The 57393-nt window shown below is 62.5% G+C and carries 50 protein-coding genes (2 of these 50 cut by a window edge); 30 read left to right on the top strand and 20 right to left on the bottom strand.

Going from position 1 to position 57393, the window contains the following annotated elements; translation table 11 throughout:
* From mshL to tldD, 22 genes are all read left to right on the top strand, one after another.
* Positions 1–438 carry the 3' end of a pilus (MSHA type) biogenesis protein MshL gene (gene mshL / locus I6L33_RS06045; RefSeq protein WP_216973705.1) on the top strand. 1293 nt of this gene lie to the left of the window's left edge, so the window shows 438 of its 1731 coding nt (coding positions 1294–1731); the start codon falls outside the window, past its left edge; the stop codon is at positions 436–438.
* 92 nt (positions 439–530) lie between these two features.
* A complete protein-coding gene (mshM, locus tag I6L33_RS06050; protein ID WP_216973706.1) occupies positions 531–1421 on the top strand; it encodes an MSHA fimbrial biogenesis protein MshM in 891 nt (296 codons plus the stop codon).
* Positions 1418–2527, top strand: a complete 1110-nt coding sequence (locus I6L33_RS06055) for a lipopolysaccharide assembly protein LapB (protein WP_216973707.1) — start codon at positions 1418–1420, stop codon at positions 2525–2527. Before mshM ends, I6L33_RS06055 begins: the two co-directional genes overlap by 4 nt.
* Before the next feature lie 32 nt (positions 2528–2559).
* Entirely contained in the window at positions 2560–4269 is a 1710-nt protein-coding gene (mshE, locus tag I6L33_RS06060; RefSeq protein ID WP_017764683.1) for an MSHA fimbrial ATPase MshE, read from the top strand.
* A gap of 53 nt (positions 4270–4322) precedes the next feature.
* Positions 4323–5543, top strand: coding sequence for an MSHA fimbrial biogenesis protein MshG (mshG, locus tag I6L33_RS06065; RefSeq protein ID WP_010635376.1), 1221 nt, complete (start codon positions 4323–4325; stop codon positions 5541–5543).
* A 168-nt stretch (positions 5544–5711) separates the two neighbouring features.
* Positions 5712–6173 carry a hypothetical protein gene (locus tag I6L33_RS06070; RefSeq protein WP_017778495.1) on the top strand — a complete coding sequence of 154 codons (462 nt, stop codon included), beginning with the start codon at positions 5712–5714 and terminating at the stop codon, positions 6171–6173.
* Positions 6174–6250: 77 nt separating this feature from the next.
* Entirely contained in the window at positions 6251–6922 is a 672-nt protein-coding gene (gene mshB / locus I6L33_RS06075; RefSeq protein ID WP_005308090.1) for an MSHA fimbrial major subunit MshB, read from the top strand.
* 14 nt (positions 6923–6936) lie between these two features.
* Positions 6937–7368 (top strand): prepilin-type N-terminal cleavage/methylation domain-containing protein, encoded by a 432-nt coding sequence (locus tag I6L33_RS06080; RefSeq protein WP_139398747.1) that lies wholly within the window; start codon positions 6937–6939, stop codon positions 7366–7368.
* Positions 7369–7434: 66 nt separating this feature from the next.
* On the top strand, positions 7435–7926 hold the full coding sequence (locus I6L33_RS06085; protein ID WP_216973708.1) for a type II secretion system protein: 492 nt from the start codon (positions 7435–7437) through the stop codon (positions 7924–7926).
* The gene (locus I6L33_RS06090; RefSeq protein WP_216973709.1) at positions 7913–8473 is read left to right on the top strand and encodes a prepilin-type N-terminal cleavage/methylation domain-containing protein; all 561 of its coding nucleotides are present in this window, start codon (positions 7913–7915) and stop codon (positions 8471–8473) included. Before I6L33_RS06085 ends, I6L33_RS06090 begins: the two co-directional genes overlap by 14 nt.
* Entirely contained in the window at positions 8473–9303 is an 831-nt protein-coding gene (locus I6L33_RS06095; RefSeq protein WP_216973710.1) for a PilW family protein, read from the top strand. Before I6L33_RS06090 ends, I6L33_RS06095 begins: the two co-directional genes overlap by 1 nt.
* The gene (locus I6L33_RS06100) at positions 9293–9763 is read left to right on the top strand and encodes a hypothetical protein (RefSeq protein WP_010635369.1); all 471 of its coding nucleotides are present in this window, start codon (positions 9293–9295) and stop codon (positions 9761–9763) included. The genes I6L33_RS06095 and I6L33_RS06100 overlap by 11 nt, the downstream gene beginning before the upstream one ends.
* On the top strand, positions 9763–13404 hold the full coding sequence (locus tag I6L33_RS06105; RefSeq protein WP_302054593.1) for a DUF6701 domain-containing protein: 3642 nt from the start codon (positions 9763–9765) through the stop codon (positions 13402–13404). The genes I6L33_RS06100 and I6L33_RS06105 overlap by 1 nt, the downstream gene beginning before the upstream one ends.
* A gap of 204 nt (positions 13405–13608) precedes the next feature.
* Positions 13609–14649, top strand: coding sequence for a rod shape-determining protein (locus I6L33_RS06110; RefSeq protein ID WP_005308111.1), 1041 nt, complete (start codon positions 13609–13611; stop codon positions 14647–14649).
* Positions 14650–14691: 42 nt separating this feature from the next.
* Positions 14692–15585 carry a rod shape-determining protein MreC gene (mreC, locus tag I6L33_RS06115; protein ID WP_005308113.1) on the top strand — a complete coding sequence of 298 codons (894 nt, stop codon included), beginning with the start codon at positions 14692–14694 and terminating at the stop codon, positions 15583–15585.
* The gene (gene mreD, locus I6L33_RS06120; protein ID WP_005308115.1) at positions 15585–16070 is read left to right on the top strand and encodes a rod shape-determining protein MreD; all 486 of its coding nucleotides are present in this window, start codon (positions 15585–15587) and stop codon (positions 16068–16070) included. Before mreC ends, mreD begins: the two co-directional genes overlap by 1 nt.
* A 51-nt stretch (positions 16071–16121) precedes the next feature.
* Complete coding sequence (locus I6L33_RS06125) at positions 16122–16709, top strand: nucleoside triphosphate pyrophosphatase (protein WP_010635366.1); 588 nt, start codon at positions 16122–16124, stop codon at positions 16707–16709.
* Between the two features lie 193 nt (positions 16710–16902).
* A complete protein-coding gene (gene rng, locus I6L33_RS06130; protein ID WP_005308119.1) occupies positions 16903–18372 on the top strand; it encodes a ribonuclease G in 1470 nt (489 codons plus the stop codon).
* Positions 18373–22275 (top strand): YhdP family protein, encoded by a 3903-nt coding sequence (locus tag I6L33_RS06135; RefSeq protein WP_216973711.1) that lies wholly within the window; start codon positions 18373–18375, stop codon positions 22273–22275. It abuts the gene before it with no gap.
* Positions 22276–22309: 34 nt separating this feature from the next.
* Positions 22310–22630 carry a Dabb family protein gene (locus I6L33_RS06140; protein ID WP_019839987.1) on the top strand — a complete coding sequence of 107 codons (321 nt, stop codon included), beginning with the start codon at positions 22310–22312 and terminating at the stop codon, positions 22628–22630.
* A 28-nt stretch (positions 22631–22658) separates the two neighbouring features.
* The gene (locus I6L33_RS06145; RefSeq protein ID WP_216973712.1) at positions 22659–23480 is read left to right on the top strand and encodes a carbon-nitrogen hydrolase family protein; all 822 of its coding nucleotides are present in this window, start codon (positions 22659–22661) and stop codon (positions 23478–23480) included.
* Between the two features lie 149 nt (positions 23481–23629).
* The gene (gene tldD, locus I6L33_RS06150) at positions 23630–25078 is read left to right on the top strand and encodes a metalloprotease TldD (protein ID WP_024942708.1); all 1449 of its coding nucleotides are present in this window, start codon (positions 23630–23632) and stop codon (positions 25076–25078) included.
* A 121-nt stretch (positions 25079–25199) separates the two neighbouring features.
* On the opposite strand, the gene I6L33_RS06155 is transcribed toward tldD, so the two are convergent.
* The 3 genes from I6L33_RS06155 to I6L33_RS06165 all read right to left on the bottom strand — a co-directional run bounded on the left by I6L33_RS06155 (position 25200) and on the right by I6L33_RS06165 (position 27732).
* Positions 25200–25403 (bottom strand): hypothetical protein, encoded by a 204-nt coding sequence (locus tag I6L33_RS06155; RefSeq protein ID WP_005308127.1) that lies wholly within the window; start codon positions 25401–25403, stop codon positions 25200–25202.
* 160 nt (positions 25404–25563) lie between these two features.
* Positions 25564–26280, bottom strand: coding sequence for a MarC family NAAT transporter (locus I6L33_RS06160; RefSeq protein WP_025202347.1), 717 nt, complete (start codon positions 26278–26280; stop codon positions 25564–25566).
* A 135-nt stretch (positions 26281–26415) separates the two neighbouring features.
* Entirely contained in the window at positions 26416–27732 is a 1317-nt protein-coding gene (locus I6L33_RS06165; RefSeq protein WP_010635359.1) for an MFS transporter, read from the bottom strand.
* 232 nt (positions 27733–27964) lie between these two features.
* On the opposite strand from I6L33_RS06165, the gene I6L33_RS06170 reads away from it, so the two are divergent.
* Positions 27965–28639, top strand: a complete 675-nt coding sequence (locus I6L33_RS06170; RefSeq protein ID WP_019840511.1) for an ATPase — start codon at positions 27965–27967, stop codon at positions 28637–28639.
* Here the strand turns inward: I6L33_RS06170 and I6L33_RS06175 are convergent.
* The 5 genes from I6L33_RS06175 to I6L33_RS06195 are packed head-to-tail and all read right to left on the bottom strand — an operon-like array spanning position 28636 to position 35117.
* Positions 28636–29838, bottom strand: coding sequence for an HD-GYP domain-containing protein (locus I6L33_RS06175; RefSeq protein ID WP_010635357.1), 1203 nt, complete (start codon positions 29836–29838; stop codon positions 28636–28638). The two genes, I6L33_RS06170 and I6L33_RS06175, sit on opposite strands and share 4 nt — an antisense overlap.
* A complete protein-coding gene (locus I6L33_RS06180) occupies positions 29777–32437 on the bottom strand; it encodes a response regulator (RefSeq protein WP_216973713.1) in 2661 nt (886 codons plus the stop codon). The genes I6L33_RS06175 and I6L33_RS06180 overlap by 62 nt, the downstream gene beginning before the upstream one ends.
* Positions 32438–33508, bottom strand: a complete 1071-nt coding sequence (locus tag I6L33_RS06185; protein ID WP_216973714.1) for an ATP-binding SpoIIE family protein phosphatase — start codon at positions 33506–33508, stop codon at positions 32438–32440. It lies immediately after the preceding gene.
* Between the two features lie 5 nt (positions 33509–33513).
* Complete coding sequence (locus tag I6L33_RS06190; RefSeq protein ID WP_216973715.1) at positions 33514–33885, bottom strand: anti-anti-sigma factor; 372 nt, start codon at positions 33883–33885, stop codon at positions 33514–33516.
* Between the two features lie 11 nt (positions 33886–33896).
* Positions 33897–35117, bottom strand: a complete 1221-nt coding sequence (locus tag I6L33_RS06195) for a PAS domain-containing protein (RefSeq protein ID WP_010635353.1) — start codon at positions 35115–35117, stop codon at positions 33897–33899.
* 139 nt (positions 35118–35256) lie between these two features.
* Here I6L33_RS06195 and I6L33_RS06200 point away from each other — a divergent pair, with 139 nt between their 5' ends.
* Positions 35257–35949: a helix-turn-helix transcriptional regulator gene (locus I6L33_RS06200; RefSeq protein ID WP_216973716.1), complete on the top strand. Its 693-nt coding sequence runs from the start codon at positions 35257–35259 to the stop codon at positions 35947–35949.
* On the opposite strand, the gene I6L33_RS06205 is transcribed toward I6L33_RS06200, so the two are convergent.
* Entirely contained in the window at positions 35915–36334 is a 420-nt protein-coding gene (locus I6L33_RS06205; protein WP_216973717.1) for a nuclear transport factor 2 family protein, read from the bottom strand. The two genes, I6L33_RS06200 and I6L33_RS06205, sit on opposite strands and share 35 nt — an antisense overlap.
* A 215-nt stretch (positions 36335–36549) precedes the next feature.
* On the opposite strand from I6L33_RS06205, the gene aphA reads away from it, so the two are divergent.
* Positions 36550–37260, top strand: a complete 711-nt coding sequence (gene aphA / locus I6L33_RS06210; protein ID WP_024942699.1) for an acid phosphatase AphA — start codon at positions 36550–36552, stop codon at positions 37258–37260.
* A gap of 63 nt (positions 37261–37323) precedes the next feature.
* Here the strand turns inward: aphA and I6L33_RS06215 are convergent, their stop codons facing one another.
* Together I6L33_RS06215 and I6L33_RS06220 are read right to left on the bottom strand one after the other, a co-directional pair.
* The gene (locus I6L33_RS06215; RefSeq protein ID WP_054543934.1) at positions 37324–38169 is read right to left on the bottom strand and encodes a neutral zinc metallopeptidase; all 846 of its coding nucleotides are present in this window, start codon (positions 38167–38169) and stop codon (positions 37324–37326) included.
* A gap of 107 nt (positions 38170–38276) precedes the next feature.
* A complete protein-coding gene (locus I6L33_RS06220) occupies positions 38277–38540 on the bottom strand; it encodes a hypothetical protein (RefSeq protein ID WP_005308154.1) in 264 nt (87 codons plus the stop codon).
* Between the two features lie 173 nt (positions 38541–38713).
* On the opposite strand from I6L33_RS06220, the gene I6L33_RS06225 reads away from it, so the two are divergent.
* A complete protein-coding gene (locus tag I6L33_RS06225; RefSeq protein WP_005308156.1) occupies positions 38714–39535 on the top strand; it encodes an HDOD domain-containing protein in 822 nt (273 codons plus the stop codon).
* Positions 39536–39652: 117 nt separating this feature from the next.
* A complete protein-coding gene (locus I6L33_RS06230; RefSeq protein WP_216973718.1) occupies positions 39653–40159 on the top strand; it encodes a GNAT family N-acetyltransferase in 507 nt (168 codons plus the stop codon).
* A gap of 166 nt (positions 40160–40325) precedes the next feature.
* On the opposite strand, the gene I6L33_RS06235 is transcribed toward I6L33_RS06230, so the two are convergent.
* From I6L33_RS06235 to I6L33_RS06245, 3 genes are all read right to left on the bottom strand, one after another.
* Entirely contained in the window at positions 40326–41516 is a 1191-nt protein-coding gene (locus I6L33_RS06235) for a MalY/PatB family protein (RefSeq protein WP_216973719.1), read from the bottom strand.
* 1 nt (position 41517) lies between these two features.
* Positions 41518–42981, bottom strand: a complete 1464-nt coding sequence (nhaC, locus tag I6L33_RS06240; RefSeq protein ID WP_213344092.1) for a Na+/H+ antiporter NhaC — start codon at positions 42979–42981, stop codon at positions 41518–41520.
* Positions 42982–43082: 101 nt separating this feature from the next.
* On the bottom strand, positions 43083–44117 hold the full coding sequence (locus tag I6L33_RS06245) for a LacI family DNA-binding transcriptional regulator (RefSeq protein ID WP_216973720.1): 1035 nt from the start codon (positions 44115–44117) through the stop codon (positions 43083–43085).
* An 867-nt stretch (positions 44118–44984) separates the two neighbouring features.
* Between I6L33_RS06245 and I6L33_RS06250 the strand changes: the two genes are divergently transcribed.
* Positions 44985–46088, top strand: a complete 1104-nt coding sequence (locus tag I6L33_RS06250; protein ID WP_216973721.1) for a leucine-rich repeat domain-containing protein — start codon at positions 44985–44987, stop codon at positions 46086–46088.
* Positions 46089–46813: 725 nt separating this feature from the next.
* Positions 46814–48088 (top strand): helix-turn-helix domain-containing protein, encoded by a 1275-nt coding sequence (locus I6L33_RS06255; RefSeq protein WP_216973722.1) that lies wholly within the window; start codon positions 46814–46816, stop codon positions 48086–48088.
* Positions 48089–48854: 766 nt separating this feature from the next.
* Here the strand turns inward: I6L33_RS06255 and I6L33_RS06260 are convergent.
* The 5 genes from I6L33_RS06260 to I6L33_RS06280 form a co-directional block, all read right to left on the bottom strand.
* Positions 48855–49427 (bottom strand): fimbrial protein, encoded by a 573-nt coding sequence (locus I6L33_RS06260; protein ID WP_216973723.1) that lies wholly within the window; start codon positions 49425–49427, stop codon positions 48855–48857.
* A 2398-nt stretch (positions 49428–51825) separates the two neighbouring features.
* Positions 51826–52851, bottom strand: coding sequence for a reverse transcriptase domain-containing protein (locus I6L33_RS06265; RefSeq protein ID WP_216973724.1), 1026 nt, complete (start codon positions 52849–52851; stop codon positions 51826–51828).
* Entirely contained in the window at positions 52844–53404 is a 561-nt protein-coding gene (locus I6L33_RS06270) for a fimbrial protein (RefSeq protein WP_016349198.1), read from the bottom strand. Before I6L33_RS06270 ends, I6L33_RS06265 begins: the two co-directional genes overlap by 8 nt.
* An 11-nt stretch (positions 53405–53415) precedes the next feature.
* Entirely contained in the window at positions 53416–54159 is a 744-nt protein-coding gene (locus I6L33_RS06275) for a fimbria/pilus periplasmic chaperone (protein ID WP_016349199.1), read from the bottom strand.
* A 33-nt stretch (positions 54160–54192) separates the two neighbouring features.
* Positions 54193–56718: a fimbria/pilus outer membrane usher protein gene (locus tag I6L33_RS06280; protein ID WP_254204975.1), complete on the bottom strand. Its 2526-nt coding sequence runs from the start codon at positions 56716–56718 to the stop codon at positions 54193–54195.
* On the opposite strand from I6L33_RS06280, the gene I6L33_RS22000 reads away from it, so the two are divergent.
* Positions 56608–56883, top strand: a complete 276-nt coding sequence (locus I6L33_RS22000) for a hypothetical protein (protein ID WP_254204985.1) — start codon at positions 56608–56610, stop codon at positions 56881–56883. The two genes, I6L33_RS06280 and I6L33_RS22000, sit on opposite strands and share 111 nt — an antisense overlap.
* 431 nt (positions 56884–57314) lie before the next feature.
* Here I6L33_RS22000 and I6L33_RS06285 read toward each other — a convergent pair whose 3' ends face one another.
* On the bottom strand, positions 57315–57393 hold the final stretch of the coding sequence (locus I6L33_RS06285; protein WP_302054594.1) for an OmpA family protein. It continues 920 nt past the right edge of the window; the window shows 79 of its 999 coding nt (coding positions 921–999); its start codon lies off the right edge, out of view; the stop codon is at positions 57315–57317.

The raw sequence follows: 57393 nt of genomic DNA on the forward strand, positions 1-57393 counted from the left end.
TTCTTCTCCGGCATCGCGCTGGATGTGACGCCGCAGATCGACGAAGAGGGCAAGGTGCTGCTGCATATTCACCCCTCCGTCATCGACACCGAGGAGCAGAACAAGGTGATCGACATGGGGACCACAGGTGGCAAGCTGCAACTGCCGCTGGCCAAGAGCTCGATCCGCGAGTCCGATACCGTGGTGCAGGCCAACAACGGCGACATCATCGTCATCGGTGGCCTGATGAAGACCGACAAGCAGGAGATCGTCAGCAAGGTGCCGCTGCTGGGGGACATTCCCTGGGTCGGCGAGGCCTTCACCAACCGACGCGAAAGCACCAAGAAGGTGGAGCTGGTGATCCTGCTCAAACCGACCGTGGTGGAGAAAGACACCTGGCAGAACGAACTGCAGCGATCCTCCGAACTGCTCGACAAATGGTATCCCCCCAAGGGGTGATGGCATGAACGCGTATCAGGCTCTGTCCCCTGGTCTGGTGCTGGCGGGTGGTTTGTTGCAGACCGCCCGGCATTGGCATGGGAGCTGACGACATGTACCTGAACCACTTCGGGTTGCAGGAGGCTCCCTTTGGCCTCACCCCCAACACCGGTTTCTATTACGGGCTGCCTCCGCATGAGGAGGCGCTGCAGGTGCTCAACTGGGCGCTGGCACAGGGGGAGGGTTTCATCAAGGTGACCGGCGAAGTCGGCACCGGCAAGACCCTGCTCTGTCGCAAGCTGCTGAGCGAACTGGGCTCCGAGGAGCGGCCGGTGCGTCTGGCCTGGCTGCCCAATCCCCATCTCACGCCGGCCGAGCTGCGCATCGCCCTGGCGCTGGAGCTGGGGTTGCCGGTGCGAGATCAGAGCGAGCTGGATTTGACCGACCGCATCCATCGCCACCTCATCAGCCTGCATCGGCAGGGGAGCCGGGTGGTGGTGCTGATCGACGAGGCGCAGGCGCTGCCGGACGAGACGCTGGAGGCGATCCGGCTGTTCGGCAACCTGGAGACCGAGTCGAGCAAGCTGCTGCAGATAGTGCTGTTTGGCCAGCCCGAGCTGGATAGCCGGCTGGCCAAGCCCCATCTGCGCCAGCTGCGCCAGCGGATCGGCTTCTCCTATTGCCTGCGGCCGCTGCGGTTCGACGAAACCCGGGCCTATCTGGAGCACAGATTGCACATCTCCGGTTATCGCGGGGCCCCGCTGTTTGGTGGGTCGGCCCTGCGCCAGCTATGGCGCGCCTCGCGCGGCATCCCGCGGCTCATCAATATCCTGGCGCAGAAATGCCTGATGCTGGCCTATGGTCAGGGGGCGCGCCAGATCGACGGCCGGCTGGTGCGACTGGCCGTGCGCGACACCGATGACGCTCGCCGCTTCGTGTCGCGGTGCTGGTGGCCACTGCTGTTGCTGCTGGGCTGCGCCCTCGCCTATGGAGTCTGGCAATGAGCGTGATCAATCAGATGCTCAAGGATCTGGAACAGCGCCAGCAGGGGGGCGAGGGGGCCGTCTATGTGCCGCCCGTCCGCCAGCAGGGCTGGTGGATGTTGCTGCTGACCCTGATCTGCGGGCTGGCCCTCGGCATTCTGGGCTGGCGTACCTGGATCTACTGGCAGCAGAGCCAGCGGGTCGCCGAAACCCACCAGTTGCAGACGACCGGCGAGCCCAAACCGGACGCCGTTGCCCGCGCCGTTCTCGCACCTGTGCCGGCCAGTGCAGAACAGGAGCCGGTGGATCAGGTGGTGACGCTGCCGACCCCGCGCCAGCTTGCCCCATCGCCGGCCGCCGAGCCGCAACAGGCGCCGGCTGCGCAGGAAGAAGCTGTCGCCGACGAGGCAGACGCAGCGGCCATCGACGAGGAGGGGCCAAGCGATGAGGAGCTGCAACCCGACCTTTATGCCGAACTGGCGGCGGAGCAAGAGGCCCCCGCGGCCGCGCCGCGCAAGCCCGGCGTGCTCAAGATAGAGACGGTCAACCTCTCCGAGGCCGAACTGGCCACCCTGGCCGAGCGCAAGGCCACCACCGCCATGGCCAAGGGCCAGCTGCGCGATGCCCAGGACAACTACTATCAGGTGCTGGCCCACGACCCGCACAATCAGGGGGCGCGCGAACAGCTGGCGGGTCTGCTCTACGGCGAGGGGCGGCTGAGCGAGGCGAGCCAGCTGCTGGAGGAGGGGCTCAGGCTCGATCCGGGGCAGGCGGATTTTCGGCTGTTGCTGGCGCGGCTCGCCATCAGTGGCGGTGATCAGCGCAAGGCGCTGGATTGGCTGACCGGCTACCGACCGGATCTCGCCAGCAATCTGGACTATTACGCCACCTGGGCCGGGCTCAGCCAGGAGCTGGGCCAGCACACCGAGGCGGCGGATCTCTATGTGAAATTGTTGCGCCAGCAGCCGGATCAAGGCCGCTGGTGGCTCGGGCTCGGCGTGGCCGAGGATGGGCAGGGCCACAGCCAGCGGGCGCTGGACGCTTATCGCAATGCCCAGTTGCACGGCAACCTGGGCGAGGCCTCGACCAGCTGGCTTGAACAGCGTATTGCCCAGCTCGCCCCCTGACGGGCGGCCGGGATCACTTTTTTGGAGTTTGCATGGCACAACCCAGACTGAAAATGCGCCTCGGCGACCTGCTGGTACAAGAGCAGATCATCTCGGATGATCAGCTGCAGCTCGCCCTGCAGCAGCAGCGTCAGACCGGCCGCAAGCTGGGCACCACCCTGATCGATCTCGGCTTCATCAGCGAGGTGCAGCTGCTGCAGTTCCTCGCCCGCCAGCTGGACGTGCCCTTCTTCGATCTCAACAACCTCACCATAGATGCGTCGGCGGTGCCGCTGCTGCCGGAAGTGCAGGCGCGCCGCTACCGGGCGCTGGCGGTCAACCTCACCGACAACAGGGTGACGGTGGCCATGTCGGATCCGGCGGACCTGAGCGCCCTCGACGCCATCGCCGCCCTGCTCAGTCCCCGCGAGATGGTGCTGGCGGTGGCCCGGGAAGGGCAGCTGCTGGAGTATTTCGACCGCCTCTATCGCCGCACCCGCGAAATAGAGAGCTTCGCCGAGCAGCTGCACGAGGAGTATCAGGACGCCGGCTTCGAGCTCGGCTCCAGCAACCTGGGGGCCGGTGACGAGGGGGAGGCGACGGTGGCCAAGCTGCTGCGCTCCCTGTTCGAGGATGCGGTGCAGGTGGGGGCCTCCGACATTCACATCGAGCCGGACGAGAAGGTGCTGCGCATTCGCCAGCGTATCGACGGCATCCTGCACGAGAACATATTGAGCGAGGTGCGCATCGCCCAGGCGCTGGTGCTGCGGCTCAAGCTGGTGGCCGGCCTCGACATCTCCGAGAAGCGGTTGCCGCAGGATGGCCGCTTCAACATGAAGGTGCGCGGTCGCGACGTGGATGTGCGGATGTCGACCATGCCGGTGCAGTACGGCGAATCCGTGGTGATGCGGCTGCTGGATCAATCCTCCGGCATCCTGTCGTTGACCGAGACCGGTATGCCGCCGGAGATCCTGACCCGCTTCAGGCGCCAGCTCAAGCGACCCCACGGCATGATCCTGGTGACGGGCCCCACCGGCAGTGGCAAGACTACCACCCTCTATGGCGCCCTCTCCGAGCTCAACCAGGCCAGCCAGAAGATCATCACGGTGGAAGATCCGGTGGAATACCGGCTGCCCAGGGTCAATCAGGTGCAGGTCAATCCCAAGATCGGACTTACCTTCTCCCACGTGCTGCGCTCCACTTTGCGTCAGGACCCCGACATCCTGCTGGTGGGCGAGATGCGGGACAACGAGACGGTGGAGATCGGCCTGCGCGGCGCCATCACCGGCCACCTGGTGCTGACCACGCTGCACACCAACGACGCAGTTACCAGCGCCCTGCGCCTCATCGACATGGGGGCCCCCGGCTATCTGGTGGCGAGCGCGCTGCGGGCCGTGGTGGCCCAGCGACTGGTGCGGCGGGTGTGCGAGCACTGCGTCGAGGAGAAGGCGCCGGACGAGGGCCAGGCCACCTGGCTGACCGTGCTCTCCGGCGAAGCGCCGGGCCAGCACGTCTACCACAAGGGACGCGGCTGCCAGAGCTGCAACTTCACCGGCTACGCCGGCCGGATCGGGGTGTACGAGCTGCTGGAGCTGGATCAGCCCATGATGGATGCCCTGCGCCGCAACGACGCCGAGGGCTTCGCCAGGGCGGCGCGGGAGCACGAGCACTACCGCCCCCTGGCCCTGACGGCGCTCGATTATGCCCGCCAGGGGATCACCTCGGTGGACGAGGTGCTGAGACTGGCCGAGGATCTGGGGTAAGTGATGACCAACTTCATCGGCAGTGAACGGGGCCGGCTGGCGCGAGGCACACCATGAGCAGCTTTGCCTACAAGGGGCGCGACAGCCAGGGCAATGCCGTCAGCGGCGTGGTGGACGCGGCCAACGAGATGGCCGCGGCCGAGCAGCTGATGCGTCGCGGCGTGATGCCGACCGAGTTGAAACCCGGCAAGGCGAAGGCGGCCGCCCTCGACTGGTCCCTGTTGCTGGAGCGGGGCGTGCGGCTGGACGAGCTGGTGGTGTTCAGCCGCCAGATGTATGCCCTGACCCGGGCCGGCATCCCCATCCTGCGCGCCATCGCCGGGCTGGAGGAGAGCGCCCACAGCAAGCCGCTCAAGCGGGCGCTGCACGCGCTGGGGGAGGATCTGGGCAACGGCCGGCCGCTGTCGAGTTCGATGCAGGCTCACCCCAGGGTGTTCAGCAGCCTGTTCGTGGCCATCATCCACGTGGGGGAGAACACGGGTCAGCTGGAAGAGGCGTTCTTGCAGCTTGCCAACTATTTCGAGCTGGAGCTGGAAACCCGCAAGCGGATCAAGACCGCCATGCGCTACCCCAGCTTCGTGCTGATTGCCATCGGCATCGCCATGGTGATCCTCAACATCATGGTGATCCCGGTCTTCGCCGGCATGTTCGCCAAATTTGGCGTCGAGCTGCCGCTGGCGACCCGGATCCTGCTCGCCACCTCCCACTTCTTCGTGCACTACTGGTGGGTGATGCTCGGCGTACTGCTGGCCATGGTGTTTGGCTGGCGGCACTGGGTCAGCACGGTCAAGGGCAAGCTGACCTGGCACAGATGGCAGCTCAAGTTGCCGATCGTCGGCACCATCATAGAGCGCTCCCTGCTGGCCCGCTTCGCCCGCAGCTTCTCCATGATGCTCAAGGCCGGGGTGCCGCTCAACACGGCACTGAGCCTGGTGGCCGACGCGGTGGACAACGCGCACATGGCGGGGCGGATCCGCGACATGCGGGCCGGCATCGAGCGGGGCGAGAGCCTGCTGCGCACCGCCGGGGCCAGCGGCCTGTTCACCCCGCTGGTGATGCAGATGATCGCGGTGGGGGAAGAGACCGGTCAGGTCGATGATCTGCTGCACGAGGCGGCCGAGTATTACGAACGGGAGGTGGATTATGACCTCAAGAGCCTCACCGCCCGGATCGAGCCGATCCTGATCGGGATCGTGGCGGTCATGGTGTTGATCCTGGCGCTGGGTATCTTTACGCCCATGTGGGACATGATGCGGGCCGTACGCGGCAAGTAACCGGTATCTCTACGGTCAATGGGGCATGCCGTGCGTGGCAGGTAAGCCGGTATCTTTACCGTCACTGAGGCGGGGCATGATGCAGGCGGTGCGTGGCAAATAACCGGTCAACGAGGCGGGATATGATGCGGGCGGTGTGGATAAGCGGCAGAGCGTGGAGCGAGACGGGTGAGTCGACAGTCACAACAGGATGAGCACTGGCTGGGAGGCTATCGGCGACTGGCCGCGGTGATCCTGTTGCTGATCATAGTGGCGACCCTGGCCCGGAGCTATCTTGTCCATCGGGAGGAGGCGCTGGCAGTCAGCCTGACCCTGCTGGGGGAGCAATTTGCCGAGCGAGCCCAGCGCCTGCACGGACTCTGGCTCGAGCAGCGACGACCGGCCCTGTTGCACGTCGACGGGGTGGCCTGGCAGTTTGATGCGCGGGGCTGGCCGCTGGGTAGCGGTGACCCGCTGACTCCCTCCGAGCATTGCCGCTGGCTGTGGGATCGGCTCATCGGCGCAACGGCCTCGACCCAGCCGCCGGTGCAGGCCCTGGCGAGCCTGGATGGCACCGGATGTGAGTTCGGCTTGGAACCTAATTGGCTGATTTATCACTTTTCTGACGGCAGAGTGCTGGAAAAGCCCTGAATGAGGCTTTTTTTGCGAGCCAGCTAAATGATTTTTTTGTATCTACATGAAATAATGTGGGTTATTACGGAGGGTTCATGACAACAACGCGACTGGTTCCAAAATATGCCGGTGTGGCGAGCCCCCATCGGGCAGCGGGTTTCTCGTTGATCGAACTGGTGATCGTCATCGTCATCCTGGGGATCCTGGCGGTGACGGCCTTGCCCCGTTTTCTCGATGTGACCGACGAGGCCAAGAAGGCCAGCGTGGAGGGGGTCTCCGGCGGGTTTGCTACTGGCGTATCGCTGGTGCGGGCCCAGTGGGAGGCCGAAGGGCGTGCCAAGCAGGACAGCCTCAATACCGTGCTCTATGACGGCTCCCGCTTCTACCTGACCACGCCGACCGATACCCAGGTCAGCAATGGCGAGCTGTCGCCCGGCTATCCCATGGATACTTCGGCGGGCGGTGGCATCGACGTGGATCCGGCCAACCTGACGGCCCCGCGCTGTCTCAAGATTTGGGAGGGTCTGCTGCAGAACCCGCCCAAGGCTACCACCAGCTTCAGCGAGGTGCGTGGTAGTGGCAATGACCTGAAATACTATGTCAGTGTGACCAATAACGGCCTGGACTCGGTCTGCCGCTACTATCTGGTCAATAGTTTGAGTAAGGGTAGTGATGGCAAGTATCAGGATCCGCAAGGCAGTACTGATGCATTCATGAGTTTCAGTTACCGTCCGGCTTCCGGTCAGGTGACCACCAACATTAATTGACAGAGGAAAACAAGATGAAAAAACAGGCGGGTTTTACCCTGATCGAACTGGTCATCGTGATCATCATTCTGGGTATCCTGGCAGTGACCGCAGCACCCAAGTTCCTGAATCTGCAGGATGATGCCAAGAAGTCCGCCGCTCAGGGCGTGCAGGCCGCTGTCAGCAGCGCTGCCCAGCTGGTCTACAGCAAAGCGGCCCTGGTAGGTGTTGAGCGTGATGTCAGCGGCGCTGTAAGCAGCAGCGACGGTACCAGCATTGATGTGGTTTATGGTTATCCGGCTGCGACTACCAATGGCATCCAGCGTGCCGTCACCATCGACGGTTCCTGGGCTGGTGCTGCGTCTGGTGCAAACTTCGTATTTGCTACCAGCGGTTCCAAATGCACAGTGACCTATGCTCCTGCAAGCAGCACTGCTGGTGCTACCACTACTCTGGGTGGATGCTGATTCAGCATTAGTGTCAAGGAGGCGAGGCTTATGCCTCGCCTCCTTGTTTATGAACAGGGAGTGAGAATGCAACGAGGCTTTACCCTGATTGAACTGGTTATCGTGATCCTGTTGCTCGGGATTCTGGCCGCCTTTGCCGTGCCCAAATGGCTGGGCAAAGGCGGCGTTGAAACCCAAACCCTGCGTGATGAGCTGCTGACCCGGCTGCGGTTGGTGCAGACCATCAACATGCATGAACCCGCCGACCGCTGTACCCAGCTGGTGGTGGAGGCTTCCCGTTTTGCCCATATCACGCTGGCGGCGACCGGGGCTGGCTGTCCGGCCCCCGGCCTCATGGCCGGCTGGAGCGACAATCAACGCACCCGTGGCCGTCTTGTCACTCCTTCCGCCGGTATGGCGGTCTCCCTCAATAACGCCAGCAGTTTCGTGCTGCGCTTCGATCAGATGGGCAGGCCGCTCGGGGGTTGTGCCACGGGCTGCACCCTGCGGGTCAGCGATGGCCAGGAGACGGGCGGCATCAAGATAGAGTCGGAGGGCTTCATTCATGAGAGCCCCTGATCGCGGTTTTACCCTGATTGAGCTCATCGTCGGCATAGTGCTGCTGGCGGTGGCCTTGACCGGCATCCTGGGTCTGCTCGTCAACCAGGCCCCCAGCGCGGTGGATCCGGTGCAGCAGGTGCGGGCGGCTCAGCTGGCCCAGCGGCTGGCCGGCGAGATTCAGCAAAAGTCGTTCGACGAGCAGTCGGATCACAATGGCGGTCGTTATCGCTGTGGTGAAGTGGTGGCCGGTATCACCATTGCGGCCTGCTCGACCCGCTACGGTCCGGACGGTGAACCCACCCCCTATGCGTTCAACGACGTGGACGATTTCGATACCGCCGGCAGCTGGCAGGATGCCAGCTTCTACACCCAGAGCGGCGGCATCATCGCCAGCGACGAGTATCGCAACTATCAGGTCAGGATTGCGGTGAGCCCGGTCGACTCCAGCGATGGCACCTTCAAGAGTTGTGCGTCCCCCTGTTCGGTGGGCAAGCGCATCGATCTGCAGATCAAACTGCCGGATGAGAGCGTGCTCGACTTCTCTTTCTATCGGGGCAACTACTGATGCGGACGGCGGGCGGTTTTACCCTGATCGAGCTGGTGATGGTGATCCTGCTGCTGGGGATCATGGCCACCTTCGCCAGCCAGTTCATCGGCATCGGCAGCCAGATCTACGGGGATGCCAGCAGCCGCGAGCAGCTGATGAGTGATGCCCGCTTCGCCATGGAGCGGCTCAACCGCGAAGTACGCAATGCGCTGCCGGGTTCCGAGCGCATCGAGACCCTGGACGGCAGCTGGAGCGACAGCGGTCCCTGCCTGCGCTTCTGGCCCATCAGCACCTCCAGCCGTTACATCGCCCTCAACCGGAGTGTGTCCGGCAGCACAACCACCCTTGAATTGGTGATGGCCACCCCCGCCTCGGCCGTCGATCCCTTAAGCCCGGATGCCAGTGCAGTCGCGGTGGGGGATCTGCTGGCCGTCTTCCCGCTGCCCGATGCCAACCAGCCTTCGCTCAGCAATGGTTGCGAGTACGGGCGCTGCGTCGCCAGGGTCACCGAAGTGCTGGCGCCGGTCTCGGGGGCACAGACCCTGCGCTACGCCGCGGCCGAGAGTCTGGCCGGCCTCTCCCCTGGTAGCCGGGTCTACTTTGCCCGCGAACAGGTACGCTATTGTGTGCAGGCGGGGTCCATGTACCGTGCCAGCATGGCGCTGAATGGTACAAGCGCGGCCATGCCGCTGGGGATCCTGATGGCCGACTCCCTGCGGGCCGGCTCTTTCTATCGGGAGGCCACGGCCTTCAACAGCGAAGGGGAGTTCGGCGTGCGGCTGGTGTTCGAGCGCAAGGGGGAAGCGGTCACCTTCAACCACAAGCTGGGGGTGTTCAATGTTCCCTGAGCGGCGCCAGAGCAAGAAGATGGGGGGCAGTGCCCTGCTGATCGCCCTGTTCGTGATCGTGGTGATGGCCATGCTGGCGGCGGTCATGGGGCGTTTTCTGCTCGACAGCAGCGAGAAGAACACGGTGGAGGTGCGCAGCGTGCGCGCCCTGCTGGCGGCCCAGAGCGGGCTGGAGCTGGCGCTCTATCGACTGTTCCCCAACCGGACGGCGGCCCAGCCCCAGCCACCGGCACAGTGCGAGCCCAGCAGGACGATCAGTTTCGCCGGCAACCCCGGGCTGGTCGACTGTCAGGCGGTGGTGCAGTGCCGCACCCTGGCGACCAGCTACAACAACGTGACGAGCACCGGCTATCGGCTCGAGAGTGTCGGCACCTGCGGTTTGCGCAATGACCTGACCAGTGCCAGTCCAGACTTCAGGGTGAGCCGCACCCTGATGGTCGAAGCGTATGACGGAGGCTGATGATGAAATGGTTGTGGGCGCTGGCCCTCTTCACTAGCCAGGTCTGGGCCTTCGATCCCATCGATACCGGCACCTTCTTTCCGGCCGTGGTGCAGGGTCATCATGATGACAACAACGATGTTTGCCACCAGATCAGCGGCTATCAGCTGAGCCAGCTCAACAACGCCAAGATCAACGGTACCGGCGGGTTGCCGCTCAACTTCTGCTCCATCCAGCCGGATCAGAACAATACTCCCCGTTGCGATAACGGAGCGGGTGGCTACAAGGTCTGCACCGTCACCGGCAGCGATATCCGCGGCCTTGCGCTGACAGGCAACAACAAGTTCCCGACCATAGCTGCCAGCAATGACCTGACTTGCTCATCAGGCGCTCAAACTGCCTCCAACGCTGTCTATCGCACCATGAAAGTGGACGGCTGCACCATGACCTTCCCCAGTCGCAGCTCGTATCAGATCAAGACCCTGACTCTGCTTAACAAGGCGACTCTGATACTGGGGGATGGTGACTATTTCATCGACAAGTTGAATATCGACAACGTGACCATTCGCCTCTCCGGTAGCGGCACAACCCGGATCTTTGTCAATCAGGACGTCACTCTGCTCAATACGGTCAGCGTCAACAGCAATGGTCAGGGGAGCCTTGTCTGGGTCAATTACGGCAACATGGTGCTCGATAACGCCACCACATTTTATGGCTATCTCTACACCGACGGCCGCTTGACCATGAACAACAATGCCACCGTCTATGGCAGGGTGACGGCCGGTTACCTGAGCATGGACGCCCAGTCCAGCATCAACGACTACTCGGTACCGCCGCCGTTGACCTGCTTTACCGACGGTTTCGACAGCGGCCAGATAAACCCGGACAGCTGGGTGGTGGCCCAGCGCAACAACAGTACCCTGCCATCGGTACAGAATGGCCGTCTGCGGCTCACCCAGAACGTCACCGATCAGGCCACCTCGGCGACCTTCCAGCGCCTCTTTCCGGGGGCCGGCAACCTGGTGACGATCGAATTCGATCAATACGCCTACAAGACCTTCGGCACGAGCGGGGCCGACGGCATGGCGGTGGTGCTCTCCGATTCGACCCTGACGCCGCAGCCGGGGGCCTTCGGCGGCCCGCTGGGCTATGGCTACAAGACCGGGATCAGCGGCTTTGCCGGCGGCTGGCTCGGGGTCGGGCTCGATGAATACGGCAACTATGCCAACGAGGGGGGAAGTGCCAACCTAGGGTCGCGGCCGCAGGCGGTCTCCATCCGCGGCTCTGGGTCGGGCACCTCAGGCTACAACTATCTCGCCGGTACCGGCAGCTACCTGAGCCCGACCGTTGACAGCGGCACCAACGGCAACCGGCCCCACCGCTATCGCATCACGGTCGACTCCCGGGTGGCTGGCAGCTCGCTGGCCACGGTGGAGCGGGATACCGGGGCTGGCTACAGCTCCCTGATCGGCCCCCTCAACATGGCGAGCCAGGCCGGTCAGGCGGCGGTGCCGGCCAATTTCCTGCTGTCGCTGACCGGCTCAACCGGCTCGGTCACCAACTACCACGAGATAGACAACGTGCGGATCTGCGCCCTGCGATCCAGCCCGGTGGGCACCCAGATCGATCACTTCGAGTTCGATCACAGCGGCAATGCGCTGACCTGCAACCCGGAGACCCTCACCATCCGGGCCTGTGCCAACCCGGATTGCAGCGTGCTGATCACCGATCCGGTCAGCGCGACCCTGCTCCCCACCACGACGACCAGCGGCGGCTGGGTCGGGGGCAACGTAGTCAACTTCAGCGGCGGCAGCACAACATTGCAGCTCAGAAACACGACGGCAGGCGCGGTCACCGTGGGGGTCAGCGGTTCGACGCCCTCGACCAAGCCGCTCAGCACCACCCTCTGCCGCTCGGGTGGCGGGGCGCTGAGCAGCGCCGCCTGCACCCTCACCTTTGCCGACAGCGGCTTCATCTTCGATGTGCCCGACACCTACTCGAACCAGCCGCAGACGGTGGCCATCAAGGCGGTCAAGAAGAGCGACGTGACCAAGCAGTGTGTGCCGGGGTTTGCCAACCAGAGCAAGAGCATCAAGTTCTGGAGCAGCTATGTCTCGCCCGCCAGCAACATCTACAACAGCAGAATGAGCGTCAACAACAGCGTGATCGGCACCAGCCAGGGCAATGCCACTGCGCTCTCCCTCAGCTTCGATGCCCAGGGGCAGTCGAGCATGACGGTCACCTATCCGGATGCCGGCAAGGTTCAGCTGGATGCTCGCTACGACGGCACCGGCAGTGAAGCTGGCCTGGTGATGCTGGGCTCGGATGCGTTTGTGGCGCGGCCGGTGGGGCTCTGCATCACGACCGCAGCGGCAGCATGTACGGGCAACTATGCCAGCTGTCCGATCTTCAAGAAGGCGGGGGAATCATTTCAGGTCGACATCAAGGCGGTGGCCTGGGAGTCAGCCAACGACGGCGACATCTGCACCGGCAATCTCGCGACTCCCAATTTCTCGCTCAGCGGCATCGCCCTGAGCAATACCCTGGTGGCGCCGACGCCGGGCAGTACCGCCAGTCTGGGTAAAACCAGTTATGACCATGGCGCCGCGGCCAACGGGACGACCAGCATGGAACAGAGCGTCAGCGAGGTGGGGGTGTTCAGGCTGACGGCGACCCCACCGACCAATGGCTACTTCAATACCACAGTCCCGCCGAGCCAGAGCCAGCCGGTGGGCCGCTTCATCCCGGCCGACTTCGAGCTGGTGAGCGGCGACATAGTACCAGCCTGCGATCCCTTCACATATATGGGGCAGCCCTTCGGGGTTGCGCTGGATGTGCGCGCCCGCAACCTGGCCGGTGCCCAGACGGCAAATTACACGGGGGATTTCGCCAAGGGCAGTGCGTTTATCACCGTGGCCAACGACAAGGATGGCAAGACCCTGTCGAGCCGCCTGCGCAGCCTGCAGCCGCTGCCATGGCTCGATGGACGAGCCACCTTTACCGGCAGCAGCGAGTTTGTTCGCGTGTCTGACGTCCAGCCGGATGGCCCCTACAAGTCGTTGCTGTTTGGCCTCTACATGCGAGATAACGATGGCGACAGAAGCCTGATCGCCATGCCCAATTTCAACGATGGGGTGGTGGGTGACTGCAGTGGTGGCAGTTGCAACGCCCGCCTGATCGACATAGTGCCGATGCAGGTCTATTTCGGCCGGCTGCTGGCGAAGACCGAGACCGGGGTGGCATCGGCCGCCTTGGCCGTGGCGCAGCAGATGCAGTATTACGAGGCCGGTGGCTGGCAGCAAAACAGGCTGGATCAATGCACCTTGCTGTCGCTTGCCAATCAGGGCTTCAGTTTCTCGGGCGCAGGCCAGAGCCTCGATACTGCCAGCAGCGAGCTCAACATAGGGGGCAATCGCAAGATAAAGCTGGGGCTGGGCAGCTCGCCACCGGGCGGCATGGCGGCGGTGGCCAAAGATGGCGAAATCCTGCTGCAGTTTGGCAAACCCGAGATAGCGGTGCGCATTCCCTACCGGGTGGAGCTAGCGAAACAGCCGACACAACCACTCTGGCTGTCGGATCCCCAGACCCTGCAGGGAGAGGCCATTTTCGGCTCAAGTCGCGGTAATGACAGAATTATTTATCGGCGCGAAGTGATGCATTGAGCGGGGCTGCGGGGGCGCTGGCTGGCCGCCGACCCCCTATCCCCTTGTTTATTAGCGTTTGCCAGCTTGTGCGGGTGAGTGATGACTCGCATTTTTGTCGCGCCCGATGGGCTGGCGACAGTTTGAGCGCTTGCCGATTGGGGTGGGCATTGGTAAAGTTAGCCGGTTTTCTGCACCTCCAAATTCTTAGGATTTCCCGTAGCCATGTTCAAAAAGCTCAGAGGCGTCTTTTCCAACGATCTGTCGATCGACTTGGGAACTGCCAACACCCTGATCTATGTAAAAGATCAAGGGATCGTCCTTAACGAACCCTCAGTTGTCGCCATTCGCCAAGAGCGCGGGAACGCCAAATCGGTCGCTGCTGTCGGTCATGCCGCCAAGCAGATGCTGGGTCGTACCCCGGGTAACATCTCCGCCATTCGCCCGATGAAAGACGGCGTGATCGCCGACTTCTACGTGACCGAGAAGATGCTGCAGCACTTCATCAAGCAGGTTCACGACAATAACTATTTCCGCCCCAGCCCGCGTGTGCTGGTGTGCGTACCGTGCGGCTCCACCCAGGTGGAACGTCGCGCCATCAAGGAATCCGCTCTGGGCGCCGGCGCCCGCGAGGTTTACCTGATCGATGAACCCATGGCTGCCGCCATCGGTGCCGGCCTGCCGGTCTCCGAAGCGACCGGCTCCATGGTGGTGGACATCGGTGGTGGTACCACCGAAGTGGCCATCATCTCCCTGAACGGTGTGGTTTACTCCCAGTCCGTCCGCATCGGCGGCGACAAGTTCGACGAAGCCATCATCAGCTACGTGCGCCGCAACTACGGTAGCCTGATCGGGGAAGCCACCGCCGAGCGCATCAAGCACGAGATCGGCTCCGCCTATCCTGGCGAAGAGGTGCGCGAGATCGAAGTGCGTGGTCGCAACCTGGCCGAAGGTGTGCCGCGCAGCTTCACCCTGAATTCCAACGAGATCCTGGAAGCGCTGCAAGAGCCGTTGTCCGGCATCGTCTCCGCCGTGATGGTGGCGCTGGAGCAGTCTCCGCCCGAGCTGGCCTCCGACATCTCCGAGCGCGGCATGGTGCTGACCGGTGGTGGTGCCCTGCTCAAAGATATCGACCGTCTGCTGATGGAAGAGACCGGCATCCCTGTGGTGGTGGCCGAAGATCCGCTGACTTGCGTGGCCCGTGGCGGCGGCAAGGCGTTGGAGCTGATCGATATGCACGGTGGCGATCTGTTCCACTACGAATAAGACCCAAAGCCGGCCAGCGTGCCGGCTCTTTTTTGACGACCCATGAAACCCATTTTTGGTAGAGGCCCTTCGCTTCAGTTACGGTTGTTTCTCGCCGTCATCATCTCTATTGCTGCCATCGTAGCGGACTCTCGCTTCGGTGTGTTCAGCCACGTCCGCGTCTACCTCAGCTCACTCGTCAGCCCGCTGCAATACATGGCCAATGCGCCAGGCACCCTGCTTGACACCATGTCGACCCAGGTGCAGACCCGGGCCGGCCTCATCGAGCAGACCAAGCAGCAGGAACAACAGCTGTTCACCCTGCGCTCGCGCCTGCTCAAGATGGATCATCTGGAGCACGAGAACCAGCGCCTGCGCGAGCTGCTCGGTTCGCCGGTGCACAAGGAGTCCCGCAAGATGGTGGCCGAGCTGCTGTCGGTGGATTCCGACCCCTTCAGCCATCAGGTGCTGATCAACAAGGGGGCGCTGGACGGTGTCTACAACGGCCAGCCGGTGATCAACGATCAGGGGGTGATCGGTCAGGTGCTGCACGTGGGCTCCACCACCAGCCGCGTCCTGCTCATCACCGACTCCAGCCACGGCATCCCGGTGCGGGTGCTGCGCAACGACTTGCGTGCCATTGCCTCCGGCAGCGGCGAGCTCGACAAGCTGGAGCTGCGCAACCTGCCGCGCAACACCGACGTGCAAGTCGGCGATCTGCTGGTCACCTCGGGCCTCGGCGGCCGCTTTCCGGAGGGGTATCCGGTGGCGACCGTGACCCGCTCCGACTACGTGGAGGGCAAGCCCTTCGCCCAGGTCGAGGCCAAACCGCTGGTGGCGCTGGACCGCCTGCGCTATCTGCTGCTGCTGTGGACCGACAAGAAACCGGAAGTGCATGACGATGAAGAGGCCCCGGCTACCGCGCCGGCGCCTTCTGCTGCGGGAGCGACGCGCTGATGTTACAACCCGCCAGCGGCAGGATCTGGATCTGGATCTCGATCCTGCTGGCCTTGAGCCTGTCGATCCTGCCGCTTCCTTTCCAACTCGAACCCTTCCGGCCTGACTGGCTCGCCATGGTGCTCATCTACTGGGCACTGGCGTTGCCGCACCGGACCAACGTCGGTACCGCCTGGGTGGCGGGCCTGCTGTTGGACGTGCTGCTTGGCAGTACCCTCGGCGTGCGGGCCATGGCGATGGCCATCACCACCTACCTGGCGGCGTTCCAGTTCCAGAAGATCCGCAACTTCTCCCTCTGGCAACAGGCGCTGATCATCGGCTGCCTCTCGCTGGTGGGCAAGGTGACCATCTTCTGGGCCGAGCACCTGTTCAGCCGGGCCAGCCTCAATTTCGCCTACTTCTGGTCGACCCTGAGCACCATGCTAATATGGCCCTGGGTCTTCCTGGTCTTGCGCAAGGTGCGCCGGCGCTTCAATATCAAGTGAATGTGAGTAAAAACAACTAATTGTAACCGTACCTCATCTCATCAAGCGATTATGAACAAGCACAACGAACTGCAACTCTATCTCGCCTCGGGCTCACCCCGCCGCCACGAACTGCTGACCCAGCTGGGTTACCGTTTCGAAGTCCTCAAGCTGGATGTGCCGGAACAGCGGGAAGAGGGTGAAAAGCCCCAGGATTACGTGTGCCGGCTGGCCCGCGACAAGGCGATGGCCGGCGTGGCCGCCGCGCCCACGGCGCTGCCGGTACTGGGGGCCGACACCATAGTGGTGCTGGGTGACCGGGTGCTGGAGAAGCCCTCCGATCTGCTCGATGCCAAGGACATGCTGGAGGCGCTCTCCGGCAAGGTGCATCAGGTGATGACGGCGGTGGCGTTGGCCACTCCGGAGCGCTGCGATGTGCGGCTGGTCACCACCAACGTGGCCTTTCGCAAGCTGGACGAGGCCGAGATCGAGGCTTACTGGCGTACCGGCGAGCCGTGCGACAAGGCCGGCGCCTATGCGATCCAGGGCATCGCCGGCAAGTTCGTCAGCCGCATCGAGGGGAGCTACAGCGCCGTGGTCGGCCTGCCCCTGCTGGAAACGGATCTGCTGATCAAGCATCATCTGGAACAGGTTCGCTAATCCCGTCGCCGCCGTGGTCAGCGCCGCCCGCCTCGCTGGCCGGCATGGCATTCGAACAGGGCGGCCAGAATTTGAAGCCATCACAGGCAAGGCATAGGTCGGTGACAACCGCCGGCTGTTTCTTACTGCGTTACTCACCGGTTGCGCGCCGGTTTGGCTGCCAGAATTTAAAACTAGAAAGGCAAGGTAACTTATGTCGGTAGAACTGCTGGTAAACGTCACCCCCTCCGAAACCCGGGTCGCCCTGGTCGAGAACGGTCTGCTGCAGGAAGTGCACGTGGAGCGTCAGGCCAAGCGTGGCATCGTGGGCAACATCTACAAGGGCAAGATCAGCCGGGTGTTGCCCGGCATGCAGGCGGCCTTCGTTGACATCGGCATGGACAAGGCCGCCTTCCTGCACGCCTCCGACATCGTCCCTCACACCGAGTGCGTGGCGGTGAAGGAGAAGGAGCAGTTCCAGGCCGGCAACATCGCCGAGCTGGTGCGCCAGGGGCAGGACATCATGGTGCAGGTGGTGAAAGATCCGCTAGGCACCAAGGGGGCCCGCCTCACCACCGACATCACCTTGCCGTCCCGCTATCTGGTGTTCATGCCGGGCAGCGCCCACGTCGGCGTTTCCCAGCGCATCGAATCCGAGGCGGAGCGCGAGCGCCTCAAGCGCACCGTGGCCGGCTATGTGGACGAGCTGGGTGGCTACATCATCCGCACCGCCGCCGAAGGGGTGGGCGAGCAGGAGCTGGAGCAGGATGCCGCCTTCCTCAAACGCCTGTGGCGCAAGATCCTGGAGCGCAAGCAGAAGTACCCCCCCTGCAAGATCCTCTACGAGGATCCCAGCCTGGCCTTTCGGGTGGTGCGCGACTTCGTCGGTGCCGAGCTCGACAAGATCCGGGTGGACTCGCGCCAGAGCTTCGATCAGCTCAAGCGCTTCACCGAGGAGTACGTGCCTGAGCTGGCCGGCAAGCTGGAGTACTACTCCGGCGAATCCCCCATCTTCGATCTCTACGACGTGGAGAACGAGATCCAGCGCGCACTGGAGCGCAAGGTGGAGCTCAAATCCGGCGGCTACCTCATCATCGACCAGACCGAGGCCATGACCACGGTGGACATCAACACCGGGGCCTTCGTCGGCCATCGCAATCTGGAAGAGACCATCTTCAACACCAACGTCGAGGCGACGGCGGCCATCGCCCGCCACCTGCGCCTGCGCAACCTCGGCGGCATCATCATCATCGACTTCATCGACATGCAGTCCGAGGATCATCGCCGCCGGGTGCTGCACAGCCTGGAGCAGGCGCTGTCGAAGGACAGAGCCAAGACCAACGTCAACGGCTTCTCCCAGCTCGGCCTGGTGGAGATGACCCGCAAGCGCACCCGCGAGAGCCTGGAGCACGTGCTCTGCTCCGAGTGTCCCGAATGCAAGGGGCGCGGTCGGGTCAAGACGGTGGAGTCGGTCTGCTTCGAGATCCTGCGGGAGATCATCCGGGTCAACCGGGCCTACGACGCGGATCAGTTCACCGTCTATGCTGCCCCGGCGGTGGCCGACTATCTGCGGGGCGAGGAGTCTCACAGCCTGGCGGAGCTGGAAGTGTTCATCGGCAAGCAGGTCAGGGTGGTGAGCGAGCCCCTCTGCGGGCAGGAGCAGTTCGACGTGGTGATGATGTAATTGGTCTATCGCTGGCTGAGTCGGGGCTGGTTGGCCCTCGGGGTCTTCTTCGTGCTGCTGGCCATCCTGGTCAGTCTGGTGCGCGTTGGTGGCCCCCTGCTCAATCAGCACAGGCAGGCGCTGCTCGATACCCTGCTGGCCGACAGCAAGCTGGAGGCCAGCGTCGATCGCATCGGGCTGGACTGGACCCAGCGCGGCCCGGCCCTCGAGCTGCAGCAGTTGGTGATCGCGCCGAACTCGGGTCGCTTCGCCCTGCGCCTTGGCAAGGTGTGGGCCCACCTAGACTTCTGGCGCTCCCTCAACGAACTCAAGCCGGTATTCGGCCAGCTGATCCTGAGCGATGGCGACATAGCGCTGGATTTGAGTCAGCCTGCGGAGCCGGAAACCGGCGACGGCAGCGACCAGCAGCAGGCCCTGCTGCGCTTTCTGCTGACCCAGCTCTCCACCTTCGATATTCACGACACCCGCCTCAGCCTCACCACGGCGCTGGGGGAGGTGCGGGCCCTCGACATCGCCCAGCTGCGCTGGCAGAACCGCGGCAAGCGCCACCAGGGGGTCGGCAAGGCCTACCTCATCAACGGGGTGGGCGAGAGTACCCTCGACCTCATCGTCGACGTGGATGCCCCCCAGGTGCGGCTCGACCAGCTCAAGGGCCAGCTCTATCTGGGGGCCCGTCAGCTCGACATCAGCCCCATGCTGGCGCGCACCCATGCCGGGGAGCCCAAGGTGAGCGGCCAGCTCGACTTCCAGCTCTGGAGCGAGTTCAAGGCCGGTCAGCTGGGGGATTCGCTGCTGGCGTTTGGCGACAACTACCTGATCTGGCAGGATGAAAAAAAACAGGGTGACCTGCACCGGCTCGGGCTGCAGGGGGGCAAGATCCAGCTGCGCCGGGACGGCAAGGAGTGGCAGTTTGCCAGCCACGACGTCACCTTCAAGCTCGACGGCAAGCCCTGGCTGCACAGCCGGCTGCAGCTCGAGCGAGTCGGCGATCGCATCCAGGGCTATGTGCCGGCCATCGATCTGGACCAGATCGCCAACCTGAGTCAGCTGGTGTCGGGGATCTATCCCGAACTGACCGAGACCCTCAAACGCACCCGTCCGACCGGCAAGATAGAGGATCTGATCCTGCAGGCGGATGCCGGCTGGCAGGGGCTCTCCGTCAGCGGCCAGCTCTCCCACATCCGGGTCAACGCCTGGCGCGACGTGCCCGGCGTGCGCGATCTCAACGGCGAGTTCTGGCTCACTCCGACCGGCGGCAGCGCCAGGCTGCAACTGGCAAACGATGCCATAGACCCGGCCCGCCACTTCAAGGAGCCGATCCCCGTCGATCGCTTCTCGGCGCGGCTCGACTGGTGGCAGGTGCCGCAGGGCTGGGTGCTCTATGGCCAGGATCTGGTGCTGGACAACCCGGACTTGAGCCTCGCCAGCCGCTTTCGGCTCGAGCTGTTCGAGCACCCCTTCCTCGCCCTGACCGGCCGCATCGACGTCAAGAATGCGGCCAACGCCGACCGTTACTATCCGCTGCAGGTGATGGACAAGAGCCTGGTGGACTACCTGAGCGGGGCCATCAAGGGGGGCAAGGCCAAGGGGGCTGACCTGCTCTTGTATGGCGAGTTCCGCGACTTCCCCTACAGCAAGGGCGAGGGCATCTTCCAGGTGGCGGTGCCGCTCAAGCAGGCCTCCTACGAATTCTTCCCCGGTTGGCAACCGCTCACCGACCTGCAGATCGATCTGCTGTTCCAGAACGCCAGCCTCGACATGAACAGCCGCGCTACCCGGCTCGGCAAGGCCAGCTCCGACTCGGTGCACGCCTGGATCCCGGAGCTCTACCCGGGGGCCCACCTCTACGTGGATGCCAAGGTTGAGGGCGAGGGCAAGGCCATCAGCGACTATCTGCAGGACTCGCCGCTCGGCGGCTCGGTCGGTCAGGCGCTGCGGGAAGTGGAGATCCGCGGCCCCATGAAGGGCTCGGTCAAGCTGGATATTCCGCTGGATGGCGAGAGCGAGGTCAAGGCCAGCGGCGACGCCCTGTTCAGCAACAACAAGGTGCGGATCACCAGCCTGGATCTGCCGCTGGAGCAGGTGCAGGGGCGGCTCGAGTATGACAACGAGCAGACCCGCTTCAGCAACCTCAAGGCGAGCCTGTGGAACCAGCCGCTCACCCTCGACTACCAGGGCCGCCAGCAGCCCAATCGCTATCAGGTCGATCTCAAGTTCAAGGGGCAGTGGGACAGCCGTCGCCAGCGCCAGGACATCCCGGCGCTGGCCATCCTCAAGGGGCGCAGCAACTGGGCCGGCAGCCTGGGGCTGACCCTGCCAAACGATCAGCCGTTCAGCTTCCAGCTGGCGCTCGACTCCAACCTGCAGGGAATGGGGCTGGATCTGCCTGCACCGCTCGCCAAGGCGGCCGACAGCCGGCTGCCGCTCAAGGTGACCGCCCGCGGCCGCGACGGCAGTGCCGACATCCGCGCCGTGCTGGGAGCCGACGTCGACATGCAGAGCCGGCTGGTGTACGGCGACGGCGTGCCCTACCTCAGCCGGGTGCGGGTGGACGTGGGGCAGCCCGGCGCCCGGGTGCTGCGCGACCGACCCATGCTGCTTGCCATCAACCAGCAGCAGGCCGACGTGGCCGGCTGGCTGGCCCGTCTCAAGCAGTGGCTGCCGGCCAGTACGGCACCGAGTGGCAATGCGGTGGTAGGGCCCGCCTTCCTGCCGCAGGAGTGGTGGGTGGACGGCCAGCTGGCCCGTGCCGACATCGGCAGCGCCAACCTCAAGGCGGTGCACTTCACCGTGGGGCCGGTCAATCAGGCCACCGAGGTGATGATCGACAGCCCGGACGTGATGGGGGTGGTGCGCCTGCCGGTGTCCGAGCGTCAGCCCATCGATGCCAAGTTCGCCCGTATCTACTGGTCCGGCAAGAGTTCGGATCTGAGCCCGGATCCCGATGCGAGACAGGACAAGGCCATCATGGATGCCATCCCCTGGCTCACCTTCAGCTGTGTGGATTGCCGCTTCGGTGAATTGCCGCTGGGGGAGGTGAAAGGGGAGCTGATCCCGGGGGCCAACAAGCTGAGCCTCAAGGGGCTGGAGATGCGGCTGGCGGGCAGCCAGCTGAACGGCAGCGCCGAGTGGCTGGCCGGAGCGGACGGCATGCAGACCCGCGCCCGCGCCCACATCAGCAGCAACAACAGCGAGCTGCTGCTCAAGCGGCTCGGCTACACCTCGCCCATCGGCGATGCACCCGGCAAGATGGCGCTGGACTTGAGCTGGCGCGACGTGCCCTACCGGCCCAACGTGCCGACCCTAGCCGGCAAGGTCGACTACCAGCTGGAAGGGGGCACCCTGCGCGAGGTCAACGACAAGGGGGCACGACTGCTCTCCCTGCTCAGCCTCGACTCATTGTTGCGCAAGCTGCGCCTCGATTTTCGCGACGTGTTCGACAAGGGCTTCTACTTCGAGTCCATGTCGGCCTCCGCCAGGATCAAGCAGGGGGTGGTGGAGAACGACGACTTCTACATGAAGGGGGCGGCCGGCAACCTGCGCGGCGAGGGCATCGCCGATCTGGTTCGCTGGCGGCTCGACTACGAGCTGAGCTTCTCGCCCAACCTGGGCGGCACCCTGCCGGTGGTGGCGGCCTTCTCGCTGACCCCCATCACCGGGCTCTACGTGCTGGCCCTCTCCAAACTGCTGGAGCCGGTGGTGGACGTGGTCACCCGCATCGATTTTCGGGTCTCAGGCCCGCTCGACGATCCCAAACTGATCGAGGCGGGGCGCAACCGGGCCCGCATCAAGCTCAACCAGCAGCAGAAGGAGGCGGTCGACGCCGTGGCCCCCAACCTGCCAGCGCAGGAAGTAACCCCCTTCCTGCTCAGCCCCAAGCACGCCGGCCCCGCCCAGCGCTGAGCAGGCGGCCCGGCACCATCAAAAGGAGTGAGCCATGATCCGACATATCCTGCTGATCGCCTTCAAGCCGGGCACCCAGCCTGAACAGATAGACGCGGTGCGCGCCGCCTTTCTCGCCATCCCCCATCAGGTCAGCGGCGTGCTGGCGGTGGAGTGGGGGCGGGATGACAGCCCGGAGGGGCGGGCCGAGGGCTTCACCCACAGCGTGCTGATGACCTTTGCCGACGAAGCGGCCCGCCAGCGTTATCTGCCCCACCCGGATCACGATGCCCTCAAGGCCATCTTCCGCCCGGTGCTGGAACGTATCATAGTGCTGGATTACACCCTGCAGGCCGGCGATGCGGTCAGCATCTGACGGTGGCAATAACGACGAGGAGCGTCTCATGTGGTTAGCTGCAATACAGCTGGTATCGGGCCGCAACTGGCAGGATAACCGGGAGCAGATCGCCGCCGAGCTGGCCCTGTTGCCCAAGGTGCGGCCGCTGCTGGTGCTGCTGCCGGAGAACTTCGCCCTGTTTGGCGAGCGGCAGGGCTATCTGGACGGGGCCGAGACCATAGGTTCCGATCTGGGCGGAGCAGCGCCGATCCAGCAGCAACTGGCCGAGTGGGCCCGTGACTACGGCATCTGGCTGGTGGCCGGGGCCATGCCCACCAGCATCGCCGGTTCCGACCATATCCACACCAGTACCCTGGTGTTCGACCCCTGCGGCGAGCGCAAGGGCCACTACCACAAGATCCACCTGTTCGACGTGGACGTGGCGGACAATCACGGCCGCTATCGGGAGTCGGAGACCTTCAGCCCCGGCGAGGAGCCTGTGCTGGTGGACTCCCCGTTTGGTCCCCTCGGCCTCTCGATCTGTTATGATCTGCGCTTTCCCGAACTGTACCGCCGGCTGGCCCGCGCCGGCGCCCGCGTGCTGCTGGTGCCTGCCGCCTTCACCGCCGTGACCGGCGAGGCGCACTGGGAGCCGCTGCTGAGGGCCCGCGCCATCGAGAACCAGTGCTACGTGGTGGCCGCCAATCAGGGCGGCACCCACGAGACGGGGCGCCAGACCTGGGGGCACAGCATGGTGATCGACCCCTGGGGCCGGGTGCTGGCCAGCCTGGACAGCGGGCGCGGCACCGTGCTGGCACCGCTGGACCAAGGTCTTATGGACGAACTGCAACGCACCATGCCGGTGCTAGGCCATGCCCGTCTGCTATGAACATGTGCAGGTTCGATTCGCCCTGTGGCAGGGGATCGGACGCTTGCAAACCCGATGGTGGGTTGGACGTCCGCTGACGTTTCGCCAAGTGAACCCAGGGTTGGGGATTTAACCGTTACGACATCTCGCATCGAGAGTGGAGAGAAAGATTGAGTCTATTGAGCCAGGTTAGTGCCTCCCTGTTGGCCCCGAACGATCTCGACGAAGGGCGCCTGCAGCAGCTGCTCGGCAGCCTGATGAGCCATCAGGTGGAGTTCGGCGACCTCTATTTCCAGCGCAGCTGGCACGAGTCCTGGATGCTGGAGGACGGCATCGTCAAGGATGGCAGTTACAACATCGATCAGGGGGTGGGGGTGCGCGCGGTCAGCGGCGAGAAGACCGGCTTCGCCTACTCGGACGAGCTGAGCCTGCTGGCGCTGCAACAGTCGGTGACCGCCGCCCGTGGCATCGCGGCTGCCGGTGCGCAGGGCAAGGTGAAGGCGTGGGCCAGAACCTCGGCAAACCTGCTCTACCCGGCGCTGGATCCGCTGCAGACCCTCGACAAGCAGCAGAAGATCGCCCTGCTGGAGCAGATGGACAAGTTCGCCAGAAGCCTGGATCCCGCCATCAATCAGGTGATGGCCTCCATCAGCGGTGTCTATGAAGAGGTGCTGGTGGCCGCCACCGATGGCACCCTGGCCGCCGACGTGCGTCCGCTGGTGCGCCTCTCGGTGACCGTCATCGCCGAAAAGGGCGATCGTCGCGAACGCGGCAGTGCCGGTGGCGGTGGCCGCTTCGGCTACGACTACTTCCTCGAGCTGGACGGGCTGGAGAGCCGGGCGTTTGGCTATGTGCGTGAAGCGGTGCGCCAGGCACTGGTCAACCTCGACGCCATCGATGCACCGGCCGGCACCATGCCGGTGGTACTCGGTGCCGGCTGGCCCGGCGTGCTGCTGCACGAGGCGGTGGGCCACGGTCTGGAGGGGGATTTCAACCGCAAGGGCTCGTCTGCCTTTGCCGGCCGCATCGGCGAGCAGGTGGCTTCCAAGCACTGCACCATCGTCGATGATGGCACCCTGCCGGGTCGGCGCGGCTCCGTCTCCATCGACGATGAGGGGACGCCGGGCGGCTACAACGTGCTGATCGAGAACGGCATCCTCAAGGGTTACCTGCAGGACAAGCAGAATGCCCGTCTGATGGGCGTGCCGCTCACCGGCAACGGCCGCCGCGAATCCTACGCCGCCCTGCCGATGCCGCGCATGACCAACACCTACATGCTGGCGGGTCAGTATGATCCGGCCGAGATCATCGCCTCGGTGAAGAAGGGGATCTACGCCCCCAACTTCGGCGGCGGTCAGGTGGACATCACCTCCGGCAAGTTCGTCTTCTCCGCCTCCGAGGCCTACCTCATCGAGGATGGCAAGATCACCGCCCCCATCAAGGGGGCGACCCTGATCGGCAACGGTCCCGAGGCGATGAGCCAGGTCTCCATGGTTGGCAAGGATCTCGCGCTGGATCGCGGGGTCGGGGTCTGCGGCAAGGAGGGGCAGAGCGTGCCGGTCGGTGTCGGTCAGCCCACCCTCAAGCTGGATCAGCTCACCGTGGGCGGCACCCAGTAAGGGCAGTGAGCGGTACTCCCGTGATCGCCAAACCCCCGGCCAGGTGCCGGGGTTTTGCTATCAGGGGTCATGGGAAACAAAAAGCCCCGGCAAGGGCCGGGGCTGCAGATGCGAAGCTCGGTCAGTTGACTGAAATGGCGCGGGCGTCGATGAAGAAGCGCGCGTTGCCTTGTTGGTCGACCCTGATCTGGGCAACCAGACGATCGCTCTGTTTGTACTCCCACCGGCTCTTGATCCGGGTCAGAGCGGGGCTGGCGGCACCGACCACGTTCAGATATTCATGAAACAGGCTGTAGCTTCCAATCTCGGTCAGCATCTTTTCCATTTGCACATCTCCTGAAGTGAGTGGGTGTCCATCCACAAACCTACCAAGCACACTCTGAATCGAATCTGTATAAAAAACAAACTAACTCATTTGTGTGTCAGCAACATGATCAGGCGCAAGATCAGCGCCGATTTTTGCGCATTTATGACACCGTTTTCAGTCAGGGCTGGCGCGGATCCTGCAGTTGATCAAGGGTGCCGGATACGTGTGGCAACGCGGGTGCCATTTGTACCGCCGGCGCACTGTGGAACACCGGATCCTGGGCCACCTCCTTGATGCCGTTGATGCAGAACTGCATGCCCATGCAGACCAGCAAGAAGCCCATGATCCGGGTCATGGCGTCGATGCCGGTGGCGCCCAGGATCTTGCAGACCGGATCCGCCAGCTTGAGCACGCCCCAGCTGAGCAGGCTCATCAGGGCGAAGGCGGTGACCATGGCGGCATAGATGGTGAAGCGGTTGTATTCGTCCGGCAGCTCGGCGATCTGGGCGGCGCCGCTGATCACCAGCGCCATGGTGCCGGGCCCGCACATGCTGGGCATGGTGAGAGGCACGAAGGCGATGCTCTGGTTGATATCGACCCCGTCCGCCTGGCTGGGGGCCGGGAACAGCATGCGAAAGCCGATGAAGGCGATGATGAGACCGCCGGCCAGGCGCAGGCCAGGAATGGAGATCCCGAACAGATCCAGGATGGAGGAGCCGATGAAGAAGCTGACGCAGAGGGTGCAGAACAGATAGATGGCGGCCAGGTTGATCTGGCGGCGCACGTGTTCGCGCGACATCCCCTTGCTCAGCCCCAGCAGCAGGGTGGCCGTAGTGGGTGGGTTGACCATGGGCAGCAGCGCCAGCAAGGCGAGAAATACGACCTGAAAGAACATCATGAACCTCGAATGACTGGGGGGCGGAGTAGTTCCGGGCCGTCGAGGGGCCCGAGAGGGAGGCTATCTTAAGTCGGCCAACCTGAACACAGGCGGTATGAAAAAAGCCCCGCACTGGGCGGGGCTCGAGATGGTTCAGGCGGCCTGCGGCGCACTCTGGCGCTGACTGCGCTGCTGCAGCCAGAGCCACAGGCCGATGGCAAAGCCGAGCACCGACAGGCTTACCACGTAGTGGGAGGGGGCCAGCATGTCGCTCTTCATCCAGAGCGTGACCAGCATGGGGGTGAGGCCGCCGAAGATGGCGTAGGCCACGTTGTAGGAGAACGACAGCCCGGAGAAGCGCACCACCGCCGGGAAGGCGTTGACCATGACGTAGGGCACGGCGCCGACGATCCCTACCGCAAAACCGGCCAGGACATAGAGCGGCACCAGCTGGCTGGTGTCACTCGCCAGCCCGTGATAGAAGGCGTAGCTGGCGCCGGCCAGCAGCAATGAACCCAGCATGAAGGTGGGGCCGCTGCCGAGGGCATCGATGAGCCGGCCATAGACGATGCAACCCAGCGTCAGGGCCAGAATGGCCAGCGAGTTGGCGGTCAGTGCATCGGCCGGGCTGATGCCGTGCACCTTCTGCAGATAGGTGGGGGTCATCAGGATCACCACCACTATGCCGGCGGAGAGCAGCCAGGTGAGCAACATGGAAATCACGACGCTGCCCTTGTGGCTGCGCAGCACCGTCTTGAGCGGCAGCTCTTCCGCCAGCGCCTTGTTGGCCTGCATCTCGGCAAAGACCGGGGTCTCGTGCAGCCAGCGGCGCAGGTACATGGCGACGATGCCGAACACCCCGCCAAGCACGAAGGCCAGACGCCAGCCCCAGTCGCTCACCTCGCTCGGGCTCATGCCGCGGTTGATGGCGGTGGCCACCAGGGAGCCGAGCAGGATGCCGGCCGTCAATCCCGCGGTGAGGGTGCCGCAGGCGACCCCGATCCGGCGGGCGGGTACGTGCTCCGCGACGAACACCCAGGCGCCGGGCACTTCACCGCCGATGGCGGCCCCTTGCAGGATCCGCAGCAGCAACAGCAGCAGGGGGGCGGCGATGCCAAGCACGGCGTAGGTGGGCAGCAGGCCGATCAGCAGGGTGGGCAGCGCCATCATGATGATGCTCAGGGTGAACATCCGCTTGCGGCCGATGAGATCGCCAAAGTGAGCCATGATGATGCCGCCCAGCGGACGAGCCAGATAGCCGGCGGCGAAGATGCCGAAGGTCTGGAACTGGCGCAGCCACTCGGGAATGTCGGCGGGGAAGAAGAGCTCGCCGATCACCACGGCGAAGAAGACGAAGATGATGAAGTCGTAAAATTCGAGGGCACCGCCCAGCGCCGCCAGGCTCAGGGTCTTGTAGTCCTGTCGGTTGAGGGGACGGCTGTGGTCGTAAGCTTGCGTGACTGTCGTCATATCCTTATGTTTCCCATCGTCTTTTTAGTTATTGTTCCCCATCCTTGCAGGGGACACGCTCACTACCGAGGGTATGCTTTTGCATCCCGACCTGTAAATCGCACAATTCGCAACACTGTCTTGCAGCTTTTTGGTGCAGCAAGGCGAGGGCAGGCACCGCGCCCGGGGCGAATGACAACCAAGGTGAGCCGGCTGGCCGCCAGTGCCCGGCCACCGGATTGCTGGAGATATCATGACGAAGACCAAGGTGCTGCTCTCCTGGAGCAGCGGCAAGGACAGCGCCTGGGCGCTGCACACACTGCGGCAGGATCCTGCCATCGAGGTGGTGGGGCTGTTCACCACCCTCAACCAGGCGTTCGAGCGGGTGGCCATGCACGGGGTGCGCAAGCAGTTGCTGCTGGCGCAGGCCGAATGCGTGGGATTGCCGCTGACCACCATCGACCTGCCCTGGCCATGCAGCAACGAAGATTACGCCCGCATCATGACCGACTTCATCGCCGACGTGGTGGCACAGGGGATCCGCCACATGGCGTTTGGCGATCTCTTTCTCGAAGACGTGCGCGCCTATCGGGAGCGGCAGCTGGCGGGGACGGGGATCACGCCGTTGTTTCCGCTGTGGGGCAGCAAGACAGGCGAGCTGGCGCAACAGATGATGGCGGCAGGGCTCAGGGCCAGGATCAGCACCCTGGATCCGCGCAAGCTGCCTGCCACCCTCGGCGGGCATGAGTTTGATGCGGCCTTGCTGGCGGCGCTGCCCGACGGGGTGGACCCGTGCGGCGAGAACGGCGAGTTTCATACCCTGGCCTGGGATGGCCCCATGTTCCGCCAACCGCTGGCCATCCGGACCGGCGAGACGGTGGAGCGGGACGGCTTCGTCTTCACCGATCTGCTGCCCGCCACCACCTAGTCGCGATTGGGCTCCCGCTCGCCCTTGTCGTCGTTGTAGCGCAGGGCGATCTCGTGGAACTGCTGGTGGATGGAGGCAAAGGCGTCCGTGATGTCGGGGTCGAAGTGGTTGCCCCGCCCCGCCAGTATGATGGGCACCACCTCCTGGTGGGACATGGCGGCCTTGTAGCAGCGCTTGCTGATGAGGGCGTCGTACACGTCGGCCAGCGCCATCAGCCGGGCCGAGAGGGGGATCTCGTCGCCGATCAGGCCGTAGGGATAGCCGGTGCCGTCCCACTTCTCGTGGTGGTAGCAGGCGATCTCCTTGGCCAGCCGCAGGAATTCCACCTCCACCCCAAGCGCCTCCTCGGCGTGGACGATGGCCTCCTTGCCGAGGATGGAGTGATGTTTCATCTGGGCAAACTCCTCTTCATCCAGCTTGCCGGGTTTGAGCAGGATGCGGTCCGGTACGCCGACCTTGCCGATGTCGTGCAGGGGGGCCGACTTGAACAGCAGATCTATGGTCTTGGGGGTCAGCTCGGCATGGAAGCGGGGGTGATCGCAGAGGGTCTCCGCCAGCAGCCGCACATAGTGCTGGGTACGCAGTATGTGGTTGCCGGTCTCGTTGTCGCGGGTTTCGGCCAGCGAGGCGAGGGAGTGGATGGTGATGTTCTGGATCAGCTCGTTCTCCCGGGTGCGCCGCTCCACCTCCTGCTCCAGATAGGCGTTCTGATCGTGCAGCAGATCCCGCGCTGTTTTCAGCTCCAGGTGGTTTCTGACCCTGGCCAGCACGATGGCGGGGGAGATCGGCTTGTGGATGTAGTCGACGGCCCCGAGTGCCAGGCCGTGCGCCTCCGCGCTCTCCTCCACCTGGGCGGTCAGGAAGATCACCGGGATCTCCCGCGCCTGCGGCATCTCCTGTAGCGCCTGCATCACCTGGTAGCCATCCATCTGGGGCATCACCACGTCGAGCAGGATCAAGTCCACCCTGGGGCCGGTCGAGAGGATCTCCAGCGCCCGCTGGCCGCTGATGGCTATCTTGACCCGATAGTGGGGGCTGAGCAGGGCGCTGAGCAGGGAGAGGTTCTCCGGCGTGTCGTCGACCACCAGCAGGGTGGGTTTGGTATCTGGATCCAGCAAGTTGAGCATGATGGTGCCCTCACTCTTGGTTGAACAGATCGGGTCTGAGGGCCCGGACTTGTTGCAGATGAGCCAGTGCATCGTCGAAACGAAAACGGCTCATGGCCTCACCGATGGCTGGCGCTCTCTCCCCCAGCAGGGGGGCGAGCCGGGCCTGATGGCGCTGAAACAGGGTGAAGGCTTCGGCATCATCCTCCAGCAGCAGCCCGGTGAGCCGGTTGAGCAGAGGAGCGGTATCGATCTTCTCCTGCTCGGGCTGCTCGGGTACTTCGTCTGGCAGCAACTGCAGCAGCCCCTGCGCCAGTTGTGCTTGCAGTTGCAGCCCCTGTTCGGCCAGTGGCAGCAGAGCGGCAGCCTCGTCACCCCGGGTGATGGCGTTTTCCAGTGTGGCCGCGATCTCCTGCAATGATTCGGCGCCCAGGGTGGCCGCTATTCCCTTGAGGGTATGGGCATGCCGGTGTGCCTCTTCCCGTTCGTCCGCCTGCAAAGCGGTCAGCAGGCTTGCCATGGGTTGCGTACCCTGCTGGGCGAAGCGCAGCAGCAGATCCTGATACCAGCCCCAGTTGTTCATCAGCCGCTGCAAGGCTCGTTTGGCATTGAGCCCGAGCTCGCACAGCTGTGGCAGCAACGACGATGTCGGGGGCGGTTGCGACGTCTTGAATCTGGCCCCGACCTCGCGGCTGAAGGAGGTTGCCCAGCGTTGCAGGGCGTCATAGAGCTTGTCGGGATCGATGGGCTTGGCGATGTGATCGTCCATGCCGGCGGCGAGGCAGCGCTCGCGATCACCGGCCATGACGTTGGCGGTCATCGCCAGGATCGGAATGTGCTGCCCCGTTCCCTCTTGCTGGCGCAGTTGCCGGGTGGCGGCCAGCCCATCCATCACCGGCATCTGCATGTCCATCAGGATCAGGTCGTAGGGAGCCTTGGTCGCCATATCCAGTGCGATGGCACCATTGCTGGCCACGCTCACTTTGGCGCCCACCGCCTGCAGCAACTCCAGCGCCACCTGTTGATTGAGTTCATTGTCTTCCGCCAGCAGGATCTGCAGGCCGTCGAAGCGATAGTGATGGGTCGCCTGATGCTTGAAGGAGAGGGTCGCTGCCTGTTGCCCGAACAGGCCGATGACGGTATCGAACAGCACGGAGGCGCAGACCGGCTTGACCAGTACCCGATCAAAACCGGCAGCATCGGCCTCGCGAAAGATCTCCTCGCGCCCGTAGCCGGTCACCATGACCCGATAGGGGCGCCGGCCCGCACCTCGGGCGATGAGACGACGCCCCGTCTCGATGCCGTCCAGTCCCGGCATGCGCCAGTCCAGCAGCACCACCTCATAGGGGGTTCCCTGCTGCTCGGCATCCGCGATCATCTGCAGGGCCTGTTGGCCGGACTCTGCGGTGTCCACCACAAAGCTCATGCCGCGCAGCAGGGCGGCCAGTATGGTACGGGCACTGGCGCTGTCGTCGGCCACCAACATGCGGCGGCCGCGCAGATCCAGGCTCGGCAGATAGCGGGATCTGCGCCTGCCGCGGCCGAGCCTGGCGGTAAACCAGAAGGTGCTGCCCTGGCCCGGCTCGCTCTGCACGCCCACCTCGCCCCCCATCAGGCCCGCCAGCTTGCGGCAAATGGCAAGGCCAAGCCCGGTGCCGCCGTACTTGCGGGTGGTGGAGCTATCCGCCTGCTGGAAGGACTGGAACAGCCGCTGCTGCTGCTCCTGGCTCATGCCGATCCCGGTATCCTGCACCGAGCAGTGCAGCAGTACCTCCTGCGGCAGCTTCTCCAGACAGCGGACCTTGACCAGGATCTCTCCCTGCTCGGTGAACTTGACCGCGTTGTTGGCGTAGTTGATGAGGATCTGGCCGAGACGCAGGGGATCGCCATAGAGCAGGGTGTCGAGCTGGTGGTCGACCTCGAACAACAGCTCTATGCCCTTGGCTTCTGCCTTTTCACCCACCAGGGTGGCGAGGTTTTCCAGCACGTGGTCGAGATCGAACTCGATCCGTTCCAGATCCAGCTTGCCCGCCTCGATCTTCGAGAAATCCAGGATGTCGTTGATGATGCCGAGCAGGTGCTGCGCGGCACGCTGGATCTTGCTGACATAATCGAGCTGCTGCGGATCGAGCCGGGTCTGCAGGGCGAGGTGGGACATGCCGAGGATGGCGTTCATGGGGGTGCGGATCTCGTGGCTCATGTTGGCGAGAAATTCGCTTTTGGCCCGGGTCGCGCTCTCCGCCAGTTCATAGGCCTGCTCCAGCTCCTGGTTCTTGGCCTGCATCACCGCAAACAGCTCTTCCCGGGTCGGTTCGGCGAACTGCTGCTGCATCTGTTGTTGCCGCCCGGCATCTGGCCAGTGCGGCAACCGGCAGACCAGGGCGAGGAGATTGTCGGCGTGCACCTCCAGCCGGATGCTGCCCGGATGCATGTCGGCAGGGGCGGGGGAGAGCGGGACATCGGCCGTGAGGGTGAGCCATAGCTCCTGCGCCTCTGGTTCCAGCCACAGCTGCAGTTGCAGTGGATCCGAAGTCTCCATCAGCTGGCGCACCAGCTCTGAGGTTGCCCCCGCCAGCGGGGCCACGAAGGTCGGCGATTTGTCGAGGCAGGTGAGCACCTGGATCACCTTGCGCCGGGCGGTGAGGGCCGCCGCAGGGCCGGACAACAGGGTTTCACCGATCAGTTGCCGCATCTACTTCTCCTCTGCCGGCAGCACGCGCAACACGATGCAGCTGGCATCGTCGGTGCTGCGGCCGCTGTGGGCGATGACCTGGTGGGCCAGCGTGGCGGGCTCGGCGGCGAGATCCAGTGCGCCGTCGCGCAGATTGAGGGATTCGCTGATGCCGTCCGAGTAGAGCATCACCACGTCCCCGGCGACGAGGGGCTGGCGCTGCAGCAGGGGGGTGGGGAAGCGTTCCCCCAGCACCCCGTCGCGGGAGATGCCGCGCCAGGGGTCGTGACCGCGCAGACAGATGCGGGTATTGCCGATGCCGGCATAGCTCAGCTCACCCCGCTCGCCGTTGATCAGCGCTACGCCGGCGGCGGCGCCCCGGGTACCGATGCAGCGCTGGTGCAGCAGTTGCAGCAGACGGGCGGGTTCCTGTTCACGGGTCTGCTGCAACGTCGCTTCCAATATCTGTACCAGCTGGTTGGCAGAAGCGCCATGACCGCTCACGTCGATCAGGACCAGCGACACCCCCTCGGGCCCCGGCCGGATGAAGGCCAGATCGCCGGAGACCCGCTCCGGGTAGCAGGGACGGTTCTCGCTGGCCCATGCCAGGCCAAGGCCGGCGTGCAGCTGCCCCGTGCATGAGAGGGGAGAAACCGGCCTTGGCTCCACGGGGGCCGCACCCAGCCACTTGCGGGCCTGCACCAGGGTACCCCCCTCCGGCGGGGTGCTGATGGTGAGTTCAGACATCATGCGCCGCACGCCGGGCAGCCCCAGCCCCAGGGTACCCGAGGTGCTGTAGTGCTCCTGCATGGCTTGATGTATGTCGGGGATGCCGGGGCCCTGATCGCGGGCGATGATGTCGATGCAGGGGCGTCCTCTGGGATGGTGGATGGTAAGGGTGATCTCCCCCCGTTCGGCATACTTCAGGATGTTGCTGCCAAGCTCGGATACCACGGTGGAGAGCATGGTGCGATCCACCTCGGAGAGGTCGGCGATGAAGGGGAGGCGACGCACCGCCATCACCGTCAGGTGCAGATCGATGTCGTGACGCAATGGGTAGCGGGCCTGCTGGGTGCTCAGCTCCTGCTCCATGGTGCCTACTCCTCGCCCTTGAGAGTACGGGCATGGGCGAAGGCGTCGTCCATGTCGAGAAAGCAGCGCAGCGGCACCGGCTCGGCGTCGGCCAGCGCCAGGAAGGCGGCGATCCCCGCATTCAGCCCCACCAGCAGGCAGACGGCTCCCAGCAGGCGGCACACCTGGGCCAGTTTGCGAACCTGCCGAAACTCGTGGTGATCGAGCAGCATGACCCCGGAGAAGTCGAGCAGCACCGCGTGCTGGCGCCCCTGCACCAGCCGCAGGGATAGTGCCTGCGTTAGTTGTTGCATGCCTTCGTCACCGAGGTCTGGCCGCATGCTGACGACGATGCAGCCAGCCACGTCGGCGATGCCCAGATCGTTGTTGAGCAGCATGATCGGCGCTCCTAGAGGGTGGATCCGACCCGCTTGAGGGCTATCTCGAACGCATCCCGCAGGGTCGCCGTGGTACGGATGTCACCGACCGAGACCCCCAGCTCCACCATGGTGCGGGCGATGGCTGGCGAGACGCCGGAGATGATGGCCTCGCACCCCATGAACTGGGTGGCCTTGGTGATCTTGATCAGCTGATTGGCGACCCCGGTGTCCACGGTGGCGACCCCGGCGATGTCCAGCACGAAGACCCGGGCCCGGGTCTCGGCTATCTTGGTCAGCGACTTGTTCATCACGTCGGCGGTGCGCATGGAGTCGATGATACCCACCAGCGGCAGCAGCAGGATCCCGTCCCAGATGGGAGTCACCGGGGTCGACATCTCCTGCAGCGACTTGTGCAGCTCCTCGCGCACCCTGGCGGCCTCTTCGGCCTCCTCCATGGCGCGCTTGAGCTGATGATGCTGCTCCACCTGAGCCGTGATGTCGGTGGCAAACTTGACGATCTTGCTGGGTTTGCCGGTCAGATCCAGCACCGGGTTGTAGGATCCCTGGATCCAGACCTCCTGCCCCTGCTTGCCGATCCGGCAGAACTCCCCCGCCAGGTATTCGCCGCGGCGCAGGGTCTCCCAGAAGGCGCCATAATCGGCCGACTGGGCATAATCAGGGTCGACCAGCAGCCTGTGGTGTTTGCCTTTCAGCTCATCCAGCTGATAACCCACGATCTCGAGAAAGCGCGGGTTGGCATCGAGAATGGTGCCATCCAGCGAGAACTCCACCTTGCCCATGACCCGGCTCAGGGCGTTGAGCTGCCCCTCGAAGTTGGCGTTGAGCTGTTTCTGCTCGGTCAGATCCATGCTGTATTCGATGATCCGGCTCAGCGCGCCCTGCTCGTCCAGCAGGGGGCTGCAACTGCCCCGCAGCCAGATGTCCCGGCCGTGCCGATCCAGCCGGTGAAACTCTCCCTCCTGCTCCCTGCCCGCCTTCAATGCCTCCCAGTGGGCGGCATGAGCAGGCGAGTCGAGCACGTCGTGCGGCAACAGCATGGCGTAATGCTGGCCCTTGAGCTCGCTTAGCTGATAGCCCATGATGGCGAGAAAACGCGGGTTGGCGTCCAGGATCTGCCCGTCAGGAGAGAGTTCGAGTCTGGCCATCAGCTGGTCGATGGCATCGAGCCTGGCCTGGGGTGAAGAGGGAGTCGCTGTGTTCGGGTGGGCAACGGCGGTGTGCACGTCCATGGCATCTCCAATAAGGCGCAATTGACTTGAATGTCACTAGAAAGCGTACAGCAGTTATAGCCCACCGGGGCGAGATCGTGGGACAAGAAGTGCCGAAAGAACCTGTCTGCGGGTGGGCCCTGGGCCTGGGGGCTTCGTCATGAACCTCCTGTATCGCGACTACCCCCAGGGCGCGCTCACGTCCCTTCACTGTCACGACGGCCCGCAGTTTTGCTACCTGCATCGGGGCGGCGGCGTGATCAGCAGTCAGGCGACAGGCGTGCTGCTGGTGGCGGGTCAGCTCTGTCTGATCCCGGCCGGGCTGGCCCATGAGTTCAGGGTGCTGCGCCACTCCCAACTCAGTCTGGTCTATCTGGATGACCTGGATGGAGGGGGCGAGTTGACGACCCGCCAGGTGAGCCCGCTGTTGGCCGGCCTGTTCGATCGGCTGGCAGACATGGCGGAGCCGGGCCTCAGGGATGCCTATCTGACGGTACTGGCAGCCGAACTGAGACAGACGCCGGCGGCGACCGGATTCATGTTGAGCGCGGGGCTGGATGTGCGGCTGCTGCGGGTGCTGGAGCAGGTCTGCAGGCGCCCTTCCATCGAATACGGGCTGGCGGAGCTGGCTGCCGGTTCAGGGGCCTCGGTGCGCACCCTCAATCGGCTGTTCAGCCAGCAACTGGGCTGCAGCTTTCGACAATGGCGGCAACAGGTGGTGATGGGTCGGGCCCGCCAGTTGCAGCAACAGGGCCAGCCGCTGTCGCGGATAGCCCTTGAACTGGGGTACGGGGATTTCAGCGCCTTTTCTCACGCCTTCAATCGCTGCTTGCGGGAATCGACGGGGCCGTGAGACGGGAGCCGAGATCCCGGTCGGCCGGCTCCCCCGCCAGCAGGCAGGTCAGCTCATCGGTGTGACTCAGGCGCTCGCCCTGAAAGGTAAACAGGGCGCTCACCTTGCACTCGATCCGTGCGCCGTCGTGACGCCAGGCCCGCACCCGATGCAGGGAGTGCACCCGGTTTCCCTCTGCCAGCAGCGAAACAAAATGGATCTCGCAGCGGGCCAGGCTCTGGCGCAGGGCCAGCAGGTGTTGTTCGAAGGCGGCGCGATCCAGCCGCTGCTCATCCACCAGCTGGACATAGTCCGGGCAGAACCAGTGATCGAGTTCGGCCGGGGTGAAATCGGGGTCGCAGATGACCCGGTTGAGGCAGGCTTGCAGCCGTTGCTTGTAATCCATGATGGGCTCCTGAGTGGATGGGAGCGGCCAGTATGGGGCCTGTGGTCTGCTTCGGCCTTGGCGTCTACGCCATCCTGTTTGGCGATTGCGCCAAGATGGGGGCTTGCGGTAGTGATGCGTGCCACCTGGCCCTGTTTTGTGGCTGGTTTCACGGTTTTCGGTGGCGGCATGGGGCAGGATCGGCCCCCTGTTTCCTTCATGTGACGAGTCGTATCATGTCCGCATTGCCCCGTTTTGCCCTGCTTGCCTCCCTGGTTGCCGCCAGCCTGACCCTGCCTGCCGTGGCCGTCGAAGCTCCGGCCAGCCCTGTCGGTGTCACTGCGGTGACCCTGTCCCAGCAGGCGCCCATTCACTGGGTGTCGGTGGCGCAGATTGCCAGGAGCCTGGATGGGTTGCCGCCGATGGCGGTCGGTTTTGACATCGACGACACCCTGCTCTTCTCCAGCCCGGGGTTTTATCGCGGCAAGCAGGAGTTCTCCCCCAACGACGAGAGCTACCTGAAGAACCCCGCCTTCTGGGAGAAGATGAACAACGGTTGGGACGCCTTCAGCGTGCCGAAAGAGGTGGGCAAGGCGCTCATCGCCATGCACCTCCAGCGCGGCGATCACATCTATTTCGTTACCGGCCGTTCGGCCACCAGGACCGAGACCGTCAGCCAGACCCTGCAGCAGACCATGAACATTCCGGCCGACCAGCTCAACCCGGTGATCTTCGCCGGTGACCAGCCGGGCCAGAACACCAAGGTGCAGTGGCTCAAGGAGAAGCAGATGAAGGTCTTCTACGGCGATGCCGATGGCGACATCAAGGCCGCGCAGGAGATCGGTATTCGCGGCATCCGGCTGCTGCGCGCGGCCAACTCCACCTACCGGCCGCTGCCGCTGGCTGGCGCGTTAGGGGAGGAGGTGATCGTCAACTCCCAGTACTGATGTTCATCCCTGCATGAGAAAAGGGGCCGGATCCTGTCAGGATCCGGCCCCTTTTTTGGGCGTCTAGCGGGCGGCGAAGGTGTTGCAGCTGGCGGGCTTGCCGCTGTCAAAGCCGCGCTTGAACCAGGCGTAGCGCTGGGCCGAGCTGCCGTGGGTGAAGCTGTCCGGGATCACCCGGCCCTGGCTCTGCTGCTGCAGACGATCGTCGCCGATGGCCTGGGCGGCGTTGAGCGCCTCCTCCAGATCACCGGTTTCCAGCACCTGTTCCCGCTCCATGTAGTGGCCCCAGACACCGGCAAAACAGTCGGCCTGCAACTCGAGTTTGACCGATAGCTTGTTCTGCTCGGCCCGGCTCAGCCCCTGCTGCTGTTCACGCATCTTGCGCTCGATGCCGAGCAGGTTCTGCACGTGGTGGCCCACCTCGTGCGCCACCACGTAGCCCTGGGCGAAGTCGCCGTCGGCTCCCAGCTTGTCGCGCATCTCCTGATAGAAGGAGAGATCGATGTAGACGGTGCGATCCGCCGGGCAGTAGAAAGGCCCCATCACCGACTGACCCTGGCCGCAGCCGGTACGGGTTGCACCGCGATAGAGCACCAGTTTGGGGGCCTGATAGCGGTTGCCGCTCTGCTGGAAGATCTCGCCCCAGGCATCCTCGGTGGAGGCGAGCATCACCGAAGTGAACCTGGCGAGGGGATCCTTGGCCGGCTGAGACATCTCCTGACGCTGGGGCGGGGTCTGGGATGCCGGCTCGTTGAGCAGGGGGGAGAGATCCACCCCGTAATAGCCGGCCACCATGACCACCACCAGCAGGATCAGACGCCCCTTGCCGCCGATGGGGAGCCCGCCACCGCCCCCCTGCTGGCGTCTGTCTTCCACATTGTTGCTCTCGCGGCGATCTTGCCAGCGCATATGCTTGCTCCCCTGCTGTCCGGTGGCAGTAATGATAATGGCTGGCGGGACGGCTTGCCTAACGGGAGCAGGCCGGCGGTCGGGTTGCCGCCGGCGGGCAAGAAGGTTTATTCGGCCCAGGGCATCTCGGGCAGGGAGTCCAGAAACTGGCCGTAGCGCTCGAGGTTGAAGGGGCCCTGATCCGCTTCCATCGCCATCAGCTCGGCCCCCAGGGCGCAGGCGATATACTGCAGCGCCTCCTCGCGCGGGGTGCCCTTCATCACCAGCCGCATCAGGGTCGCCTTGACCTGCAGCGGGTGGCCGTCGCTGAGCTGGTTGTCGACCATCTCCAGCAGGGTTTGCTCGTCGAAGAACTCGGTGGGTTCGCTCATGTGCTGTGCCTCGTCATGTCATAAGGGATGCCAGTATAGCGATATAGCTATTAACACATTGAAATATTTCGATAAAAACATTTCGGTATGGGCTGTTTTTGTTACTCATAATTAATGTGGGTTTGCGGTCTGCAAACGACAACCATCATAAAATCGCATGGACGGATACCAATATGCCCACCATAGACTCGCTGTTATCCAAGCCCCAGAACCTGCCCAACGTGCCCGAAGTCATGCGCGAACTGGTGCAGACCTTCAATGAGAAAGAACCGGATATCCTGTTGATTGCCAAGAAGATCAACAAGGATCCGGTGATCTCCGCCAAGCTGCTGCGGCTGGCCAACTCCGCCAAGTTTGGTGGCAGTCGCCAGGTCGCCACCGTCAACGAGGCCGTGGTGCGGCTCGGGGTCGACGTGGTGCGCAACATGGTGTTCGCCTGCGGCCTGACCGGCTCCATCGGTGCCGTGCCCGGCATCGAGCTCAAGCATTTCTGGGGCAAGGTGTTCGACGTGGCCGAACTGGCCAGGCGGCTGGCCAAGCTCAAGGGCATGAAGGGGGAGGAGGTGTTCACCTGCGCCCTGCTCTACGACATGGGGCGGCTCATCATGCACGTGGGGCTGCCGGAGAACATGGTGAACCACATCAAGGATCTGGAGCCCAGCAAGGGACGCGCCAAGGCCGAGGAGCTGGTGGTCGGCTTCAACTATGCCCAGACCGGGGCCGAGATGGCCAGGCGCTGGCAATTCCCCCTGAGCATCTGCCATGCGGTGGAGTACCACTACAACCCCTTGCTGGCCAAGGAGTTCTCTGCCGAGGCTGCGATCATCCATCTGGCCATCGCACTGGCGGCGCAGTCGGATGTGGGGGAAGCGGCACCGCCCGAGTGGCCAACCCAGGTGGCCGAGCGACTCGGCCTCGCCTGGCCCGATTGCGCCGCCGTGTTCGTCGCGCTGCGCGAGCAGGGCAACGGTTATGCCGGCTTGCTGGCGGCCTGACGCCACCCATTTCATCGACCAGGGCCGCACCGCGGCCCTTTTTCATGGTGACGGCCTTGCCAATGAGCGGTTGCGGGGGCAGTCTTGGGGCCTGTCTCTTCTAAGCGAGCCCTTGCCATGATCCTCTCCGAGCGCCTGGAACTGCGCGAACTGGCGGTTGCCGATGCCCCCTTCATTCTCGAACTGCTCAACGATCCCGACTTTCACCGCTACATCGGCGATCGGGGCATCCGCACCCTGCTGGATGCTGAAAACTACATCCAGCAAGGGCCGGCGGTCAGCTATGCCCGTCATGGTCACGGTCTCTACCTGGTGGCAAGGCGCAGCGACGGAGCCAAGCTCGGCATCTGCGGCCTGATCAAGCGTGATACCCTGCCTTGTGAAGACATTGGCTACGCCTTCCTGCCCGCCTGGCGCGGTCAGGGTTATGGCATCGAAGCGGCGCAGGCGGCGCTGCAGGATGGTCGGGAGCGGCTTGGCATCGAGCGAGTGGTAGCCATCGTCACCCCGGGCAACGCGCGTTCGGTGGCGCTGCTGGCCAAGCTGGGGCTGGTGCAAAGCCGGTTGGTCAAACTGGCCGAGGATGCGGATGAGTGTCTGTTGCTGGAGGCAGTAACGGCATGACACTGATGAAACAGCAGGAGGAGGATCACGTTTTCGGGGGCAAGTGCCCCGTTTCCTGAGATCTTGCCCGCCAGCCCATCAAATATGCGTTTTGGGGCGTCTCTGCTCCGTAAGCGATAGTTCGTGGGATAAAGGCCGGGGCTATGTCGCTCCCGGCTAGTATCACTCAGCCTCTGGTCTTGGCGATCAGCGCCTCCAGGCCATCGAGTGCCTGCTCCAGATAACTGCGCGGGCAGCCGAGATTGAGGCGAATAAAGCCCCGTCCCCCTTCACCGAAGCCGATCCCCATGGAGGGAACGATCCTCGCTTCTTCGATGAGCCGCAGTTTCAGCTCATCGTCCGCTATCCCCAGCTGGTTGCAATCGATCCAGGCCAGATAGGTGGCATCGGCGTCCATCAGTTGCAGCTCTGGCAATCGGGTTGCCAGCTGGTGGGCAAACCAGCGCCGATTCTCTGCCAAATAGGCAAGCAAGCTGTTCAGCCAGTTCTCGCCATGCAGATAGGCCGCGGTCGCCGCCTCCATGGAGAGTGCATTGAACACATCCAGACCATGGGCGTCGAGACGCTGTTTAAAGCGCTGGCGCAGCGCAGGGTCCGGGATGATGAAGTTGGAGATGCGCAGCGAGGAGAGACCGAAGCTCTTGCTGGCGGAGGTCGCCACCACCATGTTTGGCAACAGATGGGCAGGCAAGGAGAGAACCGAGGTGTGCCTGTGGCCATCCAGTTGCAGGTCTGCCCAGATCTCGTCTGATACCAAGGTCACGCCGTGTTGCTGACAGAGCGTTGCCAACTCATGGAGCTCGGTGAGCGTCCAGCCTCTGCCAGTCGGGTTGTGGGGATTGCAGAGGATCATCATGGCGGGGCGCTCCACCATGAAGAGGCGCGCCAGCTGTGGCAGGTCCATCTGGTAGCTGCTCCCTGTGCGCTGCAGTGGATTGTCAAGCAGACGTCGCTCATTCAGACCGATGATCTTGGCAAAGGATCCATAGCAGGGACCCTGGATAACCACCCCTTTCCCGGGGCGGGTCAGCATTTGCAGCAGCAACGAGATGCCAGGTATCACCCCCTCGATGGAATGGATCCACTCCCGTTCGATGGTTAGCCGATGGCGCCGGTCAAACCACTGTTGCATGGCCGTGAAGTAGTCATCCCGCCGTTCGCTGTAACCAAAAACGCCGTGGGCTACCCGCTGTTGCAAAGTCTGTTGTACTGCTGGCGGACAGGCAAAGTCGAAATCGGATACCCACATGGGCAGCAGGTCGGTGCCATCAATGCCGAGGTACTGGGGCATGCAGTCCCACTTGATGGAGTTGGTATTGCGGCGATCAATCACGCCGTCGAAGTGATGGTCTGCCATTTTAGCGCTCCTCAGCAGTGGTCATTGTCTGTGGCTCGATGGCCACCGCTTGCTGCTCCGTACGCGCAATCCCGATGCCGGTAAAGCCGTAGGCAAGGGCGAAGAAGATGGCGGCGTAGCACTGAATGGCCCAGGGCAGATAATCGAGTGTAGAGACACCAAGAGTACCCGCCATATAGACGCCAGCGGCAGTCCAGGGGATCAGGGGTTCAATCACGGTGCCCGCATCCTCAATGGTGCGGGAGAGGTTCTTGGTGTCCAGCCCCATTCGGCGGTAGGCATCCTGAAACAGCTCGCCCGGGATAAGCAGGGCAAGCTTGCCGTCACTGGTGGCTCCGGTGACCAGCAGAGTGGTGGCGATGGTCGAGGCGATCAATTGGCCAGTTGAGTGAATCAGGGTTAGCAGGCGATTGATGATGAGGTCAAGCGCTCCTGTCAGAGTGAGTACTCCCGCGAAGGAAAAAGCGCAGAAAACCAGCAGAATGGTGCTCATCATCGAGAACATGCCACCGCGATTGAGCAGACGGGGAATATCGGGGATCAGCTGGCTGACGTCATGACCCAGCGGAGTAAACATGGTGAGGTCGAAGCCGTCGATCAGGGCATTGAAGCCGGACTGGAGTGGCAATCCCTGCATGGTGACCCCGAGGCCGATAGCGATGGCGCTGGCCAGCAGCATCAAGGGGATGGTGGGTTTCTTGACGATCGCGCCCCACAGCACGATCAGCGGAGGTAGCAACAGCAGAGGATGGAACTGGTAAAGCTGCTCCAATGTGGACAGGATGGTGAGTACCTTCTCCGGTGTGGCTACCTCTGCCCCGATGGCAGAAAAACCGGCGAAGAAGAAGACGCCGGCAGCCAGCACGAAGCTGGGTAGCGTAGTCCAGAGCAGATGCTGGATATGAGCGTAGAGCGTGGTATCGGCCACAATGGCGGCAAAGTTGGTGGAGTCGGAGAGAGGGGAGATCTTGTCACCGAAATAGGCGCCGGATACCACGGCCCCGGCTGCGGCGGCTAGCGAGACATCCAGACCGTGTGCCACTCCCATCAGTGCCACCCCGACAGTGCCTGCCGACCCCCAGGATGTACCGGTACAGACCGAGACCAGACTGGTGATGAAGAAAGCCGCGATAAGAATGTACTGCGGGCTGATCAGCTTGAGTCCCCAATAGACCATGTAGGGGATGGTACCGCTGAACATCCAGCTGCCAATCAGACCGCCGACACAGACCAGAATAAGGATGACAGGCATCGCCTTGGCCAGCTTCTGGACGATGGAGTGAATGATCTCGTCCCAGCTATAACCTTGCCAGCAGGCAAGCAGTGCGGTGAAGACGGCGGACAGCAGCAGCAGTGGTTCGATGCGCAACCCCATCAAGACATAGCCAACGATCAGGAGTCCCAGCATCACCAGCAGGGGCAGAGCGGCCAGCCCCAGGGTCAGGTGTTTTCTCTCTTGTTTCATCACGGTTGATCCATGGTTTCAGAACATGCCGCCATTGTGTGGCGAGCAGTCTGGCGGAAGTGTGAGCCTTGGCTCCCGGCTATGTAACCGGTTACATGGTGTCATGAAACGTGATCATGGTCGCAGCGCGGGGCTGGCATCAGTGTTGAAACGGACTCTCGAATGATCAGTGAAGGGCTGAATTCATGACAACCAGGTCCCGTATCCTTTTGTTGCAGTCTGGCAATGGCCAGCTCGGCAGCCCGTTTGGCCATCGTCTCTATGGGGTAGTGAAGGGTAGTGAGAGTCGGGGAGAGATAGCGAGCCAGCAGGATGTCATCAAACCCGATAATCGACAGAGCGTCGGGGAGCCGGTGCCCGCATTTTCTCAGGTGCGCCATCATGCCTGCCGCCATCACGTCGTTGAAGGTGAGCACGGCGGTGACTTCCGGGCACTCAGCCAGCAGGTGTGCTGCTGCTTGCTCACCGCCCTCTTCGGTGAAAGGCTGGCTGATAATCCAGTGTGGCTTGATGGCCAGATGGTAGCTGGCCATCCCTTGCTGATATCCCTCCAGGCGCAACTGCCGATCGGCGATGGGCAGATCGCAGGTTATGAAGCCGATATGGCGATGGCCTTGTGCCACCAGATGATCGACGGCGGCTCTGGTACCCGCCCGGTTGTCCAGCCAGATGCTGCGGTGAGCCAGCTCGGGCAGATAGCGATTGATAGGAATGAGTGCCGGCATGTGGGCCGCATAGCGCAGAAGCACTTCGTCGGAGAGGCGGGTGGTATGGGCAACGATCGCTTCGCAGCCCTGGTTGATCAGAAACTCAAGCCCATATCGTTCCTGTTCGTGCTGATGGGAACCGCTGCACACCATCAAGCGAAAGCCGTGGTGGCGGCTGATGGCTTCCACTCCGCGAGCCAGTCTGGCAAAGAAGGGGTCGGCGAGATTGCCGGTCAACAGGCCAAGCATATTGCCGCTTCGCTTGGCCAGCGCAACGGCAGCCATGTCCCGTCGATAATCCAGTGTGCGCATCGCCTTGTCGACCCGCTCCCGGGTCGCGGGTTCAACGTAGGCCGAGTTGTTTATTACCCGTGATACGGTTGCTGTCGAGACGTTGGCTAGTGCTGCGACCTGCTTGATCGTGGCCATCCACTCGCTTCCTGGTCGTGAAGGAGGGGCTAGTTATAACGGCATCTCTTGGTGCCGGCTATCGACAGTGAAGAGAGAAGGGGAGATATGTGATCGACTTGGCAGTGCCGGGGAATGAGGCAAAGAGGCCGCCGTGAGTTGCGGCCTGTCTGCATCGGGCGCTGCCGGTGGGCAGGCAGGATCAGTTGAGCTCTTCGATGGAAGACTCGCCGTTATGTAACAAGTTATTGATTTTAATTGACTTAATTTATTTAATTGTGCGTTTTTTATTTTTTAACCCCACATAAAACCCCGCGCAGTCAAAAATTCGCTCTGCTGGTGGCCAGGCACACATCGTTGGGCCAGGTGCCCTTGCTGTGACTCTGCCAGCGAAACTGACCGTGTTGTTGCTGCCATGGTGTCATGGGGGTGAGGTGGCAGGGGCTCTCTCATCTACCCGTTCGGTTGGGTCGATATCCCGTTAGCTGCAGCAGGTTGTCAGTCACTGCTGCTCTGGCTGCCTTTTGAGCAGCGATGTTGCGAGGCCTCATATCGTATCAGTGGAAAAGCTTGCCTCATGACGATCTGTGCGGCTCCCTGATGCTCATTGAGCTATTGGCTGCCAATGATGTAGACCGCTATGCCAGGAGTCATTACATATGCTCGTGCACACCAACCTGAAACCTGTGGTCTTTGATAAACCTTGCTCACCCAATATCTGGCAAATTCACAGATGGTATTGGCCGGCATTATTTATAATTATTTGTAATTTAAAAATATAACAAGTTGGTGATCACAATAATGATTAAGCTTCAATTTTTTTATTTTTCATGACGTTTTTTTTCGGTAGGGTTTTACAGCAATCAACAAACCGAGAGGCTTGAAATAATGAGAAACTCTACCTTGGCAATTGCCATTTCAATGGCGTTGTCCGTGCCTGCTATTGCCAGCACTGTATCTGCACAGGAGGCAAATAATGGCAACGGCTATTTTCAGCTGCAGGTCACCGAAAACAATGGACAAATCCAAACCGATGCGGTGAATGCAGAAATTGTCAACTTTCCTGACAAGAACATGGAGGCCGCAGTCAAGTCCGCGTTAGGCATTGCAGAGGCAGACCCAGTGACGAGCAGTGATATGCTGATGCTGGACCAGCTGAATGCCGTCGGCAAGCATATCGAGAGTCTGGTTGGCATGCAGTTTGCCAAAAACCTTGTCTCATTGGATGTGACGGACAATGACATCAGCGATATTTCCGTGATCAGCACACTGCCACTTACTTCGCTGAAGATAGGTGCCAACCACTTGAGCGATATCCATCAAATTGGCGCCATATCAACCCTGACCGTACTGGATATCTCAAATAATGGCATTGATTCACTGGACGCTATTACCGGGCTGCAGAACCTGAGCAACCTGACCGTCAGTCATAATCCGATTGATGACCTCTCCCCGCTGGGGAAAATGGGCAAGCTCAAACAGCTTGAGGTGGCATCAACCAAGATCTCCACCCTGGAATTTATGCCTGCAACACTGGTTGGCTTGAATATTTCGAACAACAAGATTGCGGATTGGTCCGGCATGGCCAACCTGCCCGCCTTGCAGAAGCTGGATGTGTCGGGGTGTCGCCTCGATGATCTCGAGAAGATAGTGCATGGGCCGCGCTATCTGGCCAAACTGACTGCCGATGACAACTACATCAGCAATGCTCGGCCGCTGGCCTATCTGCATGACAACACCAGTGTGTCACTGAAAAACCAGCACGTGGTGATGGCGGATACGGTGCAGGGTAAGTGGCTCACAATTGCTCTGCGCACCCCGGAAGATCATGTGCCAGCCATTGTTTGGGCCACTCCCGGCAGCTATGACGAAGCGACCAACCAACTGGAATGGGAAGGGCCCGGTCAGAATTCACTGACCTGGTCGTATGAGAGCAGCAACAAGAAGGTGGTTGCAGATGGCACTGTGACTCAGCTGGTATCCAAGCCGTAATCGTTTATTGAAGCGAGTCAGTTATTAATAAAAGGCATTGCCCATTACTATGTGATGAAGCAATGCCTTTTTGTATGTCCTTGCTTGTACGCTTGGGGCATTCTTTCACATGAAGTGTGGGCTGGGTGGCTCCTGGTGGTGTTCGATGCTGTCGGAAAATGGACTGTCGTCCGATGGCTTTTTTTGGGTCCCTATCTAGGGTGAAATTAAGTGCTGCCTGATATAATCATCATGCTGGATGTTGGTTTAAATGGGAATGGGTAGCCTCATTCAGTAGATAAAATGCTGCCAAGTACAGGATAAACACTTGGCTGTTTATTGCTCTATGATATTGATTTTGATGGTATTTAATTGAAATTAACCATAATTTCAGCGAGTTGGGATTAGCTGCTACCATGTTTTGTCTCATTAACAACCATGAGGGCGCAAGATGTTCTTCAACAGGCCTGATATCAATGATATTTTTCCGGAACCAGACAAGTCTGCAAGCTGGAAAAGCAAAAAGAACTATAAATACGATTACTTAAACATACCTATAAAATACATAGTAAGAATATTTGTTTTACTGCTGATTGCGTTTGCCATGCTGGACATCTATCTTACGGTCAAGATTTATATGGAGTACAGCAGCGGGGTGTAGCGTTGTCATTTTAGGTGCAGATGAGTCTTTTTTTGTGTTTCCATTCAAATCAGCGACGTTCTTATTTAAATAAGTCAAAAACATCATGCTGGAAGTCAATTATCACCTCGGTGAGCAGATAACGTTTATTCCATCACGCTACAGTCTGGTGAAGCAAAGGACAGAGTCCTCCCGCGAAGTACATTTAAGCCAGAAAGAGTGCCAACTGCTGGAGTTTTTGTGTGAGCATCCTCAGCAGGTAATATCCAGGGAGGAGTTTACCTCTGCACTGTGGAACAACAGCGAAAGCAGCGATATCGGTCTGAATAAAAATATCCTGATGATCCGGCGCAAGCTGGAGTCCCTGGGGATGATGGACTCTATCCGTACCGTGCCCAGAGTGGGTTACATGATGGATCTGACCATCCTGAAAGAGGAGCTGATCATTGACGACGCCCCCGACACAGTCACCCATGATGCACTGGTCGGAGAGCTGGTTGATGACGCGGACCCAGGCCGTGACCTGTTTGACGATCCCCCCTTGCCACACGCATGGCACCGCAGCAGGGTTGTCCGCAAGCGCGGCGTGATGGTCTCGTTGCTGCTTGGCCTGCTCGTTCTGGCTGGCTGTTTTCTGCTGGTGGAGGAAGAAGAGAGCCAGCCCTATCTGACCAAAAAGATAACCACCCGGCACGGCATCATCTATCGCGTGGATGGGGCCAATCCGCCGATTTCCAGCGCCACCCTGGAGATGATTGACAAGGCTTCCGAGCTGTCGGCGGAGAGCGAATACCGGATGATGGTTGCCGAGCACCTTGTGTCTGTCGTCTCCTATACCGGTGACAAACCGCGCTGGGAGAAGATCTATTACGTGCAACATGATGCATCACTGGATCCCCAGCTCATCTGCATTGCCCGGCATATGTCACAGCCACCAGCGGATGTGTTGCCTATGCCTGCAGCAGGGACCTATTACAACAACATTCACTTCTATGAGCCGTGCGATACCGCAGAGCACCCGGTGGTGGCCCTGCAAGTGCGCCACAAGGGATTTGGCGAGAAGATCCACGAGTTTGTGCAGGATGTGTCGCTGTTTACCGCAGAGGGCGACAAGCTGGCGGAGCTCAGTCTGCTCAAGGTGCGTGAAGGCAAGGTGAGCGACCCCGCTGAACATCCCGTCATCGCCTTGAAAGTGCACCTCCAGAGTGTGCACGTCAAATTTCTGGAATCGGATCTGCTGACCCCCTATCGGGCGGCGACCATGAGCATAGTGACCGATGAGGACGAACAGCTCGACTACTCGCTGGAGCCCGACAAATGGCTCCATGCTTCCAGCGCACATGGCGGCTTTCTGGCGCTGTCGCGCAGGGCGCCGGATTAAGCCTCCCGCCCGGATGCCCCGGCGGGCTCTCGGCAAGGGCTGCGCCGTCACTTATCCCACCAAGGCTGGCTTGTGCCAGCCTTTTCTTTATTCTGCCCTTGCCATGCCACCAGCTTTTGCCTTGATGCCCCCTCTCCTCGCCACCGCCCTGAACCCCCTGGTTAAGTGAAGTGCCGGCCGGCTCGCTGGTTGCTGGACTCTATGCTGCAACACAATGGTCCTGAGGCCGGGCGTGGCGGTGGGGGGCAGGAGCGGGATAAAGTGTCAATAAGGGTTGAGCCTCAGGCTCCGGGGATGATGCGGGAGCAAGGGGGCCCGGATTGGGCCGTCCGCGGATTTGCCTCGGCTCGGCGGTGCGAACCGGGGATTCACTCGGCAGTCAGGAGCCGCGCACCGCCGCCGCTGAAGATACCGGACGCCCCCGGATAGGGGGGCTGACGCCGAGCGCGAATGGATGGACCCCTTCGGCGGAGCGCACCTCGGTCGGCAGAGGCCGGCCATCCGGGTGGCGGTAGGGTGACGGTTCCCGACCCGAGGTCGCGGGTGTGCACATACTGGGCCAGAGGAGCGACATGGCTTATGCGTGCTGCATGGGATAGCGGGTAATGGCGCAGAGGGGAATGGCGACAGTGCGGAGGAACAAGGAGGGGGGCCACAGCCATCGGGTGGAGTTGGAGGGCGTTCCGGGTCAGGGCCCGGCGGATAAGGCCCAATGGCAAGGCAATTCCGTTTGCCTTGGTTGCGGAGTCAGGTTATCTGCGAAGGATTACTGGTAGGTCATGATAAAGTCGGCGGAGGCATCGAATTCACCCGGCACCGCCTTGCCACCTTGAGCCACGGTACTGATCACCTTGGCACCAAACTTCAGGTGGTTGTCGCCATTGACCAGGCTGGCCACCTTGGTCGGAGTGCCGAGCACGATCTCTTCCCCATTTTGCTTGTTGACCAGGGAGATGGCGCCACCGGAGCCGCCGCCGTTAAGGGCCAGGCTCTTCTTGGCGGTGTCGGCCGGGATGCCGTTGAAGGTGACGGTGGCGTCGCTGGCGGTGGCGAAGTCACAGGCTTCCAGGTGGATCTCGAACGGGCGCAGCGGAGTGGAGCCCTGCTTGTTCAGCAGCGAGTTGGCGATCTCCCCCATCTGGATGGTCTGGTCCACGCTCTCCGGGGCGATGGAGCAGGGGGCGTCGATAATGGCGCCGATAAACTTGATGGTGCCGTGACCCTGATCCACGGGCGGTTTTTCGGTTGGAGTATCTTCGGCAAAGGCGGTACCAGTGCTCAGCGCGAGGGAGAGGGCGAGCGCCGACAGCCCCCAGCGGGCGGAATTCATGGGTTTCATATTGGTTACCTTGTTTCGTTTCGTTGAGAGTATGCATAACGACAGCGAGCTGGTCAGTCAGGAGAAAGGGAGCCCCATGTTGGCGCAAACCGACTCACCTGGTGCTGTCGACCAAGGCATGCTACCCCTTATAGTCGCCTGCTCCCAGTTATCAAAAATTTCTTTTATATCCCTTTTATATCAATGCCTTGACCTCTTGTTTTGGTGTGCGTAAGTGGGGGCCGGTCGGTTGCAGTCTGCGGCTGGTTCTACGCTGGTGGCGACCAAATGGAACCATATCCCGTGCCACGGCAGACGGTCTAATATCAGCGGCATGGTCCTGTAAGCTTCGCAGCGCGTGATCCAGTGCGTTGCGAGTTGCGGGCGTGAGGCGCGGGAGTCAGGGGGCCAGCACGGGGTGCCGCGCTACGGCATAGCGGGCGGGCACTCCCGTGGCCGGGGCCGCGACCCGTTGGTCTCCCAGCGTTTCTGGGACGTCACGATGAAGCCGGCGGTCGCCCCCAACTCACCCGGCACCGACTCTTATCCCCATACCCCGTCCCTGATCTCCTTTGAGTCGGACTGCGGTGAGGTTGTCCCTATAGGCCAGACGTGATCCCGTGCGGTTCAGGGGTGGCGACCCGTCCCTTTCACCGTCGTGCCAGTTATCAGAGTTGATGGCGTCACCGGACCCCTCCACCTCCTGGAGGATCCAGGCGCTTCGGGGTAGTGCCCGGCGGGATGCCGTTGATAGAGCCGGGGGATCCTAGCATGGGGTCGGTCGCTGGCTCCCAGTTGAGTGGCACGGGGGAAGCGCAAGTGCTTCCACTCGGTTCGGACAGGTGCGGGCAGTCTGGTCGCGGTCATCCTCTGGATCACGCGAACCTCGTGGCCTCACTGGTGCGTCTGGAATTGCGCCGATCGGGTGGATGTAGCCGAGCCGTGTCGCCCGCCCGGGTGGCCACGCCGCCAGGCCGTTTAGTTTCTGCGCGCGGAGCTTGCGGCAGGGCGGGGCTGTGTGGGTTCGCTCACCTCTGCTTCCGGTGCTAAGGTGGGGTGGGGTGATACTGTCGATTGGGGCTCGTACGAGCTCGTTCTGGTGGAGGAGATGCGATTGGTTGGGCGAGGGCACGGGTGCCTGAGGCCACGGTTTGTCTTGCCGGCTTGCAGTACGCCTTTCACCACACCTGTCGCCCCCCGACCGCAGCTGTGGGTGCAGTCGGGCCTGGTAGTCTGCGCCGAGCAGTCGGCTGCTGCTCCTGGTCCTCGGGAGGTAAATAGCTGGTCCTGCGTGGTCCCGACCGGCCTAGGCCTATGGATCTCCCTTCGGTGAGGGGCACCCAGTTTACCCCGGGGTGGTTGCTTGCCCACGTCCTAGGGAGGGCGAGACGTGCCCCTAGGTCGGCCGCGCGTTGGGGGCGAGTCCCCGTAGCCTCTGACGGCCGACACGCCCCCCTCCGAGCTTCCTGACTGGCCGCAGCCACCGGGTTTCCGTCAACCCGTTACTATCGGGCGGCTTCCTCTACTCCACCCTCAGACTTCAGCACCGATCAATTGGGTTCTAGTATCAGCACTCCTGACGCTGAAAACTTCCCACTCGAGCTTGGGTCTGCGGCGGTGGTTAGTTCCAACGGAATGCTGCCTATTCCAGCCCCGGGTTTGGCGATTGTGAAGGGCAGCTGGACCCCACGTACTTTTATTGCGACCGATACCCCCGCTCCACTGTCTCGCACACTCGACCCCCCTCCCTGGAGACTGAGTCGGTAATCAGGAGCCGTCCCGCTGCACTGATATTGCAGGTCAAGGCGAGAGGACGCCCCCTCAGCAGTTATTGTTCCCACGTCCTTGTTGAGGGTCCTCGCATTAAACCAACAGGAACCGTTCCGGTCGGGAACGCGGATGCACCTCCCCAGCGTGAGCGGTTCGACACCGGCAGGCAGGATGTTGTCAGATGTGTTGGATACGAAGACTCCCACGCATTCGTATCCTCCGGTTCCCGTTGCGCACCCTCCCGAGTGATGCATGTAGAAGTTCGCCGTTGCCCCCGGGGCTGGTGTGGATGTGTTGAACACGAGTTGGTTTATTTGGGCGACTCTGTTGTTGTAGTCGTCACTCGAGAAGGTGTAGTTCGTTGAGTATGTGAAGCCTGCGTCGCCAGAATGAAGGTGCCCATAATCGTAGTGTGAGTTTGAGCGGATCAAGACGTCGTCTTCGGCCGAGGGCGGCTCGGCGGTAAAGGTGACGTTGCCGGACCATTCATTGCACCAGTTTTGCATTAGAGCTAGGTTGGTGGCGTGGGGAACGACGACCGCGTGTACGGGGCCCGACAGGGACGATAGAGTGGCTAGCAAGACGCCGGTCATTAGGTTTGGGGCTTGGCGATGGTGGCGGTGCGGTCGGCTTGTTATTGTCGGGGGGGTCATTGTCGGTCCTTTATGGTTCGGTTGTTTGGGGGGGGCGACATGGCGCCCCGACGGCGAGGCCGGCGGCCCACAGCACCCCGACACCTCATAAAATACCCCCGCACCCTGCGTTGGCACTCGGCTTCCGGGTTGCCGGCACGCAGGGTCTGCTCATAAAGCCGCAGGGACTTGGTTCGATAGCGTTGCAGGGCGTTGGGGGCGATGCCGACCCGGCCCTGCGTGGTATACCAGCCACCCAGCCAGTCGATGCCGCGATCCAGGCGGCCAATCCAGGTCTTGGCGGGGTGCTGGCTAAAGCCGTCGGCGGCCAGATAGCCATTGAGACGGCGCACGGCATCGCGCAGGCGCCAGCGGGTGCGGGCCAGCACGATAAAGTCGTCCATATAGCGGGCGTAATAGAACTCCCCCCTGGCGGCAAAGTCCGCATCGATATGCCACAGCAGGCTGGCGCCGATCAGCGGGCTTAGCGCGCAGCCGCGGCTGATCCCCCCGCCGGGGGTATGAAACTCGCCGCCGCACTCGACGCTGTAATAGAGGTATTGGCGCATCAGCTCGCGGCAGACGGGGCAGGGCAGCGGTGCCACCAGCCGGCTGAGCACCCGTGCCCGGTCGATATGCTGGTAGTAGCCGCGAATATCGGTGCGCAGCACATAGGGGTGGCTGCCCCCGGCCCCTTGCAAAAAGTCGTGCAGCCGGCGGCGGGAGGCCACCACTCCCATGCCGCGGCCATGTTCGCAGGCCGGGTGCCAGGGGAGCCGTGGGGCGACCCGCAGCGCCACCCATTTCAGCACCAGCGCATCTTCTGCCGACCAGATGGTGTGGCCCCCCAGCAGCTGCATGGGGCTGAGCCGATAGTGCCCCGCCATCACCCGGGCAAACAGGGTGGTCGCGCGCGCTGGCCAGTGAAAGCGCAGGTGCCAGATATCGGCGTTGGCCGGGTAGTGGCGCCGCCGCTGGCAGAGCCACTGATAGGCAAGTTGCCAGGCCTGCGCCGGTGCGAGTTCGGGATAGCGGCTATTCATAGGTCAGCTTGAGGGTTGACTGGGCGCTGAAGGTGCCGGGGGTGAGCTTTTTCTCCCCCGATTTCAGCAGCGCGACGTAGACCCCGAAATCGAGCTGGTTCTTGCCGGTTTGCAGGGTCTGTTTGCTGCTGGCCTGGCCCAGCGGCAGATCCTTGGGGCTATCCTTGCCCTGGACTATGCCGAGGGCGATGCCGGCGGCGGCGCTGCCCTTGGCCAGGCTCAGCAGGTTCTTGTCCTCGCTGGAGGCGGTGCCGCTGAAGGTGACCTTGACCCCCTTGGCCACCGAGGGATCGCACTCTTCCAGGTGCAGCACAAACCCCTTGGGTTTGGAGCGTTTGTCCCGCAGCAGATCCTTGTTGACCACGGTACCCAGATCCAGGCTGATGTTCGCATCCGCCGGGGGGATGGTGCAGGGCACCGAGACCAGGGTGCCGGTGATGGTCAGCTGCACCGAGTCGTAGCCGTCAGCCCAGGCGCGGGCCGGCAGCAGCCCCAGCCAGGCGAGGCAGATCAGGGCTGGCAGGCCGCGGGCCTTGTGGATCATGGGGTTCATCGTTACCTCCTTCAGGCCGCTTTGTCGGCGCTGGTCAGGCTGCAGTGCTGATCGGTGCAGCGAAAGTGGAGCGGGCGGCGCCCGCCGAAGTCATCGACATAGGTGAGGGTCGGCGTGTTGCCGAGCCGGGCAACCCCGAGATTGAGCTCACCCTGACCAAACGGGGCCAGCATCAGGGGGGTGAAGTCGGCCTGCCCTTCGTCATCGGCCTTGCCGGCGGCATCGACCAGGGTGATGAAGTAGGGAGTGGGGTTCTCCACCCGGTAGTGCCCCTGGGTCGGGGTCAGCTTGAGCTGCTGCTGCCAGGGGGCGACATGGGCCTCCGGCTCCACCACCAGCGACTGCGGCCGGTAGAAGAACTTGATGCGGGTCTGCAGCGCCAGCTGCAGGGAGTTGGGTTTGTCGCTGCGCGGCGGGATCTCCCGCAGGTTGAAGTAGAACAGGCTCTCCCGATCCTGGGGCAGCAGGTGGCTCGCCTGGGTGGCCTGCACCTTCAGCATGCTGTCGGCGCCCGGCTCCAGCCGCTGCACCGGGGGCAGCACCACGAAGGGGCTTGAAATCTTGCGGCCCATGGCATCTTCCATCCAGGCCTGGGCCAGATAGGGCAGCTCCTTGTTGTGGTTGCGGATGTTGAGGCTCTGGGACTTGCTATCGCCGGTGTAGATCACCCGGGTGCGATCCAGGGCCACGGCGGCCTGAGTGGGCAGGGCGGCCACCAGGGCGAAGGCCAGCAGGGCGTGTTGCATCAGTTTCATCGTCGGATCTCGTGTTGGTCAGTAAAACGGGTCTCAGTGACAGCTCAGGGTGGGCAGCTCGTCCTCCGCCGGCAGCGGGTTTGGCAGCACTGCCTGGCAGTGGGCATGGTCGCCCCAGCGGATGAAGATCGGCTCGCCGGCGTGCAGCCCCGCCAGATAGGCCATGCCGTCGTCGCTCAGCATCCCCAGTCGCAACTGCTGTCGGTTCTCCACCACAGCGGCGAAGGGGGGCGTCTTGCCGCTCTGGAGCCGGAAGGCGAGCAGCCGCTTGCCCCCCGCCAGCACATCGAAGTGCTGGTAGCCGATGGCCCCTTCGGTGAGGGTGCGGCTGGCCACGGGGGAGCCGATGGGTTCGACCTCGTCGCCGAGCCGATCCACATCTATGCTGGTGCGCTGCCGGTAGTAGCTGGTGAGATCGGCCACCACCGCCTTGCCGTGGCGATCCGTGGTGGTGACGGGGCCGCCGGCATGGATCGGCACCCCTTCGGCGCCATCGGCATCCACCAGCAGGCGACTGCCCCCCATCATGCCGACCCGGTGCAGGGCGGTGCCCTGCGCGGTGGCGGTGATGCCCCCCTGCACGGAGAGGCCCGCACTCAGGTTTTTGCCGCCGTTCTGCTCGCTGGCATTGACCGACAGCTGCGCCTTGTCGGCGGTATGGGAGTAGAAGCCGCTCAGGCTCTCCCCACGGGGCGAGGTGCTGGCCGAGAGGGAGTAGTTGTTGCGCTCGTCCAGGGTGTTGTAGTAGTTGGCGCTGTGAGTCAGGGTGTCGTTTTGCGACGAGAGGCTGTAACCGAGGTGACTGCCCCCGCCGAGCGGCACCGAGAGGGAGAGGTACATACCGGTATCGGCGTTCTCCCACTGGGTTTGGCGGTAGGCGTTCACCGTCAGCCCCAGGCCGCGCCAATCCTTCACATCGAACTGGTGGGAGAGGGCCAGGCTGATGCGTTCACTGTCCGGCTTCAGCCAGTAGGACTGGTGGGTGTAGTCGAAGTAGGCGCCGATATTCTGGTTGCGAAACTGCTTGCTCAGAATGACCGAGTACATCTCTTTCGAGCCCCCCTGGTAGTAGGCCTGGCTCTCGTCTTTGGCGCTCAGGTAGTCGCTCATGGTCATGAAGTCGCGCTCCGAGAAGCGGTAACCGGCAAACGCCACCTGGCTGTCGTATTTGTCGAAGCTCTTGGAGTAGTTGACCCGATAGGAGCCGCCGTGCTTGATGCCCTTCTCGGGCAATTCGGCCCGCGACTCCGTCATGTCGAACGAGATGGCTCCAAATTGCAGCAGGTCCCGGCCCGTACCCACAGTTAGCGCGGCATAGCCGTCGCTCACCAGGGCGCCGCCGAAGAGGGACCAGCCATTGTTGACCCCCCAGGAGGCTTCGCCGCTGACAAACAGCGGCCCTTCCAGGCTGTGGTCGAGGTTGGAGGGCTTGCCGCTGGCAAACTTGTAGCGTACCGAGCCCGGGCGCGACAGATAGGGGATGGCGGCGGTATTGACCTTGAAGGTTTGCAAGGAGCCATCCTGTTCCTCTACCCGCACGTCCAGCTCGCCGCTGGTGGCCGAGTTGAGATCCTGGATTCGGAAGGGACCGGCCGCGACCTGGGTCTCGTAGAGAACGCGTCCCCCCTGGCTGATGACCACTTTGGCGTTGGTTTTGGCGATACCGACCACTTCGGGGGCATAGCCACGCAGGTTGGGGGGGAGCATGTTGTCATCCGAGGCTAGCGTGAGCCCGGTGAAGCGGAACGAGTCGAAGATGGAGTTGCCAAGATCCAGCTCCCCCACCATCAGCTTCTCCTCGCGGGACGGGAGCGGGCGATAGGCGTAGACCCGGGTCACGTCGGCAGAGTGTTGCTGGTGGGTCTCTTTCACCTGTTTCGGATGGGTGGGATCCTGCGGTTCATCCTGATCCTGCTGGTCTTCATCCTGAGACGGTTTCTGGGTATGCCAGCCACGATTGCTCTGATATTGCGCCTGCCAGTCGGCCCGCACGCGCCAGGCACCATAGTTGGCCCCCAGCACGCCGTAGGCACTGGCGTTGGTATTATTCTCCCACTGCTCGGAGCTGGTCGCATGTTGCAGGTTGATGCCGTAATCGAGCATAAAACCGTTGATGCCGTTATCCCAGCGGCTGATGGGTTCCCAGTTGTCGTCGATATATTCCAGGTTGGTTTGCGGAATTGAGATGGTGAGGGTGTAACTGCTGATATCCGGACGCAGCGCGCTCCCTTCCAGCACATCGAGATTGATGCACTGCATGTCGGTATTTGCCCGCAATACTTTTTGCAGGGCGCTCTCCTTGAGGCCGAACTCTTCCAGCAGTGTTTTCGGAATACAACTTATGGACGCGCCATCCGCATCACTTTTCACCGTGATTTCGCGCTCGCCCAGTGAACGATCGTTGATATTTACCTGCATTGTATATTTGCCGGGAACGATATAGCCGACGTGAGTGAATTGTTCGAAGTCGATATTTTCGCGATCGGCTACATCCAGCAAATCGGTATTGAAATCGATGCCGCTGGCAGGGGCTGCCTGAATGGCAAAGGTACCAAGCAAGTGGATTATCAATATTGCAATGCGTTGTTTCATATCAATATCGTCACTGTCTGTAAGGGGCCGGGGCTGAACTGCCTGCCACACGGTTGTGATGATCGACAACCTTTCAAAAAAAAAGCCGCGCTGACGCCGGGTCAGGCGCGTTTTTTATATTCAGAGGGATGAAATGAGAAACTGGCACCACCTAGTTTCCTGGCCGCAGATATCGCCCAGCGCAATGATTCCCCCGATTGGCCAGCACATGGTATCGAGCTGGAACCTGCTTTGGCTAGTTACAGATAATTCCGGTATTATCCGTTAGTAATCAATGTGTTGAGCTTTGTTCTCATCAGGTGTTGGGTCGCCTGAAATCGGGTCTGGCAGGCCATTTCTGGTGGTTTTTAGAGCAGTCAGGCAAAGCGTGGCGCGGATAATGGATGTGGAACCAGGGTTGATCGCCGAAGAGAAAATGAGCTAATTATCCGGATGGAGATGTGTGTGCCGATAGAGCATGAGTGATTAACGATAAGCGACACTGAAATATTATGGGGAGATATAACAGGGCTGATATGGGAAATAGGTGGGCATCCCTGCCCAATACAGCTTCCTTGATATCATCACGCTTGTACTGACTTGATCCCGGTCAGTCGTACTTCTACCCGACGGTCCGGCGCCAGGCATTGAATGCGTTTTGCT

The organism is Aeromonas sp. FDAARGOS 1403 (assembly GCF_019047325.1).
Classification (GTDB): Bacteria; Pseudomonadota; Gammaproteobacteria; order Enterobacterales; family Aeromonadaceae; genus Aeromonas; species Aeromonas dhakensis.

What these genes read in the sequence shown, in the direction of transcription:
- I6L33_RS06245 (WP_216973720.1), bottom strand. Translation starts at nt 44,117, where the DNA reads ATGGCCACGATCAAGCAGGTCGCAGCACTAGCCAACGTCTCGACAGCA.
- I6L33_RS06175 (WP_010635357.1), bottom strand. Translation starts at nt 29,838, where the DNA reads ATGCACTGGCTCATCTGCAACAAGTCCGGGCCCTCAGACCCGATCTGT.
- I6L33_RS06190 (WP_216973715.1), bottom strand. Translation starts at nt 33,885, where the DNA reads ATGCTGCTCAACAACGATCTGGGCATCGCCGACGTGGCTGGCTGCATC.
- I6L33_RS06260 (WP_216973723.1), bottom strand. Translation starts at nt 49,427, where the DNA reads ATGAAACCCATGAATTCCGCCCGCTGGGGGCTGTCGGCGCTCGCCCTC.
- I6L33_RS06195 (WP_010635353.1), bottom strand. Translation starts at nt 35,117, where the DNA reads ATGGACGTGCACACCGCCGTTGCCCACCCGAACACAGCGACTCCCTCT.
- mshE (WP_017764683.1), top strand. Translation starts at nt 2,560, where the DNA reads ATGGCACAACCCAGACTGAAAATGCGCCTCGGCGACCTGCTGGTACAA.
- I6L33_RS06230 (WP_216973718.1), top strand. Translation starts at nt 39,653, where the DNA reads ATGATCCTCTCCGAGCGCCTGGAACTGCGCGAACTGGCGGTTGCCGAT.
- I6L33_RS06105 (WP_302054593.1), top strand. Translation starts at nt 9,763, where the DNA reads ATGATGAAATGGTTGTGGGCGCTGGCCCTCTTCACTAGCCAGGTCTGG.
- mshG (WP_010635376.1), top strand. Translation starts at nt 4,323, where the DNA reads ATGAGCAGCTTTGCCTACAAGGGGCGCGACAGCCAGGGCAATGCCGTC.
- I6L33_RS06125 (WP_010635366.1), top strand. Translation starts at nt 16,122, where the DNA reads ATGAACAAGCACAACGAACTGCAACTCTATCTCGCCTCGGGCTCACCC.
- I6L33_RS06110 (WP_005308111.1), top strand. Translation starts at nt 13,609, where the DNA reads ATGTTCAAAAAGCTCAGAGGCGTCTTTTCCAACGATCTGTCGATCGAC.
- I6L33_RS06165 (WP_010635359.1), bottom strand. Translation starts at nt 27,732, where the DNA reads ATGACGACAGTCACGCAAGCTTACGACCACAGCCGTCCCCTCAACCGA.
- mshB (WP_005308090.1), top strand. Translation starts at nt 6,251, where the DNA reads ATGACAACAACGCGACTGGTTCCAAAATATGCCGGTGTGGCGAGCCCC.
- I6L33_RS06090 (WP_216973709.1), top strand. Translation starts at nt 7,913, where the DNA reads ATGAGAGCCCCTGATCGCGGTTTTACCCTGATTGAGCTCATCGTCGGC.
- I6L33_RS06055 (WP_216973707.1), top strand. Translation starts at nt 1,418, where the DNA reads ATGAGCGTGATCAATCAGATGCTCAAGGATCTGGAACAGCGCCAGCAG.
- I6L33_RS06100 (WP_010635369.1), top strand. Translation starts at nt 9,293, where the DNA reads ATGTTCCCTGAGCGGCGCCAGAGCAAGAAGATGGGGGGCAGTGCCCTG.
- aphA (WP_024942699.1), top strand. Translation starts at nt 36,550, where the DNA reads ATGTCCGCATTGCCCCGTTTTGCCCTGCTTGCCTCCCTGGTTGCCGCC.
- I6L33_RS06220 (WP_005308154.1), bottom strand. Translation starts at nt 38,540, where the DNA reads ATGAGCGAACCCACCGAGTTCTTCGACGAGCAAACCCTGCTGGAGATG.
- nhaC (WP_213344092.1), bottom strand. Translation starts at nt 42,981, where the DNA reads ATGAAACAAGAGAGAAAACACCTGACCCTGGGGCTGGCCGCTCTGCCC.
- I6L33_RS06215 (WP_054543934.1), bottom strand. Translation starts at nt 38,169, where the DNA reads ATGCGCTGGCAAGATCGCCGCGAGAGCAACAATGTGGAAGACAGACGC.
- I6L33_RS06140 (WP_019839987.1), top strand. Translation starts at nt 22,310, where the DNA reads ATGATCCGACATATCCTGCTGATCGCCTTCAAGCCGGGCACCCAGCCT.
- I6L33_RS06275 (WP_016349199.1), bottom strand. Translation starts at nt 54,159, where the DNA reads ATGAAACTGATGCAACACGCCCTGCTGGCCTTCGCCCTGGTGGCCGCC.
- rng (WP_005308119.1), top strand. Translation starts at nt 16,903, where the DNA reads ATGTCGGTAGAACTGCTGGTAAACGTCACCCCCTCCGAAACCCGGGTC.
- I6L33_RS06270 (WP_016349198.1), bottom strand. Translation starts at nt 53,404, where the DNA reads ATGAACCCCATGATCCACAAGGCCCGCGGCCTGCCAGCCCTGATCTGC.
- I6L33_RS06145 (WP_216973712.1), top strand. Translation starts at nt 22,659, where the DNA reads ATGTGGTTAGCTGCAATACAGCTGGTATCGGGCCGCAACTGGCAGGAT.
- I6L33_RS06225 (WP_005308156.1), top strand. Translation starts at nt 38,714, where the DNA reads ATGCCCACCATAGACTCGCTGTTATCCAAGCCCCAGAACCTGCCCAAC.
- I6L33_RS06080 (WP_139398747.1), top strand. Translation starts at nt 6,937, where the DNA reads ATGAAAAAACAGGCGGGTTTTACCCTGATCGAACTGGTCATCGTGATC.
- I6L33_RS06250 (WP_216973721.1), top strand. Translation starts at nt 44,985, where the DNA reads ATGAGAAACTCTACCTTGGCAATTGCCATTTCAATGGCGTTGTCCGTG.
- I6L33_RS06205 (WP_216973717.1), bottom strand. Translation starts at nt 36,334, where the DNA reads ATGGATTACAAGCAACGGCTGCAAGCCTGCCTCAACCGGGTCATCTGC.
- I6L33_RS06255 (WP_216973722.1), top strand. Translation starts at nt 46,814, where the DNA reads ATGCTGGAAGTCAATTATCACCTCGGTGAGCAGATAACGTTTATTCCA.
- I6L33_RS06200 (WP_216973716.1), top strand. Translation starts at nt 35,257, where the DNA reads ATGAACCTCCTGTATCGCGACTACCCCCAGGGCGCGCTCACGTCCCTT.
- I6L33_RS06155 (WP_005308127.1), bottom strand. Translation starts at nt 25,403, where the DNA reads ATGGAAAAGATGCTGACCGAGATTGGAAGCTACAGCCTGTTTCATGAA.
- I6L33_RS06180 (WP_216973713.1), bottom strand. Translation starts at nt 32,437, where the DNA reads ATGCGGCAACTGATCGGTGAAACCCTGTTGTCCGGCCCTGCGGCGGCC.
- I6L33_RS06095 (WP_216973710.1), top strand. Translation starts at nt 8,473, where the DNA reads ATGCGGACGGCGGGCGGTTTTACCCTGATCGAGCTGGTGATGGTGATC.
- I6L33_RS06085 (WP_216973708.1), top strand. Translation starts at nt 7,435, where the DNA reads ATGCAACGAGGCTTTACCCTGATTGAACTGGTTATCGTGATCCTGTTG.
- I6L33_RS06185 (WP_216973714.1), bottom strand. Translation starts at nt 33,508, where the DNA reads ATGGAGCAGGAGCTGAGCACCCAGCAGGCCCGCTACCCATTGCGTCAC.
- mshM (WP_216973706.1), top strand. Translation starts at nt 531, where the DNA reads ATGTACCTGAACCACTTCGGGTTGCAGGAGGCTCCCTTTGGCCTCACC.
- mreC (WP_005308113.1), top strand. Translation starts at nt 14,692, where the DNA reads ATGAAACCCATTTTTGGTAGAGGCCCTTCGCTTCAGTTACGGTTGTTT.
- I6L33_RS06235 (WP_216973719.1), bottom strand. Translation starts at nt 41,516, where the DNA reads ATGGCAGACCATCACTTCGACGGCGTGATTGATCGCCGCAATACCAAC.
- I6L33_RS06160 (WP_025202347.1), bottom strand. Translation starts at nt 26,280, where the DNA reads ATGTTCTTTCAGGTCGTATTTCTCGCCTTGCTGGCGCTGCTGCCCATG.
- I6L33_RS06265 (WP_216973724.1), bottom strand. Translation starts at nt 52,851, where the DNA reads ATGAATAGCCGCTATCCCGAACTCGCACCGGCGCAGGCCTGGCAACTT.
- mreD (WP_005308115.1), top strand. Translation starts at nt 15,585, where the DNA reads ATGTTACAACCCGCCAGCGGCAGGATCTGGATCTGGATCTCGATCCTG.
- I6L33_RS06170 (WP_019840511.1), top strand. Translation starts at nt 27,965, where the DNA reads ATGACGAAGACCAAGGTGCTGCTCTCCTGGAGCAGCGGCAAGGACAGC.